This is a genomic window from Candidatus Paceibacterota bacterium, from assembly GCA_035583355.1.
Lineage (GTDB): Bacteria > Patescibacteriota > Minisyncoccia > Phycocordibacterales > UBA6899 > JAJZQJ01.
The window spans coordinates 57,672-112,735 of sequence record DATEZQ010000012.1 but is presented as its reverse complement, the minus strand read 5'-3'; the positions used below and the strand labels follow the sequence as shown (position 1 = coordinate 112,735).

The 55,064-nt window shown below is 47.6% G+C and carries 63 protein-coding genes, 2 tRNA genes and 1 other RNA gene (1 of these 66 only partly in view); 46 read left to right on the top strand and 20 right to left on the bottom strand.

The annotated features are described in order from the left end of the window. Positions 1–20: 20 nt before the first annotated feature. A complete protein-coding gene (locus VJ579_05195; protein ID HXK38432.1) occupies positions 21–3,215 on the top strand; it encodes a TraM recognition domain-containing protein in 3,195 nt (1,064 codons plus the stop codon). 24 nt (positions 3,216–3,239) lie between these two features. Here VJ579_05195 and VJ579_05190 read toward each other — a convergent pair whose 3' ends face one another. Further along, complete coding sequence (locus VJ579_05190) at positions 3,240–4,091, bottom strand: hypothetical protein (GenBank protein HXK38431.1); 852 nt, start codon at positions 4,089–4,091, stop codon at positions 3,240–3,242. A 169-nt stretch (positions 4,092–4,260) separates the two neighbouring features. Here VJ579_05190 and VJ579_05185 point away from each other — a divergent pair, with 169 nt between their 5' ends. Further along, positions 4,261–9,402, top strand: coding sequence for a hypothetical protein (locus VJ579_05185; GenBank protein ID HXK38430.1), 5,142 nt, complete (start codon positions 4,261–4,263; stop codon positions 9,400–9,402). 79 nt (positions 9,403–9,481) lie between these two features. On the opposite strand, the gene VJ579_05180 is transcribed toward VJ579_05185, so the two are convergent. After that, a complete protein-coding gene (locus tag VJ579_05180) occupies positions 9,482–10,117 on the bottom strand; it encodes a cation diffusion facilitator family transporter (GenBank protein ID HXK38429.1) in 636 nt (211 codons plus the stop codon). Between the two features lie 124 nt (positions 10,118–10,241). Between VJ579_05180 and VJ579_05175 the strand changes: the two genes are divergently transcribed. Beyond that, positions 10,242–10,850, top strand: a complete 609-nt coding sequence (locus tag VJ579_05175; protein ID HXK38428.1) for a nucleoside-diphosphate kinase — start codon at positions 10,242–10,244, stop codon at positions 10,848–10,850. 483 nt (positions 10,851–11,333) lie between these two features. Here the strand turns inward: VJ579_05175 and VJ579_05170 are convergent, their stop codons facing one another. Together VJ579_05170 and VJ579_05165 are read right to left on the bottom strand one after the other, a co-directional pair. Then, positions 11,334–11,906, bottom strand: coding sequence for an ATP-dependent Clp protease proteolytic subunit (locus tag VJ579_05170; protein ID HXK38427.1), 573 nt, complete (start codon positions 11,904–11,906; stop codon positions 11,334–11,336). 81 nt (positions 11,907–11,987) lie between these two features. Then, positions 11,988–12,563: an ATP-dependent Clp protease proteolytic subunit gene (locus VJ579_05165; GenBank protein HXK38426.1), complete on the bottom strand. Its 576-nt coding sequence runs from the start codon at positions 12,561–12,563 to the stop codon at positions 11,988–11,990. Between the two features lie 116 nt (positions 12,564–12,679). Between VJ579_05165 and VJ579_05160 the strand changes: the two genes are divergently transcribed. The 8 genes from VJ579_05160 to VJ579_05125 all read left to right on the top strand — a co-directional run bounded on the left by VJ579_05160 (position 12,680) and on the right by VJ579_05125 (position 18,916). Beyond that, a complete protein-coding gene (locus tag VJ579_05160; protein HXK38425.1) occupies positions 12,680–14,053 on the top strand; it encodes an MBL fold metallo-hydrolase in 1,374 nt (457 codons plus the stop codon). Positions 14,054–14,261: 208 nt separating this feature from the next. Then, the gene (gene infC / locus VJ579_05155) at positions 14,262–14,831 is read left to right on the top strand and encodes a translation initiation factor IF-3 (GenBank protein ID HXK38424.1); all 570 of its coding nucleotides are present in this window, start codon (positions 14,262–14,264) and stop codon (positions 14,829–14,831) included. 9 nt (positions 14,832–14,840) lie between these two features. Then, on the top strand, positions 14,841–15,029 hold the full coding sequence (locus VJ579_05150) for a 50S ribosomal protein L35 (protein HXK38423.1): 189 nt from the start codon (positions 14,841–14,843) through the stop codon (positions 15,027–15,029). A 32-nt stretch (positions 15,030–15,061) separates the two neighbouring features. Then, positions 15,062–15,409, top strand: a complete 348-nt coding sequence (gene rplT / locus VJ579_05145; GenBank protein HXK38422.1) for a 50S ribosomal protein L20 — start codon at positions 15,062–15,064, stop codon at positions 15,407–15,409. Between the two features lie 351 nt (positions 15,410–15,760). Then, positions 15,761–17,149, top strand: coding sequence for a hypothetical protein (locus VJ579_05140; GenBank protein ID HXK38421.1), 1,389 nt, complete (start codon positions 15,761–15,763; stop codon positions 17,147–17,149). Continuing rightward, complete coding sequence (locus tag VJ579_05135; GenBank protein HXK38420.1) at positions 17,149–17,811, top strand: ThiF family adenylyltransferase; 663 nt, start codon at positions 17,149–17,151, stop codon at positions 17,809–17,811. Before VJ579_05140 ends, VJ579_05135 begins: the two co-directional genes overlap by 1 nt. 10 nt (positions 17,812–17,821) lie before the next feature. Next, complete coding sequence (locus VJ579_05130; protein ID HXK38419.1) at positions 17,822–18,070, top strand: hypothetical protein; 249 nt, start codon at positions 17,822–17,824, stop codon at positions 18,068–18,070. Positions 18,071–18,259: 189 nt separating this feature from the next. After that, entirely contained in the window at positions 18,260–18,916 is a 657-nt protein-coding gene (locus VJ579_05125; protein HXK38418.1) for a hypothetical protein, read from the top strand. Positions 18,917–18,954: 38 nt separating this feature from the next. Here VJ579_05125 and VJ579_05120 read toward each other — a convergent pair whose 3' ends face one another. Next, positions 18,955–19,431 carry a DoxX family protein gene (locus VJ579_05120; GenBank protein ID HXK38417.1) on the bottom strand — a complete coding sequence of 159 codons (477 nt, stop codon included), beginning with the start codon at positions 19,429–19,431 and terminating at the stop codon, positions 18,955–18,957. 349 nt (positions 19,432–19,780) lie between these two features. Between VJ579_05120 and smpB the strand changes: the two genes are divergently transcribed. The 3 genes from smpB (at position 19,781) to VJ579_05105 (ending at position 21,578) form a co-directional block, all read left to right on the top strand. Further along, positions 19,781–20,227, top strand: coding sequence for an SsrA-binding protein SmpB (gene smpB / locus VJ579_05115; GenBank protein HXK38416.1), 447 nt, complete (start codon positions 19,781–19,783; stop codon positions 20,225–20,227). 24 nt (positions 20,228–20,251) lie between these two features. Continuing rightward, positions 20,252–20,638: a transfer-messenger RNA gene (gene ssrA, locus VJ579_05110) on the top strand. Positions 20,639–21,032: 394 nt separating this feature from the next. Beyond that, positions 21,033–21,578: a GNAT family N-acetyltransferase gene (locus VJ579_05105; protein ID HXK38415.1), complete on the top strand. Its 546-nt coding sequence runs from the start codon at positions 21,033–21,035 to the stop codon at positions 21,576–21,578. Positions 21,579–21,664: 86 nt separating this feature from the next. Here the strand turns inward: VJ579_05105 and VJ579_05100 are convergent, their stop codons facing one another. Further along, positions 21,665–22,300 (bottom strand): HD domain-containing protein, encoded by a 636-nt coding sequence (locus VJ579_05100; protein ID HXK38414.1) that lies wholly within the window; start codon positions 22,298–22,300, stop codon positions 21,665–21,667. 101 nt (positions 22,301–22,401) lie between these two features. Here VJ579_05100 and VJ579_05095 point away from each other — a divergent pair, with 101 nt between their 5' ends. Then, complete coding sequence (locus tag VJ579_05095; protein ID HXK38413.1) at positions 22,402–22,815, top strand: hypothetical protein; 414 nt, start codon at positions 22,402–22,404, stop codon at positions 22,813–22,815. Positions 22,816–22,863: 48 nt separating this feature from the next. Continuing rightward, positions 22,864–23,085 carry a hypothetical protein gene (locus VJ579_05090; protein HXK38412.1) on the top strand — a complete coding sequence of 74 codons (222 nt, stop codon included), beginning with the start codon at positions 22,864–22,866 and terminating at the stop codon, positions 23,083–23,085. 25 nt (positions 23,086–23,110) lie between these two features. Here the strand turns inward: VJ579_05090 and VJ579_05085 are convergent, their stop codons facing one another. Together VJ579_05085 and VJ579_05080 are read right to left on the bottom strand one after the other, a co-directional pair. Beyond that, the gene (locus VJ579_05085; GenBank protein HXK38411.1) at positions 23,111–23,506 is read right to left on the bottom strand and encodes a hypothetical protein; all 396 of its coding nucleotides are present in this window, start codon (positions 23,504–23,506) and stop codon (positions 23,111–23,113) included. A gap of 101 nt (positions 23,507–23,607) precedes the next feature. Continuing rightward, positions 23,608–23,988 carry a hypothetical protein gene (locus VJ579_05080; protein HXK38410.1) on the bottom strand — a complete coding sequence of 127 codons (381 nt, stop codon included), beginning with the start codon at positions 23,986–23,988 and terminating at the stop codon, positions 23,608–23,610. Positions 23,989–24,104: 116 nt separating this feature from the next. Between VJ579_05080 and ftsH the strand changes: the two genes are divergently transcribed. After that, positions 24,105–26,318, top strand: coding sequence for an ATP-dependent zinc metalloprotease FtsH (gene ftsH, locus VJ579_05075; protein HXK38409.1), 2,214 nt, complete (start codon positions 24,105–24,107; stop codon positions 26,316–26,318). 36 nt (positions 26,319–26,354) lie between these two features. On the opposite strand, the gene VJ579_05070 is transcribed toward ftsH, so the two are convergent. Beyond that, positions 26,355–27,041 carry a hypothetical protein gene (locus tag VJ579_05070; GenBank protein ID HXK38408.1) on the bottom strand — a complete coding sequence of 229 codons (687 nt, stop codon included), beginning with the start codon at positions 27,039–27,041 and terminating at the stop codon, positions 26,355–26,357. A gap of 257 nt (positions 27,042–27,298) precedes the next feature. On the opposite strand from VJ579_05070, the gene VJ579_05065 reads away from it, so the two are divergent. Further along, positions 27,299–27,371: transfer RNA gene (locus VJ579_05065), tRNA-Ile, on the top strand. A gap of 93 nt (positions 27,372–27,464) precedes the next feature. Here VJ579_05065 and VJ579_05060 read toward each other — a convergent pair. Further along, entirely contained in the window at positions 27,465–27,935 is a 471-nt protein-coding gene (locus VJ579_05060) for a four helix bundle protein (GenBank protein HXK38407.1), read from the bottom strand. 154 nt (positions 27,936–28,089) lie between these two features. Here VJ579_05060 and VJ579_05055 point away from each other — a divergent pair, with 154 nt between their 5' ends. Continuing rightward, positions 28,090–29,520 carry a PhoH family protein gene (locus tag VJ579_05055; protein ID HXK38406.1) on the top strand — a complete coding sequence of 477 codons (1,431 nt, stop codon included), beginning with the start codon at positions 28,090–28,092 and terminating at the stop codon, positions 29,518–29,520. Between the two features lie 39 nt (positions 29,521–29,559). Here the strand turns inward: VJ579_05055 and VJ579_05050 are convergent, their stop codons facing one another. Continuing rightward, positions 29,560–30,144, bottom strand: a complete 585-nt coding sequence (locus VJ579_05050) for a type II secretion system protein (protein ID HXK38405.1) — start codon at positions 30,142–30,144, stop codon at positions 29,560–29,562. 101 nt (positions 30,145–30,245) lie between these two features. Here VJ579_05050 and VJ579_05045 point away from each other — a divergent pair, with 101 nt between their 5' ends. Next, positions 30,246–32,405 carry an ATP-dependent DNA helicase RecG gene (locus VJ579_05045; protein HXK38404.1) on the top strand — a complete coding sequence of 720 codons (2,160 nt, stop codon included), beginning with the start codon at positions 30,246–30,248 and terminating at the stop codon, positions 32,403–32,405. Between the two features lie 23 nt (positions 32,406–32,428). Here VJ579_05045 and VJ579_05040 read toward each other — a convergent pair whose 3' ends face one another. Next, positions 32,429–32,854 (bottom strand): hypothetical protein, encoded by a 426-nt coding sequence (locus VJ579_05040; protein HXK38403.1) that lies wholly within the window; start codon positions 32,852–32,854, stop codon positions 32,429–32,431. A gap of 158 nt (positions 32,855–33,012) precedes the next feature. Between VJ579_05040 and VJ579_05035 the strand changes: the two genes are divergently transcribed. From VJ579_05035 to VJ579_05025, 3 genes are all read left to right on the top strand, one after another. Beyond that, complete coding sequence (locus VJ579_05035) at positions 33,013–33,273, top strand: hypothetical protein (protein HXK38402.1); 261 nt, start codon at positions 33,013–33,015, stop codon at positions 33,271–33,273. Between the two features lie 73 nt (positions 33,274–33,346). After that, the gene (locus VJ579_05030; GenBank protein ID HXK38401.1) at positions 33,347–33,595 is read left to right on the top strand and encodes a hypothetical protein; all 249 of its coding nucleotides are present in this window, start codon (positions 33,347–33,349) and stop codon (positions 33,593–33,595) included. Between the two features lie 31 nt (positions 33,596–33,626). Further along, the gene (locus VJ579_05025) at positions 33,627–34,133 is read left to right on the top strand and encodes a DUF333 domain-containing protein (protein HXK38400.1); all 507 of its coding nucleotides are present in this window, start codon (positions 33,627–33,629) and stop codon (positions 34,131–34,133) included. 63 nt (positions 34,134–34,196) lie between these two features. On the opposite strand, the gene VJ579_05020 is transcribed toward VJ579_05025, so the two are convergent. After that, entirely contained in the window at positions 34,197–34,751 is a 555-nt protein-coding gene (locus VJ579_05020) for a 5'-3'-deoxyribonucleotidase (GenBank protein ID HXK38399.1), read from the bottom strand. A 156-nt stretch (positions 34,752–34,907) separates the two neighbouring features. Here VJ579_05020 and VJ579_05015 point away from each other — a divergent pair, with 156 nt between their 5' ends. The 7 genes from VJ579_05015 to VJ579_04985 all read left to right on the top strand — a co-directional run bounded on the left by VJ579_05015 (position 34,908) and on the right by VJ579_04985 (position 40,339). Next, a complete protein-coding gene (locus VJ579_05015; GenBank protein ID HXK38398.1) occupies positions 34,908–35,663 on the top strand; it encodes a helix-turn-helix domain-containing protein in 756 nt (251 codons plus the stop codon). Between the two features lie 68 nt (positions 35,664–35,731). Next, complete coding sequence (locus VJ579_05010) at positions 35,732–36,118, top strand: DoxX family protein (GenBank protein ID HXK38397.1); 387 nt, start codon at positions 35,732–35,734, stop codon at positions 36,116–36,118. A gap of 17 nt (positions 36,119–36,135) precedes the next feature. Next, positions 36,136–36,630, top strand: a complete 495-nt coding sequence (locus VJ579_05005) for a prepilin-type N-terminal cleavage/methylation domain-containing protein (protein ID HXK38396.1) — start codon at positions 36,136–36,138, stop codon at positions 36,628–36,630. A 55-nt stretch (positions 36,631–36,685) separates the two neighbouring features. Continuing rightward, the gene (locus VJ579_05000; protein HXK38395.1) at positions 36,686–38,035 is read left to right on the top strand and encodes a TIM44-like domain-containing protein; all 1,350 of its coding nucleotides are present in this window, start codon (positions 36,686–36,688) and stop codon (positions 38,033–38,035) included. A gap of 89 nt (positions 38,036–38,124) precedes the next feature. Then, entirely contained in the window at positions 38,125–38,667 is a 543-nt protein-coding gene (locus VJ579_04995) for a hypothetical protein (protein ID HXK38394.1), read from the top strand. Between the two features lie 123 nt (positions 38,668–38,790). Continuing rightward, entirely contained in the window at positions 38,791–39,150 is a 360-nt protein-coding gene (locus VJ579_04990) for a hypothetical protein (protein ID HXK38393.1), read from the top strand. Positions 39,151–39,247: 97 nt separating this feature from the next. Beyond that, on the top strand, positions 39,248–40,339 hold the full coding sequence (locus VJ579_04985) for an adenylosuccinate synthetase (GenBank protein ID HXK38392.1): 1,092 nt from the start codon (positions 39,248–39,250) through the stop codon (positions 40,337–40,339). A gap of 58 nt (positions 40,340–40,397) precedes the next feature. On the opposite strand, the gene VJ579_04980 is transcribed toward VJ579_04985, so the two are convergent. Beyond that, the gene (locus VJ579_04980; GenBank protein ID HXK38391.1) at positions 40,398–40,871 is read right to left on the bottom strand and encodes a hypothetical protein; all 474 of its coding nucleotides are present in this window, start codon (positions 40,869–40,871) and stop codon (positions 40,398–40,400) included. Between the two features lie 151 nt (positions 40,872–41,022). Here VJ579_04980 and VJ579_04975 point away from each other — a divergent pair, with 151 nt between their 5' ends. Next, positions 41,023–41,274 (top strand): hypothetical protein, encoded by a 252-nt coding sequence (locus VJ579_04975; GenBank protein HXK38390.1) that lies wholly within the window; start codon positions 41,023–41,025, stop codon positions 41,272–41,274. 33 nt (positions 41,275–41,307) lie between these two features. Here the strand turns inward: VJ579_04975 and VJ579_04970 are convergent, their stop codons facing one another. The 4 genes from VJ579_04970 to VJ579_04955 are packed head-to-tail and all read right to left on the bottom strand — an operon-like array spanning position 41,308 to position 42,860. Next, positions 41,308–41,730 (bottom strand): DUF1761 domain-containing protein, encoded by a 423-nt coding sequence (locus VJ579_04970; GenBank protein HXK38389.1) that lies wholly within the window; start codon positions 41,728–41,730, stop codon positions 41,308–41,310. Between the two features lies 1 nt (position 41,731). After that, a complete protein-coding gene (locus tag VJ579_04965; protein HXK38388.1) occupies positions 41,732–42,199 on the bottom strand; it encodes a VOC family protein in 468 nt (155 codons plus the stop codon). A 3-nt stretch (positions 42,200–42,202) separates the two neighbouring features. Further along, positions 42,203–42,493 (bottom strand): DNA-directed RNA polymerase subunit alpha C-terminal domain-containing protein, encoded by a 291-nt coding sequence (locus VJ579_04960; GenBank protein ID HXK38387.1) that lies wholly within the window; start codon positions 42,491–42,493, stop codon positions 42,203–42,205. Further along, entirely contained in the window at positions 42,483–42,860 is a 378-nt protein-coding gene (locus VJ579_04955) for a VOC family protein (protein ID HXK38386.1), read from the bottom strand. The genes VJ579_04960 and VJ579_04955 overlap by 11 nt, the downstream gene beginning before the upstream one ends. A 92-nt stretch (positions 42,861–42,952) precedes the next feature. On the opposite strand from VJ579_04955, the gene VJ579_04950 reads away from it, so the two are divergent. From VJ579_04950 to VJ579_04905, 10 genes are all read left to right on the top strand, one after another. Next, the gene (locus VJ579_04950) at positions 42,953–43,516 is read left to right on the top strand and encodes a hypothetical protein (protein ID HXK38385.1); all 564 of its coding nucleotides are present in this window, start codon (positions 42,953–42,955) and stop codon (positions 43,514–43,516) included. 16 nt (positions 43,517–43,532) lie between these two features. Further along, the gene (locus VJ579_04945; protein ID HXK38384.1) at positions 43,533–43,727 is read left to right on the top strand and encodes a hypothetical protein; all 195 of its coding nucleotides are present in this window, start codon (positions 43,533–43,535) and stop codon (positions 43,725–43,727) included. 62 nt (positions 43,728–43,789) lie between these two features. Next, a complete protein-coding gene (locus VJ579_04940; protein ID HXK38383.1) occupies positions 43,790–44,254 on the top strand; it encodes a hypothetical protein in 465 nt (154 codons plus the stop codon). 43 nt (positions 44,255–44,297) lie between these two features. Continuing rightward, complete coding sequence (locus VJ579_04935; GenBank protein ID HXK38382.1) at positions 44,298–44,537, top strand: zinc ribbon domain-containing protein; 240 nt, start codon at positions 44,298–44,300, stop codon at positions 44,535–44,537. Positions 44,538–44,610: 73 nt separating this feature from the next. After that, positions 44,611–45,210: a dihydrofolate reductase family protein gene (locus VJ579_04930; protein ID HXK38381.1), complete on the top strand. Its 600-nt coding sequence runs from the start codon at positions 44,611–44,613 to the stop codon at positions 45,208–45,210. Positions 45,211–45,315: 105 nt separating this feature from the next. Next, complete coding sequence (locus VJ579_04925) at positions 45,316–46,275, top strand: SMEK domain-containing protein (protein HXK38380.1); 960 nt, start codon at positions 45,316–45,318, stop codon at positions 46,273–46,275. Further along, complete coding sequence (locus tag VJ579_04920) at positions 46,272–46,493, top strand: hypothetical protein (GenBank protein HXK38379.1); 222 nt, start codon at positions 46,272–46,274, stop codon at positions 46,491–46,493. Before VJ579_04925 ends, VJ579_04920 begins: the two co-directional genes overlap by 4 nt. Then, positions 46,490–48,256, top strand: a complete 1,767-nt coding sequence (locus VJ579_04915; protein HXK38378.1) for a DUF2326 domain-containing protein — start codon at positions 46,490–46,492, stop codon at positions 48,254–48,256. Before VJ579_04920 ends, VJ579_04915 begins: the two co-directional genes overlap by 4 nt. Positions 48,257–48,657: 401 nt before the next feature. Then, complete coding sequence (locus VJ579_04910; GenBank protein ID HXK38377.1) at positions 48,658–49,359, top strand: hypothetical protein; 702 nt, start codon at positions 48,658–48,660, stop codon at positions 49,357–49,359. Positions 49,360–49,363: 4 nt separating this feature from the next. Continuing rightward, positions 49,364–49,807, top strand: a complete 444-nt coding sequence (locus VJ579_04905) for a hypothetical protein (protein HXK38376.1) — start codon at positions 49,364–49,366, stop codon at positions 49,805–49,807. A gap of 285 nt (positions 49,808–50,092) precedes the next feature. Here the strand turns inward: VJ579_04905 and VJ579_04900 are convergent. Then, positions 50,093–50,179, bottom strand: a tRNA-Ser gene (locus tag VJ579_04900). 265 nt (positions 50,180–50,444) lie between these two features. Then, positions 50,445–51,533: an MBL fold metallo-hydrolase gene (locus tag VJ579_04895; GenBank protein ID HXK38375.1), complete on the bottom strand. Its 1,089-nt coding sequence runs from the start codon at positions 51,531–51,533 to the stop codon at positions 50,445–50,447. A 143-nt stretch (positions 51,534–51,676) separates the two neighbouring features. Here VJ579_04895 and VJ579_04890 point away from each other — a divergent pair, with 143 nt between their 5' ends. The 5 genes from VJ579_04890 to VJ579_04870 all read left to right on the top strand — a co-directional run. Continuing rightward, complete coding sequence (locus VJ579_04890) at positions 51,677–52,207, top strand: RNA polymerase sigma factor (GenBank protein HXK38374.1); 531 nt, start codon at positions 51,677–51,679, stop codon at positions 52,205–52,207. 6 nt (positions 52,208–52,213) lie between these two features. After that, complete coding sequence (locus tag VJ579_04885; GenBank protein ID HXK38373.1) at positions 52,214–52,750, top strand: hypothetical protein; 537 nt, start codon at positions 52,214–52,216, stop codon at positions 52,748–52,750. After that, complete coding sequence (locus VJ579_04880) at positions 52,734–53,507, top strand: hypothetical protein (GenBank protein HXK38372.1); 774 nt, start codon at positions 52,734–52,736, stop codon at positions 53,505–53,507. The genes VJ579_04885 and VJ579_04880 overlap by 17 nt, the downstream gene beginning before the upstream one ends. A gap of 124 nt (positions 53,508–53,631) precedes the next feature. Beyond that, positions 53,632–54,471: a hypothetical protein gene (locus VJ579_04875; protein HXK38371.1), complete on the top strand. Its 840-nt coding sequence runs from the start codon at positions 53,632–53,634 to the stop codon at positions 54,469–54,471. Between the two features lie 103 nt (positions 54,472–54,574). Then, positions 54,575–55,064 carry the 5' portion of a phosphoribosyltransferase family protein gene (locus VJ579_04870; protein ID HXK38370.1) on the top strand. The gene runs 161 nt beyond the window's last position, so only the first 490 of its 651 coding nucleotides appear in the window; it begins with the start codon at positions 54,575–54,577; its stop codon lies off the right edge, out of view.

Sequence of the window (55,064 nt, the reverse complement as noted above, 5' to 3'; positions counted from 1 at the left end):
ATGCTATTATTACTACAGTTATGTCACTTATAGAGGAAATGCACGAGGGTACACCTGAGGCTGTGCCTATAGTTGAATCAGAACTTGCTCATGTACGAGAGCAGGTGTCTTTGCACGAAGCAATGTCTTCAGCGAGTGGTGTTCAGGCAAGCAAGGAACAAATAGTTTCAAAGGTGATCAATGAGTATGCAGAGAAAAAGCCTGAAGAGGTCCTTCCTGAACATGCAATTATAGAGAACCCAAAGTTTGAAGAGATAGTACGCACGGTTGACGCACTTCCTCATCGAGAGAAAATTCGCGAGCTCTATGCAATTATGCAAGAGAAGGGGATTTTGAATGCCATTAAGATAGCTCAGGGTCTTAATAATCCTCACGTTGAAGAGGATTTCCATCATGTGCTTGTGCACTACATTCATACGGGTTCACTCATTCCAGGTCTTGATAAGGAGAAAGAGGTCAAACAAGAGCTGACGCGCACGGTTTTTGAGATTGTTGTACCGCTGCAGAAGGAGCAAGGGCAGGTTGATCCACAGCAGGTACTGCTTTCAATGCAGCGTTTTCTTGCGGGGATTTTTGGGCAAGGTGGTGGCGGTGCGCAGTATGCATTCGAGATTGCGCTCGCAAACTTTTCTTCAGATATCACTTGCTATATAACAGTTCCCGATGAACAAAAGGACCTATTTCTCAAGCAATTTCTCGGTAATTTTCCTACCGCTCGCGCGACACAAGTACTCGAGGATTATAACGTGTTCAACGAGTTCGGTTTTTCGGCAGTTGCAGTAGGAAGGCACGAGAAGCGTTTTGCGTACACCCTTGCATTGCCTACGGGGCAGATGGAGTCACTTTCTCCAATCCTTGCCGCATTTTCGAACATCGCGCATCAGGGCGAGGCCGCTGCAATTCAGTATATCGTGACAAAGGATGATCGTGATTTACTTAAGAAAACACGTGGTGCAATAGGGAAGATTAACAGCGGGCAAAAGATTGGTGATGCAACAAACATCCCGCTCACAATGGGAGGTGATGCATTGAAGTTTATTGGAGGGCTATTTGGGGGAGAGAGCGAGAAGCCAAAAGAGGTTTCTCCAGAAGAGCAAGAGCGTCGTTCTCGTGAGATAAAAGTTATTGAGGAGAAGACCGTTGCTCCGTTCCTTCGTGTTGATCTTCGTATTGTTGTCTCCTCTGGAGACAAAGAGCGCACACTACAGATTTTAAATGCATTGATTGCTGCCTTCGGACAATTCGCAAACAGGGAATCGTCCGGCGGATTGCGCTTTGATGTCATGACAAAGGGAAGTGCGTATAATGAGGAACTCCATGCATTTAATTTCCGTATCTCTTCGCCAGATGCATTGGTCTTGAATCATAATGAGTTTGCAGCCTTATTCCATCCCGCACTTGCGATTACGGCAAGCGAAGCACCAAATCTTGCTTCTATAAAATCCGCTGCAGCACCTCCTCCTGCACAATTACCAAGCGAAGGTACGCTTCTTGGGGAGAGCGTATATCGTGGCATCAGAAAGCCGGTGCGCATGACTGCTGCAGATCGTCTGCGCCATCTTTATGTTATCGGACAAACGGGTACAGGTAAGACGACTATCCTCAAGAATATGATTATTGAGGATATCAAGGCCGGACACGGTGCGTGCTTCATTGATCCGCATGGTTCCGATGTACAAGATATTCTTGCAAATATTCCCAAAGAGCGCATCGATGATGTCATCTACTTTGATCCTTCGTACACGCCAAGGCCTTTCGGGTTGAATATGCTCGAGTATGACGAATCGAAGCCAGAGCAAAAGATTTTCGTCGTAAACGAACTTCTTGCAATATTCAAAAAGCTATATGCTGCTTCTCCTGAATCAATGGGGCCGGCGTTTGAGCAGTACTTCCGCAACGCAACGATGCTTGTTATGGAAGATCCCGAAACGGGAAGTACAATGCTTGATATTACGCGTGTACTTGTCGATCCGAAGTTCCGTGAGTTGAAGTTGAGTAGGTGTAAAAACCCAATTGTTACGCAGTTTTGGAAGGATATTGCAACAAAGTCGACTGGTGATGCATCGCTCGCGAACATGGTGCCATACATCACCAATAAGTTCGATGTGTTCATTGCGAATGATGTCATGCGCCCAATTATCGCGCAACAGAAGTCTTCATTCAATTTCCGTGAGGTTATGGACGGAAAGAAAATTCTTCTTGTGAACCTTGCAAAGGGTAAGCTCGGAGAGATGAATGCAAATTTGCTTGGCATGATCATCGTCGGCAAGCTCTTCCTTGCAGCAATGAGCCGCGTAGATTCTTATGGAATAAAACTTCCAGATTTCTATCTCTATATTGATGAGTTCCAGAATATATCAACTCCCTCGATTGCCGGTATTCTTTCTGAGGCGCGCAAGTATGGATTGTCACTCAATATCGCGCATCAGTTTATTGCGCAGATTGATAATGATATCAAGGATGCAGTCTTCGGAAACGTCGGCTCGATGGCAGTCTTCCGTATTAGTGCTGATGATGCACAGTATCTTGAGTCACAATTCGCTCCAACGTTCACTGCTACCGATTTGATGAAGATCGAGAGTCGCAATTGTTATCTCAAGCCGCTCATCAATGGGACGCCTGTCGCTCCGTTCAATATTGCAGTGTACCCTCCAAGTAAGGGCGTACCGCAAATCGTTGAACAATTGCAACAGCTCTCGTATATGAAATATGGTAAGGATAGAGCAATTGTGGATACGGCGATTGTGAAGAAGTATCAAGATGCTGCAAACACTGCAGCTGCGGCACAAGCAAAGCCAGCAGTTACAGCGCCTCCTGTGCAAGCCCAAAGGCCTATTCCTCCCCCTTTGCCACAACCGCCTGTGCAGTCAGCGGTGTATCAGCCCCAGTATCAACAAATGCAGCAGCAGTATATGCCTCAGCCGACTGCGCACTATCCGCAGCAAATGCAGCATCCGCCCCAGGGCTATGTGTATCCTCCGCAGCAAATGCAGTACGTACAACAACCGATGCCGCCACAGTATGTACAACCTCCACAGGCATATGTGCCTCATGGAAACACGGCGCCATATATGTACCCACCCGTATATCCACAGCCGATGTATTCTCCTGCACCGATGCAGCAAGGATATCAGTATCCTCCTGTGCAATCGCAAGCACCTGAGGCCCCGGCGGGACTTCCGATTGTGCAGTCGCCAAAGCAAGATCCTGAATAAAAAAAGACACCAAGGGTGTCTTTTTTATCGCATTGCGATGCGGAAGTGGTCGAGTACTGTATCAAGTAAGGAGAGTTCTTGTATCATGCGCACGGCGTATTTTTCAGCCCTACTATCGCTAATGCGCATCGTAAGGTGCCCCGCGATACCGAGTGCAGTTGTCGCTGCGCCGACAAGTGCGGCGATGGTAACTATTTGCTGATTTCCCTCATTGAGTGCATCGGCAAGTACTGCACCAATCACACAGAAAAGCGCAACAGAAAATCCTATCATGAATACGCGATGCTGAGCTTCTTTGTTTCGGAAATGTCGCAAGAATAATTTACGCTCGAGTTCGTCGGTAGGAAGCCCCACAAGTGCGCTTGTAGGAAGTTCGACATAGAGTGCGAATTTCTGTCTCAGTCGCGCACGTTCTTCTTCGAGGAGTGCAATGATTTCTACTGCATCACTACGGTCCGTTTCAATGAGTCGGCTGCTTATTTTGCCATGTGAAGCATTTGCGAGAAACTTTTGAATTTCCGTAGCGGTGTATTCTCTGTGCTCATAGGGCCTTGAAAGATCATAGGGTATTGCTGGGACTTTACAGTCTGCAAGTTGAACGATGATCTTCCTTGTAGGGTTATTTCCTTCAGTATGTACTGTATTGCTTGAGTTTTGTTCGAGCGGTAGAACGCCATGGTGGATCTTCGAGACAGTCTTTTTTTCATCGTCCACATGAGTGTCCAGATCCCTTTGCATACTTGCAATCTCTTCTTTGAGTTTGTGCTCTTTTTCGGCAAGCACTGCAGCATCTTTCTGTAGCTGCAGAAGCTTTGTTTTTGCATCCTTTGGCTGGTCGTTGGACGCAGTATCCTTGGTTGCGGGTGTATTTTCCATCTCTTTATTATACATCGAATATAGTACTTACAAATATTAAAGTCGGGAAGGTGTGCAAAAGAATATCACGACGATAAATACTCAGTTTGGAAGCAGTTTTGTGGTACAATATGTTCATAATGCAACTTCTGGAGGAAGCCTGCTTTGTTAACAAATAATTGTACTTATCATGGGAAAACGCGAAGGAAAAACATTGGGAAGTTTCGCTGAGCTTGGTGACGCTTTTGAAGGTACGCCATTGCCTGCTGAGGCTGTTCCAGCCGAGTCTGTTGATGAGCCGACCGCAGAGACCGATGACGTTGCAGGTGACGTTGTAGCTTTTGAAGATCGAAGATTTATCTTTAATGGATATACTGAGGACGGAAAGGCACGACTCATTCGCGAATATGGCGGTTCGAGCGAGCCCAAGGTAGAAGAAGTACACGTTTCCAGAGAGCAATTGCTTGAGGGTTTTCATCGTGCACAAAAAGAAGATGCTGCAGAAGAGGAGAAGGCAGAAGAAACAAAACATCAGGCGCAAATCGCTGCAAATACACGCATAGTACAAGATGTTGTCACTGGTACTCCAGAACCAGTTGCCGTTGATAATGAGATCAAGCGTGATATCGCCGCAGTAGAAGGCGTAATAAATGCTGCCGATGCTGTACCACTTCCAGGTAACGGGGAAGTCGCTCCGAATACACTTGGCGAGACAATGGAAGGGGGTGTACTTGAGGGTACGCTTGCAGGTGAAGACCGCAAGGAGCGTGCAAAGGAATTAGAGAAAGAAGCAGAACGCGCACTTGAGCTTGAGGGAGAAATTGCGGCGCTGCGCAAGAAAAAGGGAAAGAAGCATGAAATTGGAGAGCTTTATGTCGAGCGTGATAAGCTTGATAAGCATATATATGGAGTGTTGCGTGAGGTGGCCCCAGAGGTTCTAGGGAGCATTAAGGCTGATGATATTACGCGCATTGATAAAATGCGGGAACTATTCGGCGACGAAAAGAACCTTGCTGCACGACGAAAGAAAGAACAAGAGCTTATCACTGAGGGCAAAATTTCAGAGAGTGATCTTGTGGCCTACAAAGAAGCCCTTGGAAAGCGCAGTGGCTTTATCCGTTCAGTGACAGCGCTTGGCGTACCACATCACGTTGCAACAAGACTTTACCGCAGCGAAGGGGAAGCAGTACAGGAATTTGGAGAGATTACCGCGCGTGCAGAGGCGGGTGATGTAAAAGTCCTTCAAACTGCAAAGGCGAAACACCTGCTCTCACGTTTTGGAATTGATGAAGAGGGTGTGCAGCATTTCATTGAGTCGGTAGAGAAGGGGAAGGGCGAAGAAGCCACAGCCGAATTCGAAGCATTCGTCGCACGGGGAATGCCGGCTCCGGTTGAGCCTGCACCAGAAGCGAATGCTGAAGTAGTACCAGTGTCCGTTGCACCAGAGGTGGCTGAGCATGAGGTTATACCCGAAGTTGCCTCTAATGATGAAGCTGCGAAAGAGATTGCACGACTTGAACAGCGACTTAAGAGTACAGGTTTCTCGAGCTACGCCGAAATGCGCGCAGCAAAGGAGCGCATAGCTGCGCTAAAGGCAGGTGTCGTCGCCCCACCTGCAATTGCAGCAGGTATCACGGTGAATGCAGTAGCGCTTCCAAATACTGAAGAGAGCTCACCCGTTGTGCACGAAGTTCAGGTTATGCCTCCAGAGATTAGCTCCGAAGATGTGCCGCTCCATATCAAGACCGAGCAGCCTGTCGAGAATGCGGAAGTTATTATTGAAAATGAAAAGCCGATTATTTCTGCTTCTATCATTGAAAAGTTTGGAAATGAAGGAGTGAGTTTTGAAGAGCTGCAGACGATTCCTGGTTTTACTGATTTGAGTGAAGGGCAGCAGCTCCTGATGCTGAAGAATTACAGTACTGCACTTGTTGGAAAGGTGAAGCGTGAGGCAAAGAAAGAGGCAGATGCAGCCTGGGGTAAGCGTAGTTTCTTGGGGAAGGTTGGTTTGAGTATGATTACAATGGGTCTTGCGAAGAACGTCGCAGAACAGACTCGCCAGCGTGATATCGCACGCAAACTTTCTTCTGGTGACCATCTTGTTGCGAGTGAGCGCAAGGCAATGCTTGAAGCATTTGCAAAGGTTGCTGCAGAGGGTCCTGAAGTCGTCAAAGAGGAAGATGGTTCATTGCGAATGAACTATCTGAGTACGGAACGCTGGAAGGATGATCCGGAGAAGCTTGCAGTCATAGAGGCATATAACGCCGCAGCTTCGAAGTTCGCGAAGATTCCAAAGCAGTGGCTTGATGCAGATCTCGCGGTGCCTAAGGGCGAGCAGCCAGGCTATTTTGCGAAACTCCTCGGGCACAAGCATATTGCGCTTTCTGGAAAGGAACATCTACAAGTCGCAGAGACACGAGAGGAATATCAAGAGGCACGTAGGGGATTGCTTGCGGCACTTGAGAAGATGGATGGCAAAGAAGGAAGTCCCGAGTCTCGTCGAGCAGCAATGCTCGAACTCAATGGTCTTGATGAGCGCGTGCAGTTGAACCAGTTATTCTCGTCAAACCCTGATGCTGAAGAGGCGCTGCAGCATATCCGTGATACAAATGTGTTTACGCGCTCAATAAGCGAGTTTGCAAAGAATCGTGGTCAGTACATGGCCTATGGTGCCGCATCGCGCATTGCAGCAGCTGCAGTCCTAGGTGCAGTAGCTCTTCCTGCGACCGCAGCCATTGCGGGTGGTGCAGTAGCAATTGGTGTTGCCGGTGCAGTGGGATATTTCCAATCACGCAGAGAGGCTAAGGAGCTATTGAAGACACGACGTGCATCAGGAATGATCGGTGACGCAGAGCTCCAGGAAGATGTTGTTTATACGGCCAACAATGAGGAAATTCTCGAGCGCAAAGAAGCAGAACGTGAGGAAGCGTTACGTAGTCATGATGATGAGCGTGCGCAGCAGTTGAAGGCTGATATCAGTGTGCTTCGCGAGAAGATTAAGTCGGGTAATGTGCTCGAGAGTCGTACAAGGAAACTTCGAGAGTTTCGTGACGCGAAGTTCTATTCAGATCGTGTTGAGCGTTTGCTTACGAAACTCGATGTTGCGCATGAAATGGGCGACAAGGAATCTGCGGAAGTGCTCGAGCGCAAGATTGCGCAGACTGCGACACTTATGCGTGAGTATATGAAGCAAGGCATGCTTAGTTTCGGACAGGAAAGTCGTATTGCTCGTATTAACGCGCGCGCCGAGGATAAACATGGAGTTGCTCGAAGTGATGATTCCCGTAGTGCAATCAATGGTCTTGCATTTATGCAGGCCCTTGGTCATGCAGATGCAGTTCATTCACTCGACATGTCCGCGATTGAGACGAAGATCGGTTCAATTCTTGAGGGCTACCGAGAGGATATTGATGCATCAGCGCGTAAGCGTAGCAATAAGCACATCAGTAAGGCTGTTGCTCTTCGTGTTGGCTTCGGTCTTGCCGGCTTTGGTCTCGCACATGCGGCATCAAATTTCTTTGGTCACGGTGATGGGTTTGCTGAAGGGGCGGGCGATGCTCCAAAGGGTACAAATTGGGGTGAGCAAGCGCTCAGCCGCGGTCCACGTCCTTCGGTGCTGCCCGGCAGTGTCGCAGCACATGCAGAGGTTGCGCTCGGCGCACACACTGTGGTGGCGGGTGAGACATTGACCTCTATCGTTCGTAAATTCCCAGAGGTGGCGAAACTCGCTGGCCACGATCAGGAGGTTGCAATTGCGAATCTTGTGAAGCATCTTTCTCCTGAGAAATTGAAGCTCATGGGGATTTCAAGTGGCAATGCGAATGTGATTCGCGTCGGCGAACAGATTGATCTTTCAAAACTCCATCATCAGGTCACTGAGCTGAAAATTGGAGGTGGTGCGGGTGCACATGCAGAAACTGTTGCTGGACAAACGGTCCGTGCTCCGCGCGCGAGTGTTCTTCCTGGGGAGGGAGAGGCGCCACGTATGCCAAGGCCTTCGGTGCTTCCGGGACAAACGGTGCACACACAGTATGGTCCACCAAGGCCATGGGTGCTTCCTAAAGATGGAGATTATGCTCCTACTCCAAAGGGTGAGGTTGTGCCAGAGTTCGCTGCGGCTGCTCAGAATAAGATGCAAAAGAGCCTTGAGGGTATCTTCGGAAAGAAAGGAATCTTCGGTCGTGATCATACGCGAGAATGGGAAGGCGATCCTCTCCGACGCGTACATGGACTTAAAGATACCTCAGCTGAAAGCTTGCTGACAAAACGTCAGGGGCTCATTGCAGAGTCGCGTACACGTATGGGTCTACGAGACTATATGAACTCATTGCGTGAGAGCTCGGGCATTCGACCAAAGACGGGGGAGACTGCAGAACTCTATATTAAACGTGTGCTTACTGAACAGGAGCGCGTACTTGCACATCGAGCGGCGGGCGCAGAGATTGTCCGTAACGGTGAGCGAGCGCTTGATGAGGCGGCCGCGGTAAGAACTCGTCCTCTTGATGAAAGTATCAAGGACTACGTAGATAATAATGCGCAGCGTGTTGCAGAGGCAGATAAGTTACGCAAAGCGTATACGGCAACGCGTCCAGGAGTAGAGGTGGTTCCGCACGTTGAGACCGTGCATTCTACCGATGAGGCACTCGCAAAACTGATGCCTATTATGCAGAAGCGTTTTCCAGAGCTTGCAAAGGATGGTGAGGGCGTGCAGGTTAATGCATACGCGAACTTCCTTCGTACTGCAAAGCCAGAGCATTTCAAGGCGCTTGGTCTGGATGGTGAGGATATGCAGAAATACGTTGGTAATGGAACGGTTGATGCAGAAAAGATTGCTCGCTACTTGAAAGAACATCAACATTCTGGATTGCATGAAAGCGTCGCTGCTCAGCCTATTCCAACAGGAGCTCGTGCTGCAGCAGTAGTCGAGGAAGCCTCAACGAGCCCACTGTCAGTGTCCACTGCTGAAATAGCAACACTTGAGAAAGGATGGGATGCACTTTCAATTGATGAAAAGAGTGCAGCAGCAGAGCGTATGATTCCACAGTATATTCGTGAGCAGATTGCTGCGCGGGTGAAGATTCCGAACATGGATCATTTCATGGAGTATTTGCATCGCCTCCCATCAAATGCTGTATTTGCGCCAAAGGAAGTGCAGCTTGAGAGTATGCCACAGGAATATGCGGATGCACTCGATGCGATAAAGGGTATTATGCTTTCAAAGAAGATCATGAATGATAACGTCATGCCGAATGAAAGTGTAAAACTCTTTGATTATATGCAGCAAGCGTATAAAGGAAGGATGATGTATGATGGTCCTTCTGCGGTAAAATAGAAAACATAATTGAAAACTCAAGGTGGCTGCCTTGAGTTTTTATTATAAAAAAGCGAGAGACGAAGTCTCTCGCAAGAAGCTAGTGTTGATGTGTGCAACAGTGACTTTGAGTTTTTCCTGCAGCGCGAACGATTTGTGTCGTCCAGATGCTCATCCAGATGGCAATGCCAAAGGAGAGGATTGGGTCGATGATGGGTAGTTTGGTCCAAACGATGAGCAACGTACCCATGACGACGGCAACGCTCTGTGCAAGATCGGAGAGTATGTGCACGTCGAGCGCGCGCTTGGTGATATTGTCAGCTCCGTGATCTTTGGTCACAATGCGGTGCTGCAGCCAGTTGCCCACTGTGCCGAGAGTGGCAATGGTGATGACCCAGCCGAGATCAAGGACTTTCGGCGCTTGGAGTCGCTCAATGGCCTCTTTGAACATCCAGAAGCAGACGTAATAGAGCAGTCCGCCTTGAATGTATGCACCATACTTCCTGATGTTCGCGACGTGATGTGGCTCTTTGTTACGCACAAAGAGCGCGATTCCGAGTGCGAGCCCTATTGCTCCTGCGTCCGCGAGAACATGCCAGGCATCGCCGACAAGCGCAAGACTATGGGAGCGACTGCCAACGAACATCTCCATGATGAAGATGAGGGCAGCCAAGAGAAGGACAATGGTATAGCGACGAGGCTCTGTACTGTCGTGGTGGTTGTGCGTGTGGCACATTAAAAACTCCGAAGAAGTGCAGTCTATACTCAGACTAGGGGAGTGTGGTGCTCTTGTCAAACTCGATTGCGTAAACAGTTTGGCATGCTATCATTCCGATATTAACATTTCATTTTTATTGAGTATGGACAAGAATCATCCACGCTATGAGCGTACGTTTGTGATAGTAAAACCCGATGGCGTACAGCGCGGACTTACAGGTGAGGTTGTTGAGCGTATTGAGCGCTCAGGTCTCAAGATGATCGGTATGAAGTTCATTGTGGCAACACGAGAGCAGGCTGCAACACATTATGGAAAGGACGACGCATGGTGCACAAAGGTAGGACAGCGTACGGTTGACCGAATACTTAGCGAAGGTGGTACACCTGCAAAGGAGGCGGTAGCATATGGTCGTGATGTCCTCAATGGACTTCTTGATTTTCTCACTTGCTCACCAGTCGTCATCATGGCATGGGAGGGTAACCAGGCAGTCGGTATTGTAAAGAAGATCGTTGGAGGCACAGAGCCACTAACCAGCGATGTGGGTACCATCCGTGGCGACCTCACACTTGATTCATATGACCTTGCGAACATCGATGGTCGCGCAGTGCGTAACTTGGTCCATTGTTCAGATATGGTGGAGGAGGCAAAGAGAGAACTTGCTATTTGGTTTAAGCCGGAGGAGCTCATTAACTGGAAGTCTATTCAGGAACGAATGCTTTATGATGTAAATCTCGACGGCATCATTGAGTAAATCGAAGATTTGGGCGAGCTTGCTCTCACGCTTCGTTTTGCCGCCTCGTCACCGTAGAACACCTACGGCTCCGACGGTCGGCAAAGCTCCAGCGAGAGCAATCTCATCCCAACTTTTCGATTTGAGAATACGAGGATACAAAACTATTCTCAGTCTAGAAATGCGAAAACAACCGAGCTTTGCTCGGTTGTTTTTTTGATTCAAAAATGCGGTAGTAAAAACAGCTCGCATGGAGCTGTTTTTATATGTATTGGGAATGAGCCTTAGTAGATAAGTGGGCGGCCGCAGCACGGCATCCAAGAATGACGGCGATATGAGCTAGCCCTTTGACTCGATTAGGGTTTTTCCCAATACCTATTCATAGTAACACAACCCCAGTTTTCGCAATTCACAGATAACATATATGGTAGCAGATAAAGCGAGCCTTTATAGAGCCATATTTTAGACACAAAAAGCACCCATTGGGTGCTTGAATTTTTTGATTTATATGATTTCGTCGACGAAGCCTAGATTGAGCGCTTCTTCGGCAAAGAGAGGTCGATCCTCATCCATGAGTCCCCTGATCTGTTCTCGGGTGCAACGCGCTCGGTTTTCATAGACGTCGAGCATTTGGCCGCAGCACTTTCTGAGCCCGAGCCTGAGGTCCTTAATATTTGCTGCGTTCTCAAGTGCAGCGAGCGAGAGAGGATCGTTTGAAGTTGGTGTATGAATATGTATCCAACCATGCTCGAAGATTTTTCGTACCGCGCAGCCTTGGAAGACCACTGAGGCGATGGACGTCGCTTCGTGCGTGATGACGCCGGTTGTCTTTCCTTTGTACAAGCGCAGTAGGTCGTACATGAGGAATCCTGGGAGAGTGTCCCCACCAGTACTGTCGAAGCGTACCTCGATGTCGGGACTACCCACAGCCTCAAGGAGAAGGAGCTGGTCACTCAATTTTTCAAAAGCAGCATCATTAATTTCACCAAAGATAAGAATGATTCCTTTTGCGAGTAGCAGCTGCTCTGCAGTTGCTTGGTCAGGGGGTAGGTTGCTGCGCACTGGGATATCATTCATGACTCGCTCCTGTGTCGTTCTCTCTATAGATTACGCGTTCGATATAATTTGTAAAGAAAAGCACCCCGAAGGGTGCCTGGTTTAAATGATCTCATCGATAAGGCCGAGCTTTAGAGCAAGGCCAGGAGGCAATTCCTTATTCTCGCCCATGAGGGTAGCGATGCGTTTCCGCGATACTTTCGCACGGAGCATATATGCATCAAGGATGCGCTCCGTGGAGATTTTAAGAACCTCAGTAAGTTTTTTCATTTTTCCCGCGCTGACGATATCTGCATAACTGATAGGGTTCTTCGTAAGCGCAGTGTGAATATTCATCCAAGAGTGCCGTGACATCTTACGGAGCGTGCACGCTTGCAGGATGACGGAGGCCATCGAAATTGCTTGCCCTCCAGGGACAATACCAATGATCTTGCCCTTGTAGAGTCTGATCGCATCGAACATCATGAATCCGTAGGTGACACTGCCGCCGTCGCTACTGATGTGTAGCTCGACGTCGGGACTTCCAATGGCATCAAGCAGAAGAAGATTGCCGAACAGTTTCGCATACGACTGTTCGTTGATTTCTCCCATCATGACCATCTTCCCCTGGGTGAGGAGGAGGTATTCCGCATTGTCTTGATCGGTGGGGATATTGAGGTAAGGAGTATTGCTGGTCATAGCGCCTCCCATAGTGTGCAGCTCTCTTTAGAGTACGTTCAAAAAAAGAATTGTAAACTTGCGTACACGCCCCGAACTCTGCCATAATATTGATTTCTGGGATATAATACCAGCATATGTCACACAAAGCGCGAATAGGTTTCTTCGGTGCCGTAGACTCAGTAACGGGCAATAACTTCTACTTCGAGGCACAGGGGAAGAAGATCATGATTGACTGTGGGCTTTATCAGGGGGCGCACTATGCCGACGAGCGTAATCATGCCCCATTCATGGTTGACCCAAAGACCATTGATATTTTGCTCGTGACCCACGCGCATATTGACCATGTCGGCCGTATTCCGAAGTTTGTAAAAGAGGGATTCAAAGGGCGCATTATTTCGACTGTTCCTACGAAGGAACTTGCTGACATCATGCTCCATGATACGGTAAGCATTCTTGCGCACGAGGCAACGCGCGATGGCACGGAGCCAATCTATGAGGAGTCTGACGTTGAGAAGACGATGCGTCTTTGGCACACTGAGGAGTATTATGAATCATTCCCACTGGCAGACCATCTCTCCTGTGAGATGAAGGATGCAGGTCACATGCTCGGATCTGCGATGATGTTCCTTAAGCTTGGTCGGGATATTATGGTATTCACTGGCGACCTCGGTAATTCTCCGACGCCACTCATCCGTGATACGGATTCTATTGAGGGAGTGAAGTATCTCCTTATGGAAGCAGTCTATGGTGATCGCAATCATGAGAACAGAGAAGATCGAAAGGAGAATCTCAAGAAGGCCATCATGGCGAGTGTTGCAAAAGGTGGCACACTTCTTCTTCCTGCATTCTCCATTGAGCGTACACAAGAGCTGCTCTTTGAGCTCAATGAAATGGTTGAGCATCATCAGCTTCCAACAGTGAAGATTTATGTTGACTCACCGCTAGCGATTAAGGCGACACAGGTCTATCACCGTAGTAATAAGTACTTCAATAAGGAGGTGCAGCATATCATTAAGAGTGGTGACGATGTCTTCCGTTTTCCAAATCTTTTCTTCACCGAGACACGCGCCGAAAGTATGGCGATCTGGGACCAGCATGGTCCAAAGGTGATTATGGCAGGATCGGGAATGCTTAATGGTGGACGCATCATGCATCACTTCCGTCACTTTGCAGGTGATGAGAAGACCGCGGTATTGCTTACGGGTTATCAAGCAGCAGGTACGGTAGGCCGAAGGCTCATTGATGGTGATCGTCATATTCGTATCGGCGATGCCGAAGTTGATGTGCGCGCACATCTCTCTGTGCTTAATGGTTACTCTGGACACAAGGACATGGATCACTTGGTAGAGTTTGTGGAGAAAGGCTCAGCGACACTCAAGAAAGTGTTCGTGGCAATTGGAGAACCACGCAGTACTATGTTTCTTGCACAGCGTATCAAGGATTATTTGGGTCTCGATGCAACGGTTCCTGAGCTTGGCACAACGATTGAGCTCGAGTTTGAGGATTAACAATGGAAAGTCCCCTAATTAAGGGGATTTTCTGTTTTTAATGCCAGGAGTAGGGGCCTTGAGGGCTCCGCACGGGATAAAAATGTGGCATAATTCGAAATACCAAAAATATTTCCTACATTTGCTCAAAAACTGGCGTAAATGCACGCTTTTCATTGGACAAAACTATAATTGTCTGCTATACTTTGACCACTAATTAATAATCCCCGTGAAAGAAAAAGTAAGGATAAATAACCAAATTCGTGCTCGCGACCTTCGCGTGATCGACGATGAAAAGGGAAATCTCGGTATCATGTCCACAGAGGACGCTCTTAAGCTTGCAAAAGAGCGCGGTCTTGACTTGATCGAGATCTCTCCAGAGGCCGATCCGCCTATTGCAAAAATTACTGATTATGGTAAGTTTCAGTACACTACGCAAAAGAAGGAGAGTGAAGCACGTGCAAAGGCACATGTCACGGAAACGAAGACTGTTCAGATTAAAATCGCGACTGGAGAGCACGATCTCGAGCTCAAAGCAAAGCGAATTTCTGAGTGGCTCAAGGAAGGTCATCGCGTCAAGCTGGACCTCTACCTTGCAGGACGAGCGAAATATCTCGATCCAAAGTTTCTCGATGAGCGCCTGCATCGTGTCCTTGTTCTCGTTTCCGAGGATTACAAAATAGCCGAAGCACCGAAGCGTGGACCTAAGGGTCTCTCGACCGTTCTCGAAAGAGGTAAGCCAAAAAAGGACACCAAAGACGAGAAGGACGTAAAAGTTGCAAAGGAGACAAAAGCATAAAGAACTATTATGAAGACCAACAAGTCATACGCAAAGCGTGTTAAGGTAACAAAGTCAGGTAAGGCACTCGTGCGCAAGCCAGGCATCAACCACTACAACGCTCTTGAGAGCCGTTCTACCCAGCTTAACCGCAAGGGTCGCACCGCACTCAACATGTCGGCTAAGACAGCCGCTCGTTTCCTATCGAACGTCGGATAGGACGTTATTAACCAAACTAATCACAGAAATATATGTCACGTGTAAAGCGCGGTACAACGTCCCTTAAGCGTCGCCGCAATGTGCTCAAGGCAGCCAAGGGCTTCCGCAATGCTCGCAGTACGAAGGAGGCACAGGCAAAGGTGGCACTCCGCAAGGCAGGTGTTTACGCCTTCGCTCATCGTCGCGATAAGAAGAATGATTTCCGCCGACTCTGGCAGGTGCGCATTAGCGCAGCGGTCAAGCCACTGGGAACCTCATTCTCAAAGTTCATCGGAGCAGCAGCAAAGAAGAATATTGCGCTCGATCGCAAGATTCTCTCAACCCTCGCTCAGGAGAACCCAGAGACTTTCACTCGTATCGTTAAGGAGGTAATGGCATAAAGCCATTTGCGCTTCTAAAAAATCAACGGCCTATGGCACGTTGATTTTTTTATGCCGCCTCCTGTGGCATGCGCAAATGGCGGACGTTGTGTGCAGGGTTGTTCAGCGCCGGTTATTTTCCGCGATTTGCCTTTGCTTCATTCCGCTCTGCATTCACCGTATACGCATACGGCTCATTCGCAGTGCTCATTCCAGCAAAGGCAACTAGCGAAAAATTCCTCGGCGTATGTTTAGTGAAATCTGGAACGCGTTTTATTGATGCAAGAGGGGAGAAATACTACCAGGTTACATTTTTGACATTTAGGTTAAAATATTGTAGAACTGTGCCAGATATTTCTTTTTGGAGGTTCTGTGGAAACGTGTCACGTTGCAGTTCCGATTTTGTATTCGGGAGCAATTCCCACTGAGGGGTTGCCGGTCGATGCAGAGATCGATGTGGCGATTAGCACACATCCGTGCAAGGTGCGTATTGGGCTCTTGCCCGATTCGTTTTTTCCTCTCCGCTCGGAGAAGACAACACCACTCTCGATGATGTGCATGGTCGGGGAGGAAGAGCTTCCGCTCATTTCTCCGCCCGTTGCGATCATCGAAGCTGGTCCCATTCCCTGCGATGATCCTCGTGGAAAAATACAGATCGAGGAGCTCCTTGCCGAAAACAAGGATGCCCTCGAGACCTTCGCTCAGGTGGTAGGGCTTTATGGCGTGAAGAAAGTTGTATGCCACATCACCCGCGGTGATACGCGTGCGCCTCTTCCGATGCGCTCTCCCGATGAGCTCGACATACTTTTCTTCGCAGGACCCATTGCTGCGACGCAACGTCACACTCTCAAGTCTGTTGCGGGTATCGAGTTGAGTGCAAATGGGAAAGGCATGCCCGTCTTGTTCCCGCACTGCCCGCTTCGCGGCGGAGTGGTGCTCGAGAATGATGTGGCCCTCATGCAGTACATCGATAACACAATCTACGTGCTCTTCCACCCCTCAACGCTCACTGAGCGTGGCGGCGTGTACGCAAGTACCTGCTTGCTGCAGCTCTTGCTTGACGTTGTTGTGCTCTGGTCTGAGCAGAAGTCAGGGTACGAGACAGCAAGTGATGCAGTACGTCCCGTTCTTCTCCCTATCGATGGTGATGGGGTGACCGAAGAGATGGTGCGAGCCGAAAAGAAGGTGCGCAAAGAGTGCGAGCAGGAGATTGGAGATGTACACGAACGCATACAGCGGCACGAAAAAGAGCTGCTCAAGTTGCGACGAGAGCTCCATATGCTGCAGAAGCAGTGTACGACACCACTCGTTTTCAGTGCTGCGGGGAATACGTTCGACGAGAAACATCGAGATGCCCTCCTTGAGAGTATCCGGCGTTTCGAAAAGCATCCACTTGTTGCAAAGATCGAGATCGTCTCAGGGTACGGCATTCACCTCGTGACCAATGAACTCCGCATCACCCATGAGTCCGTAACGTACCGCATCGGTACAATCGAAGCCCTCTTCATGTATGACGGCAACCTTAATGTGTGGCCGAGGGAAACCCATCATCCTGATGGCATACCTCATCCGCACATTGAGCGAGAAACGGGGATGTGTCTCGGCAACGTCTCCGACACCATCAAGCGCGCGCTTGCCGAATTCCGTTTTGGTGATGCGATCGAATTTTTCATCATTTCTCTTGAGGACGGGTATACCCATGAAAATGTGGTATTCCATCCCGTTACTGAGTGGCCTGTTGCGAGTGTAGAGGAGGTGTAATGAATCGCATGAATTTTTCCATGCAGTCCGATCTTTTTGACCCCGAGCATACCCGCACGGTTACCGTCATTGGTGTTGGTTCAGTCGGCAGCAATGTCGCCGATATGCTTGCACGCATTGGCGTCGAGCGCATGACCATCATCGATGGCGATGCGGTCGAATCGCACAACATCCCCGCGTCCCGTTTCGTTCTCGAAGACCTCGGTTATTTCAAGGCCGACATCGTGGCAAAAAGGCTCCTCGATGAAGTTGGCCTTACGGTAAAAGCTGAGCGCCGCTATTATGAGGGACAGGAGCGACTGAAGGGTTCGGTCTTTGCTTGCGTCGACACCATGTCTGCGCGAAAGAAGATCTGGTCCCAGATTAGGAAAAATCCGCTCGTCGATGTGTTCATCGATACGCGTGTCGCGCGTCGATTCTTCACGGTGTTCTGTGTGCGCCCCTCGTTACCCGAGGATATCGCGCACTATGAGCACTTTCTCTATGATGATGCGGATGCGACCGGTCAAGGCTGTGGTGCCCATGGCATCATCACCGCATCGACTATGGTCGCAGCGGAAGCAGTAGAGCGCTTGTGCGCATTTTGGTCCGATGGTAGTATCCGTGTACAGACGGAAGGTATCGTCGGTGGTGAACGTTTTTCCATCACACCCCACACCTAAGGAGGTACCCGTGAACAAACACGAGATCGACATCAGTCTGGAACAAGTTCCGCTTGAAGGGGAGACCCAGAAGAAGCAGGTCAAGGTGCCTGCGCGGGTCACGGAAACTCTCTCGACGACGGTCGGCGAGATTGCCGAGAGTCAGGGTATTTCCCTTAAGGGCAAGAATGCCTACGTCAACGGGAAGCCGGCAAAGGAAGACACGATCGTCAGCAAGGACGACACCGTGCGCTTCACCGAGCGCCCCAAGAGTTCCTGAAGTTCTTTCCATTAACTCCGCTTCGGCGGAGTTTTTTTATTGTGTTGTGGATAACTTTTGTTGACGGAAATTCTCAATGCAATATAATAACAATATTGGAGGAGGCGTTGCCTCTCTTTTTTGTCCCGAATTTTGATGGGACGAAGAAGAGATGCTGCGTCTCTTCTTTATTAGTTCTTATAATATTCTATGCAAGACAAACATACAGATTTGCATTTCATGATGGTTGCGGCACTTGTACTCGTTGCCGCAAGTGCGATATTCCAGACTGCAATCGGACTTAGTGCCGATAAGCTTAGTGCAGCACAATCGCAGCGCATGTTTGCTACTGTAGTTGCGGCTAGTGGTTCAACCGCAAATCCTAAAGTTGAGCAGTATGCTAAACAGATGCGCTCTGTAGAAGTAAATGACAATGGTCGTGCAAAGGTGCGCGGTATTGTTAAGAGCGTTGCCTCACGCGGTATTTCCGTACAGACCTGGGGTGGCGAGTGGAAGGTGGTAATCTCTGCAGTAACGAAGGTCAAGGGTCAACAGGGAAAGCTTGATGCTGCTGCAATAAAGGAGGGCGATTATGTATTCATTGAGGGTATTGCAGAAAATTCTGGAGCACCCGTTATTGCTGCTCAGGCTATTGTTGACTATACACTCTACCGTTCGCCAGGAAGTCCAGAGGCGGCAAAGCGCGCCACGGCGCCTGTATTGCCTATCGCTCCTGTTAGCGCTCCCATGAAGGCAGTTGCAGCTCCGGAGCAGACTTTATCGGTCACTCCTCCGGGGGTTGTTGAAGTCATCTCACGTGGCGATACGGAGTTGCGGAAGGAGGTCATGCAAAAGTCTATTGAATAGTTCATGCAAAAACACAGCCCGTACGCTGTGTTTTTTGTTTATGTGCCAAGTGGGTGGCTTTCTGCGTCGACGCCTCCTTCCCGAAGTGAACGAGCCGTGCGTGCATAGCGCTTTGCAAGCACGATCTTGCCAGGCCCAAGGAGTCCGATCGCGGTGCTCGCTGCAAGGATAAGTAGCGCATATTCATAGCCACCATTTTCGATGAAGAAGCCACGACTTCCATGAACGACATATATAGACCCAAGTGCAATAAGTGCTTGCGCTACTGCGGCAACTTCAACGACGAAGCCTGCAAGCATCATGATTCCCGTAATGAGTTCAATGAGTGCAAGGATGAGCCCAAATATGCCAGGAGCCCCGTATGCAACAAAGGTATCAAACGTATCATCAACGTAGGCAATTTTGATTGCTGCGTGCGCAACAAAAATGAATGCAAGCACGAAACGAAGGGTGAATATTGCGATATCGAACTTGTGCGTGCGCACAAAAAGTTTGTACTGCTCGAGTTTTTCCATACAAAAAGTTTAACCTTTAATCCCGCGATCACTATGCTTTACGCGAACCCCATTGCCTGCGCGATTTTGCATTTTAATCTTATTGTCCCATTTCGGCGAGTGGCATTTTGCACAAAACTTGGGAAGTTGTACTCTCGGAGTGTAAGTCGTGAGACAGTTGGCGCATTTGATCTCACGATAGGGAATGAAATTTTTGCTCATAGTAAGTTTATTACTTTACTATAGTATAGCATGAACTCATGCATGAATGATAGTAGGTGAGGGGATAACTCTCTGCGCATACACGCGAGCTGTTGAGTGAAAAATTCATATTCCCTATTCATCAAATATACGTTAGTATATGTCTGCAATGGCCAATCTGATCGAACATAAACGAGTGCGTTTTGACTACGAAATCCTTAATACCTTTGAAGCCGGTATGGAGCTTTTGGGTGGGGAAGTGAAGTCACTCCGTGCGCATCATGGGAAATTAGAGGGTGCACACGTAACCGTGCGCGGCAAGGAGGCGTTTCTAGTGGGTATGGAAATTCCACCCTACCAGGCACAGCCAGTTGCGGAAGGTTATGAGGCGCAGCGTAACCGACGACTCCTTTTAAACAAGGCAGAGCTTCAGGAATTGGAGGAAGCTGAAGAAACGAAGGGGTTGACAATAGTGCCAATTGCAGTGTATAATAAAGGGCGAGTTATTAAGGTTTCTATCGCAATCGCCAAAGGAAAGAAGAAGGGCGACAAGCGTGAGACAATCAAAAAGCGTGAAGCGGAGCGAGAGATCGCTCGCGCCATGAAGATACGCTAGGTAACTTAACCATGTTTCAAAATTGGGGATGACTTGGCTTCGACAGGTCGATCCGTAATGAATAGTGCGCGCCGGAGATGCCGATTACCTCCGCAATCATATCGGTAAACCATAAGTGCAAACAATCGCACCGGAGTTGCTTCACCATATTTTGGTGCCAAGGACTTCTCATTCGCATACGCATAGTCGTCAGCGACGTGGCATAGGGAGGACTCCTTATAGGCTCTATCCCACGATCACTTCATAAGGATAGGTATCGTACGCACGTTACGATTTCCGAAATTCAGTGCTCGTATTGAGTGAGTTTTGTTTCTTTTCTATCGCTCTCTACTAAACCTTAAAGAATCTACGCTCGTAGAAACATTCATTACTTCGATTTGGACGGGGGTTCAATTCCCCCCATCTCCACAAAATGACCACCCGAAAGCGAAAGCTTTCGGGTGGTTTCATTTTGCAGAGATTGGGGGGAATTGAAGGGCGGAGCCGGTGCTACTGCCGCACCGGCGCAGATTTTATCCGAGCTTCGCTCGTGATAAATCCAGCCGTGCGCGCAGTCGGCGAGTCCTGGCCCTACTCGCACTTAGTATTTTGCGAGTGCGCGAAGCAAAATACTTAGTGACGAAGGGGCGATTCCCGAATCATATTTCGTGCACTTCCGAGTGCCCAATGAGGTAAAAACGCGAAGTGTTTTTCGCCTCCCTAATGCATCGCAATCTTCTTAGTGACTTGTGGGTCGATTCCTAAACGCAATTGACTAAATATCAAATTCTGGCACTCTAAGTTTCGTAGCTACTTTGGGCCTATTATGAATATCGATACTCTCAAAATCTCACCTCTTACTCCCGCTGATGTTCCTGAGATTCAGGACCTTCTTTATCGTTCTTGGCTCGCTACGTATCCCAACAAAGGTGCTGGTATAACGGAGGATGATATTAATGATTGGTTCAGTGGTAAAAATTCTAAGGAAGGCATTGCAAGGACAATAAAGAGTGTTGAAAATAAGCATGAAAATTTTAATGCATTGGTTGCAAAAATAGATAATAAGGCTGTTGGATTTTGTGCAATGGGGAAGCACCTCGATTACAATCGGCTTGCAATGCTCTACATTCTTCCGGGATATTTTGGTCAAGGAATTGGTCGGTCTATGTGGGCTGCCATACAATATTATGCAGATTCTTCTAAACCGACAATTCTTGAAGTTGTTCTATATAATGTAAGAGCAATAAAGTTTTACGAAAGTCTTGGTTTCGTTGATACAGGCAAGAGGATTACTGACCAGAAAAATAGAATGAAAAGCGGTGCCATTCCTCCTGAAATGGTCATGCGACGCGAACCCACCATGGTACTCTAAAAAGTTTAGGCAACTCATTTCGGTTGAGTGGTATTTAATTTCAATTTTTCCCACATCAAAAAACCCGGCTACTGCCGGGTTGTCTTCTATCTCAATATCCTCGCCTCATACAGCGCATGGATCAACTTCGTCCTATCCGTATTTCCCTCGAACATCCGCTCCTTTATGGCATCTGCATTAAGGGTTTCACCCTTATCTTCGCGATGCAATGCATCATAGTAATCCGCGATCGCAAGGATTCTTCCGTATTCCATGATGAGCAATTTATTCGCTTCATCGTATTCATGGAGCGGGAAGGGGAGCTTCTTCGGATACCCATTCATTTGGAAGCGGTGATGGAGTACAACGATCTCTGCGGTGAAGTCGAGTCGGCCACGCAGGATGCGATAGCCATCCATGACATGCGGTCGCATACGTGCAGCATCGCCCCCGTGCCAGCCACAGGTCTTTCCGAGCACCTCGGTCGGACTTTGTACCTTACCGAGATCGTGGAGTGCGCCCGCAAAGAGGAGCGGTTTCTCCTCATGGTGAAGGAATCTGCCGATTTCACGGCAGAGTAGCCCGACGCGGAGCATGTGCAAATAGTGCTTATGCGTATGCTCATTCTTTTCGCGCAGTTGTGCAAGTAGTGCATCGATCGTCCGCTTGTCCTCGGGACGTATGCTGACCTCATCGCATGCGAGGTCAAAGAGAACTTCTGTTGTGTGCGTTTTTGTGCGCATCAAACCTCCAATGTATCTTCGCTCACATTCTCACACTGCGCCCCCATTGTCAATTTACTGCTTTTCCATTAGTCTAACCTTAGAATCTTTAGGAGGTACTTATGGGCGCAGCGCGCTTACACACGCATCCGAAGTCTGGAAAGTCAATCTACGGAGAGCTCATCCAGCCGGGCACCAAGCTCACCGAGAGCGATGTACATCCGGCTGAAAACGGTAACTGGGAGCGATGCGAGTGGCCTGGCCTCAAACTCTGTAGCGGCTGCGAAGTCATCTGGGTACGACCTGTTGTGCATACACTTCCTGATGGATCTGCTCCCTCGCCGACGCATCATGCGCATCCCGCGTCGCTTGCGTATGTGTATGGAACACTCATCAAGCCGTGCACTGTACTGCTTGCGACCGACGTGTATTCTTCGTCTGATGGAAAGTGGGAACCGTGCCCTTGCCCCGGCGTCGTGCTTGAGTGCCTCTCTGACAACGTTGTGTGGGTCCGTCCAGCTGAGGAGCCCAAGTAATATTTCTAAGCCGAGCATTGCTCGGCTTTTTTGTGTTATCATCAACATATGTCCATCCTCCAGCGCATGCGCGAGATTCCACCCTCACTCAAGAAAATTCTCGGAGTCGTTTTCATTGTAATCGGCTTGCTCGCACTTGTGACCCCACTTACCCCAGGTTCTTGGATTGCACTGCTTGGGCTCGAATTTCTTGGCATCCGTTTCCTTTTTCTTGATAAGATTTCTTCATGGTGGAAATCACGAAAGGAAATCAAAACTGACTCAAAATGAAAAACCGCCAGGGGCGGTTTTTGTTTTATCTGAGGCCAAGCTCTTCGAGTCCCTTACCCTCGAGCTTCCCATCGGGACCCTTATAGATGACTGCGAAATTGAAGAACAGGCGCTCGTTGGGTTCGAGGTGTACTGCATAGATGAGCCAGAGCGCAAACCACGACTTCGGACCCTTGTAGATCTTTGCTTCAGTCGTGGTTCCCGTTTCAGGATAGAAGGTCTTCTTCTTCTTGATCCACCCAAAGAATGCGGAAGAGATAAATACAACCGGATCTTTGTGATGAATTTTGCCGGGACAGTGAGGTAGATTCATGTCGGCGAATTCTGAATCAATCATGCAAAGTGCACGATTGAGGGTTGTGCTCTCTGCTTCTATTCCAATGAGTGTTTGGCAGCTCGGGCAGTAGAGAGGGATAGCCATGACCGCTCCTTTATTTGTGCTTACTGCTCCAAGACAACCATATTCTTCTTTGTGAGTCAAATAAAAAACGGGAGCGATGCTCCCGTTTGTGGTGCCATGGGTTAGTCCCAGGCGATTTCCTTGAGGCTGCGGATGGCCTTGCGCTCGAAGCGGCAGCGCTTCTTCTTGATAGGCCGGAAGGCTTCCTGGCCGCTGGTGTGCGAAGTCTTCGTCGCGAGACCACGTTCGAGAAGCTCTTCGGGGTTATCCTTGCGGAACTCGCCGGCGCGGGGAGCTTCGATCTGGATCATCTGCACATGTCGGCGGGTGCGCTTGCGATGCAGCGACGGCTTGTGCGCGGGCTGTTCGTTGCTGGTTTCGCGGCGTTCCTTGTGGAGTTCGCGCGTGTGGGCGGTGTCGGCGCAGTCGCAGAGCGTGCAGTAGCGGTGTTCGACGTCTTCGACGAGAAGATTGTTGGTGGAGCTGTTTTGATGCATGCGCATCCTCCTGTGGTTGTTGGGAAAGAGCAGTGTAAGAGCCAGTATATGCTTTGTATGAGTACTGTCAATGATATAAACACCTTACGCGCCAAGAAACTCCTGTGTTATAATTGCCACATATGCAGCTACCAAACCCAATGAAAAAGGGGCAGGGTGAAGATGGAAATGGCAAGCAGCCGCAGCTTCCGACCCCCGCTCCTTTTCTTTCGAATTTGTTGACCTTGATTATCGTATTCCTCCTCTTTGCTTGGGGATATTCATATTTTACGGATCATCGTAAGACGGCAGATAATAGTGTCATTCCGCTTTCGCAGCTTGCTCTTGATATTCATCATCAGGCAGTGAGTGAAGTGAAGGTAGATGGTGACGCACTTACCGTTATCTATCACGAGAGTGATCCCGCTACAGGAAAGTCTATCGAGAAGACTGCAAAGAAAGAGCTCGAGTCATCACTCACTGAGACGTTCAAGAACTTCGGCCTTACTGCTGAGGATCTTGCGACATTCAAACTCACGCTTGTAGAGCCATCTGGATTTGGATATTGGTTCATGGCACTTGCGCCATTCCTTTTCCCTATACTACTTCTCTTTGGAATTCTTTGGTTCATGACGAGACAGTCAAAACAAGGAGGTCCAATGCAGGCATTCTCATTTGGTCAGAGCAAGGCACGCATCATCTATCCTGATGATACTGCGCAGCGCATCACCTTTGCAGATGTCGCAGGTGCGAAGGAGGCGAAGGAGGAATTGCGAGAGATCGTGGATTTCCTTAAAGAGCCGAAGAAGTTCCTCGATATTGGTGCGCAGATTCCAAAGGGTGTCATGCTCATGGGCGCACCAGGAACAGGAAAGACGTTGCTTGCGCGTGCAGTTGCAGGTGAGGCAGGGGTACCATTCTTCCATCTCTCTGGTTCGGAGTTCGTTGAAATGTTTGTCGGAGTCGGCGCAAGTCGCGTACGTGACCTTTTCCGTCTTGCAAAGAAAGAGGCTCCCGCCATCATCTTCGTTGATGAAATCGATGCCGTAGGTCGTGCGCGTGGTGCAGGTATGGGTGGTGGTAATGATGAGCGCGAGCAAACGCTCAATCAGATCCTCGTTGAGATGGATGGTTTTGAGCCAAACGAAAAAGTTATCGTCATGGCTGCAACGAATCGCCCTGATGTGCTCGACACTGCGCTGCTCCGTCCCGGTCGCTTCGATCGTCGCGTGACGCTCGATCTTCCTGATCTTGCGGACCGTGAGGAAATTCTCGGCGTCCATGTACGTAACAAGAAACTCGCAGAAGATGTGGTGCTGCGTACGGTTGCAGAGCGTACACCTGGATTCTCAGGGGCTGACCTCTATTCGCTCGTGAATGAAGCAGCAATCTTGGCTGCGCGAGAGAATCGCAAGCATGTCGCACAGTTCGACTTCATTCGTTCGATAGAGAAGGTAATGATTGGTCCAGAGCGTAAGAGTCATATTCTCTCTGAGGATGAGAAGAAGGTGACTGCGTATCACGAGGGAGGTCATGCACTTGTTGCATCACTGCTTCCGTATGCTGATCCTGTCCATAAGATCTCAATCATTTCTCGTGGCCATGCTGCGGGTTATACACTCAAGCTTCCCACAGAGGAACGTCGTTTCCATACGCGTAACGAATTTCTCGATGATATTGCAGTGTCACTTGGGGGATATGTCGCTGAGGAGATGATGTTCGATGACCTTACTACTGGTCCATCAAATGATCTTGCGGTTGCGACAAATCTTGCACGAGACATGGTTTCGAAGTACGGCATGTCCGCACTCATTGGGCCCGTTGCCTTTGAACAAGGTGGAGTACCGATGCTTAACCGCAGAGGATATGACGGTGATTACTCTCAAGAGGTTGCATCTCGCATAGACTCTGAGGTGTCGCGTATCATGAATGAACAATTAAAGCGCGTGCGTGCACTTCTTGCGCAGTATAAGAACGTACTTGATGCAATCGCGACTGCACTTGTGGAGAAGGAGACGATGGAGCGTGAAGAGTACGAGCAGATTCTTATTCTCTCAGGCATTCGTCCAAAGAAGCGCCATGGTGAAGAAGCATATTTGATTTCGCGTAGCGGTATTGCTGGTGTAGCGAAGCCAATCGCACCCGCAAAAAATGAGCGCACGCAGGTCATTAAATCTGCCTCAGTGGATGAAGTACCTACTCCAGAGGCGGTAGAGCGCGCACCAGAGGAGCACGTCATCCCTCCCGGAGAACAACCGGTCGTACCTGTTGTACGTCATGATTCAGTGGAACACACTATTACCCCAAATGCGTCACGAACGCAAAAGCGGGTGAAGCGTAATGATATGAATCAATAATAAAAAATAACCACTCACATGAGTGGTTATTTTTTATTATGCCTTCTTTGCTTGGAACGTGAAGTAGCCAAGGATGAAGATCGCTACAGGGATGAGTGTGTTCTGGACATAAGGAGTTGCAGAACAGATCTGTGCTGCCTTATCTGAGTTGCTGAGGAGTGCATTGTTGCATGGAATGCCAAGGAGCTGTGCTGCAGAAAGGAAGAAGATCATCATTGCTGCGATAGAAGCAAAGATGTAGCTTGCGCCTGTGTTTGGTACACGTGCTGCTGCGAAAAGGAAGATAAAGGTCAAGATTGGCATGCCAAGTGCGATGGTGCCTGGACCAGTGAGTACCTGCTGCATTCCTGGAACCATAGGAAGGAGTGCGATTGCGGCCATGAGGAGTGCAATCGCAGCGATTGAATGGAGGAATACTCCAACCGCGGTTACTTTATCCTTTGAGAACCAGTAGCCAAGTGCAAATGCTGCTGCTGGAACGATTGCATACAGAACTTGTGTTGCGCTACCGAGTGAGCCAAATGCCTTTGCAATGAAATCCATGAGTGGCAATGTAGCGAATGCTGCTGCAAAGAGAATAATCTCCGCTGCGGTTACCTCGCGTGCAATCTGTGCTGCGAACTCCTTTGTGATGCGCGTAATAGCGAGCTCCTTAGTGAGACTCTGTGCGACTGATGAGGTTTCGGTCACCTCGTCGCGTGGGGTTTGAATGTCATTTTCCATATGCCATTAGTATAACATAAAATACTATGGAGGATGTATGGGTGTGGATTGGGAGGGGATTCAGGTTGCGAGGTTTGCGTATTCTGCTAAACTACAAAGCATCCAAGAGAAATCGAGGTATTCTTTCGCAAATAAGGTGCAGCGTCTTACTGGAAAACGGTAATGTATGCATTACCGTGAGTTGATTTGCCTCGCGGTGGCGAGACTGTGACCAGCAACATCGCCTGGCGTCATTGTCCGCCCTTTCTCAAATATATCCGCCCTTAGCTCAGTTGGTAGAGCGGTCGTCTTATACACGACTGGTCGCAGGTTCGAGTCCTGCAGGGCGGACAAAATGGCCGATGTTATACACGGCCGGTCGCACGTTCGAGTCGTGCTGGATGGACAAAATAACCAAGGAAATGCGAAAGCATTTCCTTGGTTTTATGTAGACCCTTTCTTCCCATACAGCTTTTCCCACAACGCCGGATCATGCTCCTTCGTAATGGATTCCATCGGGTCTATGTATTCTGGGCGTTTGTATTGAATGCCGCTTCTATCATTCGCTTTTACTTTTTCCGTGAACGAATGTATGAGCTTTGAGCATTGCGTCGCGAGATCCTTTAAATATTCAAATGTTTCAATATTTAAATATCCGATATCAAGCCCTGCATAGAGCTGCGCACGTACTTCACCCGCAGACCCTTTTGCGATATAGAGATAATTAATAAATTCATTTTTCGTTCCCCGCTCGAATCCCTCCGCAATGTTGCTCATGACCGAAACACTCGCTCTCTGTATTTGGTCTTTGTATCCACCATCGCGGCATTCTCGTAGTGCGATATATACACCCTTGGTAAGTAGGCGTGCTTTTTGCCACATAGCGAGCTCTTCAAAGTTGTGGATGGAAGACATGGTATAAAGAAGTATACCACAGTGTCTTTTTAGCTATACAAATTATCCCTTGCCAGGTTCGGTGATGGTGGTAGAACTAATGCAGTAAATCGTACTTTCCCAACAACCCCGCTGAGCCACAGTAGTGACCAGCGCTTTCTAGAGGATTCCGACCATGCCCAAGACTCCGGCCGCTGATCGCAAGAAGTTGTTCGTTCTCGATACGAATGTGCTCATGCACAATCCGCTGTCTCTATTCCATTTCCAGGACAATGATATTTTCATCTGCCTCCCGGTTATCGAAGAACTCGACAACAACAAGAAGGGCGGCACGATGGCTCAGCGCCATGCGCGCATGTCCGCAAATTCGCTGGACCAGTTCCGCGCGATCGCCGTGAGGGAAAAACTTCCCGCTACCGCAGGAATCTCGATCACCGAACACGAACGTGCGGGCGATGCCACCGGCAAGATCTTCTTCCAAGACGTGCGCGTGCGCGTCAGCCTACTCGAATGTTTCGACGAGCGCAAGAAGGATAACCTCATTCTGAGCATCGTCGATGGGCTTCAGAAAGAAGCCCGTTTCCAGGACCACAAAATCATCGTGGTATCCATGGACACCAACTTCCGCATCAAGTGCGGACTGCTCGGATTCGTCGCCGAAGAATATTCGACGGGCGCAGTTTTCGATGACAGCGTGCTGCTCGGTTCTGGTGTCGAAGAGCTCCCGATTGGGTATTTCCAAGGTCTTGACTTCAGGACCGAGAACATCAACTCGATCGAGCACTATTTCCTGCCACCTGATCCGCGTTTCCTGACCGGCAACTTCGCCATCTCGGCCGATCCCGGCGCCCCTTTCAAGAGAGCATTCGTGCTCTCCTCTACTGAGGTCGGCGTCGAGCTCGTCACGGTCTGGTCGTATTCAAACGGCCATCGCGTCTTCGGCCTCAAGGAAAAGAATCTGAGGCAGGGTTTGGCAATGTGGGCACTCATGAATCCGGAAATCGACATCGTGGTGCTCAACGGATTGCCTGGTTCAGGCAAGACACTCCTCTCTCTCGCCGCAGGTCTCGAACAGACTGCTGAAGGAGGGGATCGCCCTGAGCGTTACGACGAAATCAATATCATGCTTTCCCAGGATGTCGTCGGGCGCAAGGAGCTCGGATTCCTCCCCGGAGACGTGGGGGATAAGCTGAAGCCGTGGATGGCCCCGTACGCGGACAGTCTCGACGTGCTCTTCGACCCTGATGATGGCGTGCGTAACGTTACTCGTAAGGCTACCGAGGAGGCCTACATTACCTCCGAAGCAATCGCGCATGAGCGCGGACGGACGAGGCATCGCCGCTATGTTATTGTTGGCGAAGCGCAGAACCGAACTCCCCAGGATATCGAACTGCTCATTACTCGTGCAGGAAAGGGTACGAAGTTCGTTATCGAAGGCAACCTCGCGCAGATTGACGAGACCGCCTACGTTTCCGAACACACGAGCGGGCTCTCGTTCCTGATCAGCAGGTTCCGCGGCACCACTCGTTTCGCGCACATCACGCTCGAGAAGTCGGAACGCTCACCGCTGTCCGAAAAGGCGAGCCAGTTGCTCGCGATGAAGTAGTACAACACGAAAACACGCCCCCAATTGGGGGCGTTTTCTTTATCTTGTTGTTCTCGATATCTGATAGTAGATATTTCCTCCACTCGCATTCGCCCACTCGAACTGTATGTGTCCACAATATTTCGCTTGCGCAGAATAGAGATTCGCTTCAGTAGTCTCGTCGATAGCGGTTTCAAGTTTCTCGTATGCGGTGTACGGAGCATCAAGCACATAGATGATAACCCCATCGGTTTCACTCGTGCAGTCCGTTTCGTCTGTCCCATTATTACTGTATGCCCACTCTTTTGTAGGATCAAAAGGGAATGAGGTCTTTGTGGTCATGTAATCACGAATAGACCAGACATTGGTGGGGTAGAGTTCCGTGTAGATCCAAGGGTTGATGATTGTCGTACTCGCGCATGCAGCCGAGGTTGTCGCTTCCAGCGGCCAGCATCCATACTTATCATAGATAAGATTAAATGCCGTTTCTATTTGATGTACCTGTGCAATAGTCTGCGCAACCTTCGCCTTATCTTTTGCGGTCCTCAGTGTTGCAAGGACGATGGAGGAGAGTAGGGAAATGATCGCGATGGTGACAAGGAGTTCAATGAGCGTGAATCCCTTTTTTCTATTTGTACAGTCCATAATGCAACAGTATAGCATGTACTTTTATCACAAAATGCCCAGAAACGGCTATAAATATATATAGCTAGAGAATGATTGCCGTCATGTATAATAGGATTATCATGCATCCCGATGACCCGATTTCAAAAACTGGCCGTATTGCTCCCGCTCAATTAACTGCACTAAAGCGCTTAGGAATTTTGACGGTCCGCGATATTCTCTATCATTTCCCAGCGCGACATGTCGATGCAGGGAAGGCTACCTCCGCAGATCTCGCTGCGCTCGGTACACGTGTCAGTCTTTACGGACAAATCGAAAAAGTAGAAACGAAGAAAAGTTTCCGTAGCAAAGTCCCAATGGGTGAGGCGACAATGCGCGAACTTTCGGGAAAGATAAAACTCGTATGGTTCCATCAACCCTATATGGCAAAGCTTGTTGCGGTCGGCGATAAGGTGCGCGCATCAGGGGAGCTTTCGCAGAGGAGTGGAGTCATGACACTTATTAATCCGGAGATTGAAAAGATCGCCGAAATTCCCAATGGACTTGTTCCTTCACTTTTTGCCGATGGTGGCCTTGCGAGTGATGATCGATTTTTCCCTGTCTATCCAGAGACTAAGGGCATCACTTCGACATGGATCTATCATAAGATCAAAAAGATCCTCGCCTCTGGTGTTGCAGATAGTATTGTTGATCCAATACCCGAGGAAATTCTCGCCCGTTATAATCTTCCACCTCTTGGAACCGCACTCATTTGGCTGCATACGCCACGTGAGCTCAAGCACGCAGAAGTTGCACGCAAGCGTTTCGCATTCGAGGAGATATTCCTTATTCAACTCGAGCGCTGGAAGGCACGTATGGAGTATGCCGCATCACCTTCATGGAAAATTGATATTCCCAAAAAGGATGTTGCGAACTTTGTGAAGTGTTTTGGATTCCCACTGACGGATGCACAGCAAAGCGCAATTGATGGAATCTTTCATGACTTTGCCTCAGAGCATCCAATGCTCCGCCTTCTTGAGGGAGACGTGGGCTCAGGAAAGACTGCAGTGGCTGCTGCGACGGTGTTCGCAGCCATCAAGACACGCCCACCGCAGCAGAACTTTGGCACACTTCAGGTCGCCTACATGTGCCCAACAGAAATTCTCGCGGGGCAGCACTTCGAATCATTCATTAAATATTTCGTCGGTACAGGGATTCAAATCGCGCTCATGACGGGATCAGGCTGTCGTAAATTCCCCTCAAAAGTGAATCCGAGTGGTTGGACCGATATATCACGCACGCAACTCCTTAAGTGGGTGGCCAATGGCGAGATTGCCGTAGTCATCGGTACACATGCACTCATGACTAAGACGGTGGAATTCGAACATCTCGCCTATGTCATTATTGATGAGCAGCACCGCTTCGGCACCAATCAGCGTGCGAAACTTTTGCAGAAAGATGGGCGTATCCCGCATCTTTTGTCGATGACGGCGACGCCGATTCCGCGTACGCTTGCGCTTACGCTTTACGGTGATCTCGACCTTACGTTACTTGATGTGATGCCGAGTGGACGTAAGCCGATCATCACGAATGTTGTCGCGCCACAAGATAGAGAGAACGTCTATCAACATATGCGGGAATTGATGACCGAGGGCAGGCAGGCATATGTCATTTGTCCTCGCATTGATGAGCCAGATGAGGCAAAGGAGGGAGCCTTGCAGATGCGTAATGTGAAGTCAGAAGCCGAGCGTCTCCGAAAGTCCGTTTTTCCTGGAAAACGCATTGGCATACTACATAGCAAGATGAAACCTGCGGAAAAAGATAAGGTGATGGATGAGTTTTCGAAGCACAAGATTGATATTCTCGTTGCAACGAGTGTCGTCGAAGTCGGAGTGAATGTGCCGAATGCAACGATTATCCTTATTGAAGGCGCTGAGCGTTTCGGTCTTGCGCAGTTACATCAATTGCGTGGTCGCGTTATTCGCGGTACACATCAGGCGCATTGTTATTTGTTTACTGAGTCAAAGACGGGAAAGACACTCGAACGATTAAAAGCCATGACGACTGCGAAGAATGGCTTTGAACTTTCTGAAATGGATCTTATGCTCCGCGGAGCAGGAGAGCTTGGTGGTGGAAAGCAGTGGGGTATCTCAGATATTGGTATGGAAGCCATCAAGAATATCAAGATGGTGGAAGCGGCACGCAATGAAGCGAAAGCGATGCTTGCTGCAGATATCAATCTGAAAAAGTATCCTACAATTCTCGAAGTGCTTGCTGCACGCGGGCAATCGCACCATGAATAAAAACCGCCCTGGGGCGGTTTTTGTTAGTCGGAATCGGGAATTGGTGTTTCGATGGGTTGATCCCCGTACTTTTCGAAGAGCTTCCAGAAGACCATATCGGGAGAAACATCCTCCTCCTCAATCGTTTCGATGAACTCGGTATGAAAGAGGTGGTCCGCAACATTAACGTGTGCGTCACAGGCGGGGCAGATTACGATGCATGCGGTAGGGGGAAGCTTTTCCCAAGTATCGCACAGTACGCCCTCGCCTGGGGAATTTCGGAACGTCTGTACGAAGATCCAGTCTTCGAGGGTTCCCTTGAAATTGCACATAGCACACGTTGCTTTACGCTTCTTTATGGCGGCAGCAATCTGTATATTGATCGCGCTCATTGTGTCGTTATGTATTTTCTTGAGATGTGCCTTGTGGGCGTGGAGCTGCTCGAGATTCATCGGTATTCCGCGGAACACTGCGGTATTCCGCCACCTGGGTTTTTGAGAGTGTATTTTGGCTTTTCGCGTATACCCTCCTCTGTGAAAGTTCTTCACCGAAACTAGCACAAGTGTAATCGTGGTCAAGTAAGGATGAAACTCTAGTTCTCCTCTTCTTCCTAGGGTATAATATATGCATGAAAGAGGAGTTACATGAGGAGGGGAATGATGGACCGCTAAAGGAATTTGCGAAATCCCTTGTTGCCATCGAAGATCCAATGCCCGAGAAGCATGATTTGGGTGCCGTGCTCGAAATGCTGGGCCGAATCGAGCATGAACTCGTGCTCTATAGGCGCGAGCGTTTACTGAAATCTTACCTAATCGCCGCGCTGGTGATTCTTCCGCTTATCGGTTTCGGGTTCCTTATTCCGGAGTTTCTACGTACTGCAAAATTCTAGCGTAAGCTAGAATTTTTGTTTTTCAAAAACGCTATCCCCTTGCGCCTTCGTCACTATATAATAGAATAGTATTATGTCGCGCTCTTATAATCCCAGACCCTGGCAAGACAAAACTGGCGTTGCTTTTGTTGACCTTGGTACGCATACAAATGGACAACGCTTGCAGCTACGCAAGAACATCAGTCGCGCGCCGCAGCCCTCATTCATTGTGCAATTGCGCGAAGAATGGAGCTCTCGAAGGCCATACTTTATTATCGTCTTTTCAGTTGGATCGGTCATTATTCTTGCACTTTGCTTGCTCGTGTATGCATCACTCGCATAATACTCAATTAATTATTATCTAACTTATTATTATGAACCTTAATTCAGATAAAGCGCGCTGGGCGGTGCTTGTTATCTCCGGTGTATTGTTAACAGTACTTGTCTATGGGCAGATAGCGGATCAAGTTGCAGAGATCGAGCAGAATACTCCATCGATTGCAGTGCACTGGAAGCCCTCAGGTGTAGTTCGTGGAGGCGTCAATAGGGCAAATCCCGCATCAGAGAACTGTGTGCAACTCGGGGGAGTGCTCAAGATAGAGTCGGATCCTAATGGTGCACAATATGGAGTTTGTATTTTCCCTAATGGCAATCAATGCGAAGAATGGGCACTCAGTCGAGGCCAATGTCCCAAAGCCGGCGCGAACGTTGCATCGCTCAAGTCTCCTGCAGGACGTTATTGCGTGATTCATGGTGGTACCTATACGACAATCAAGCCCGGAGATGTACGTACGGAAGTAGGTACCTGCACGCCACCGGGAAGCAGTGAGGTCTGTGATGCTACTGCGTACTGGTTTGGGAAATGCCCCATCAAGCAATAGTCATGAGTCATGAGTGAAAGTCATGAGAAAATTCAATCAAAAAATCTGCATAGTGCAGATTTTTTAGACTCCGAGGACATCCTTGTAGTTTGACCAGTCAATACGTCGATTCGGCACCTCCTTATTATACGGCTGATTGAAGACGATGTGCTCCCAGCGAGGCTTCACTGCTCCAGTGATTACTGGCTTGTCATCAATAAGGAGATCACCATGGGTGAGCGTTTTGTCACGTGTCATTATAACGCGCTCAACGAATGCTTGTCCAAGATGGTTTCTGACCCAGTTATATTTCTCGGGTACACAGTAGGTATGAATTTTCTTCGGTGCTGTACAGATGCGTACATTGTGCCCCTTCGCTACAAGTGCTTGTAGAGCCTCGATGGCTCCGTCGATTGGCGCAAGGTTCTCGAAGAAACCGGGTTCGAGTGCAATGGCTTCGATTGCTTCACGGTGTTCCTCAGGGAAGGCGAGTTCGCTGCTCCAGAACTGCTGTGCCTGCCCAATATATGGAGTAAGGTGTGGGTAGCGCTCCGCGACCTTTGTCATGTGTGCTCCTGCGTAATCGCAGAGTACGCCGTCCATATCAACAAGAATGGTGAGTGGGTCTGTGGTATTCATATAAATGGTGTTATTTCTTGGTTTTATATTAACACCACTAGAGAAATCTGCTCACAAAATATACAGATATGTACTAATTTCCATTAAGACAAAATTAATTCGTTGATAAATATAGGTATTATGCTTTAATTAAGTTGTATATAAATTATACAACTTATGGAAATCAATCCACAAAAAGCACACGAAGAGTTTTTAGCGAATATGGGGCTTACTGTTCGGGGAAGTCAGATATATTTGCATCTCCTCCAAAGTGGCGCCGCGGGTGTTTCTGAGATTGCGCGTGCAATGAAGCTCACACGTATGGTCATCTACGCAACACTCGAAGAGCTCATGCAGGAGGGACTGGTTGTTGTGCGCCCGAAAGGAAAATACAAAGTCTATGCGGCAGCTCCACCCCGCAAACTCGAGGATCGTTTTGTGCAGCTCTCCAATAAGTTTGACGAGCATATTGCTACGCTCACTGCACTCGCACATAGGGAGGGAAGTGCGAAACCAATCGTTGAGTACAGTGAGGGGCGTGAGGCAATAAAGGCAATCTATGATGATGTTGCCATGAGCCTTCATCCTGGAGACACCTATTATCGCTACAGCTCTACGAAGGTGCGTAATGGCGAGCGCGAGGGAGGGACATATATTTCAAAGAAATATCGACTCTTGCGCAATAAGAAGCAGCTCGAGCGGCTCGTGATCACTAACGAGCAAAACAAGAATTCGAAGTTGCTCAATCTAGACAGGGAGGTGAAAGTGGTTCCTCCGGACTTCGATCTTTTTGAATATAATGTCTCCCAAGTTATCTATGGAGATAAGGTGGCGGTCATCGACTACAACACGGAGACTGCAACTGTTATCCAAAATAAGACCGTAGCAATGTTTCAGAAGAAGATATTCGAGCTCTTGTGGCGAAAATTGTAAAAACAACACGGAGGTGTTGTTTTTGCATTATTATCAAACTTTTCCATTTTATAGTGTAAAATAGAGTGATGCAGAAGTACTATACTTTGTTTTGGATTGCAACGGCCTCACTCGTATTTTTCGAGGGTGTACTCACGGTCATTAATTGGCAGTCACCTGAGGCGCTTACCGATATTATGAGCCTGGGCTATCCTATTTATTTTGCATTCATGCTGATGGCGTTCAAGGTGCTCGGTGCAATAGCGCTCATACTCCCACAGACACCACGACGCATTCGAGAGTGGGCATATGTTGGATTTGCGTTCGATTTCATTTCCGCATTCATTAGTCATTTGGTCGTTGAAGGTCTTGAGGTTGAGATACTCTACTCTGTGGGTGCATTCGCTCTACTCGTCGTATCGTATCTTAGCTACGAGAAATTACATCCATTGTTCGCAGCACGAGAGCAGAATTAATATATTACACTCATCATATGAAGAGGTACTCCAAGGGATTCTCATTGATTGAATTGCTTGTCGTCATTGCGCTTATCGCGCTGCTTTCGAGTATGATCACGTCGACCCTCACGTCTGCGCGCGCGAAAGCACGAGATGCACGGCGCAAGCACGATATCGATCAGATAAAGATTGCACTCGAAATATATGCTGACTTGAAAGGATTTCTTCCGCAGACTTCTGCTTATGGTGAGTCAAACACGAGTGGAATCGATAGCAGCGCGCAAGGTGACTTCATTCCATTTCTCGCAACATCAAGTATATTCTCAAAAGTTCCTCGAGATCCGATTAATAATAATACTGGCTCTGCGGCAACGACAGCGAATGGATATGCATACGGCTATTACTGCTATCCGCCTGCCCATGGAAGTAACCCTTTTGCGGGTTTTGATACAGTCACCCTTTGGTATCCTTCTGAGCTCACCAACACCGTCACACGCATTGATTACCGAGCACCAGCGCCTTGCCAATAAACAACACTTCGGTGTTGTTTTTGCTCCTAGGGCGAAATCATGCGAAAATAGAAAAATGAAACAAACACGCGCATATCAGCTGGGGGCAACTTTGTTTGTACTCGGCGTATTGCCGGTCATTGCCTGGGCTCGAGCGGGAGGTGGCGGCTCAAGTGGTGGCGGGGGTGGAGGCGGAGGTGGTGGTGGCGGTTCATATAGCGGTGGTGGTGGAGCCGGCGGAAGTTGTACGTCCCCCGCATGTATATGGTTCATGCTGCTTTTTGTCTTTGGTATCGCTGCGCTTGTTATCTATAGTGCAATCCATGTGAAGAAAGCACGCGATGCAAGAGATGCTGCAGTGAATGCTTCTGTCGATGCTGTCGCAAGTAGCGACCCTGCATGGAACAGAGAACATCTTGTTACGCTTGCGAAGGAAATATTCCTTGAGTTTCAGCGCGCATGGGGTGAAATAGATGTCCCCGCACTCGAGAAGATTCTCGAACCCTCAATGTATAAGCGCATCGCACTTGAGCTTGCGGTGCTCAACAATGAAGGGCGCAGGAATCCGACGACAATCAAATCGATAAATCGCGCTGCCATTTCATATTTCTCTGACGAAACGGACAATAATAAAGATACATTCTCTGTAGAGTTTTCTGCAGACGCAAAAGATGAACTGATTGAAAAGGAGACAGGAGAGAAGCTCTTTGTGGATAATAGCTCCTTTACGGAGACTTGGGATTTCATTCGTAGTGGGGATACGTGGAAGCTCTATGCTATTCATCAGGCTACCGAGAATCCATTCAGTCTTGATGGAAACATTGCGCATTTTGCACAGAAGCACGGATTCTACTACAATCCTGATTTCGGCTGGCTCATGCTACCGAACAAGGGCCAGCTCTTTAAGGACTCACGATTCGGGAATACGGATATCAACAATCATGTTGTTGGCTATTACCGCGACAAGATTGTCGAGTTCTATACGATGGATATCATGAATAGTAATAGGCAAGTGGTAAAGAGCTGTTTCATTGCGCAAGCTATTCTTCCAATCCATCACAATGATATTCTTGTACGCCGCAAGCACCTGCTCCAGTTTGGTCCAAGTGGCTTGGTAAAGCATGAGATGGAAAGTAATGCTTTCATCAAAGAGTTCGAAGTGTATGCTGATGAACGTGATTCAATGGAGACATTTGAACTCCTTACTCCTGACTTCATGGAGCAGATCATGGAATTACCGTTTGAGCTCACCATGGAAGTGGTCGGGAACACCCTGTATCTGGCAACTGATGCAAAAAGTAGTGCAGTGAGTGGTCCACTCTCCTTTATTGTAAAAGCAGCAGGTGAGGGCAAGGACGCAAAGCCTTCGATGCACGAAACGATGCTCGGCATTCTCGATAAGGCATTCGATGCCATGAAGATGTAGTCAAAAACCAGCATATATGTGCTGGTTTTTATTTCCTCGACCAATTCAGGAAAGTCCTGTATTTTAGGGGGAGAAGCAAAGGAGGTCTTATGCGTATCTATTTACCGAAACGGGTAAGTCCTGTGGACTTCAGTTATGGTCCGTTCTTTTTTCTTGCTGGCCCCGTCCGTGGTGGCGATGATTGGCAGCAGAAATTCTGCACGATCTTGCGTGGGTATATCCCGCATTTCACTGCCGCACTTCCGTGCAGGTATCCCGAGGATCATCCACTCCTCCCTCACTCCATCTATGGTCACATGGGGGAGTTCGAACACCAGCAATACTGGGAGCGACACTATATCGAAATCGCTGCCGAGAAAGGTTGCCTCGTATTCTGGCTCCCTGAGGAATCAAAGGAGCGTCCACGTGGGAATGGTGAGCCGTACGCGCTCGAGACCTACGGTGAGATTGCCGAATGGCGGGGGCACCTTATGCACAATCCAAAGTTGCGCATCGTCATCGGCGCCGAGGCAGGCTTTCCGGGGCTCAAGCAGATTACGCGCAATTATTGTAGAGGAACGAATTCCAATTTTCCAATTTACGGAACGATGGAAGAGACCGTCTGTGCTGCACTGCTTAAAGCGGGGCGATAAAATACAACCAGCACAATGTGCTGGTTTTTTACATAATGAGAAGAGTATTGCCAAATATGAATTATGTGGTATTGTGACGAAGGTTTTTGTGGTCCTTGTGCCACATATTTGAGGGAGAGGGAGATGAGTAATATTTTCGCATCAGCCTGGTTTCCGAATTTGCTTGCACTTGCCAGTATCGTGATCGGTGTGGCCGTAGCCCGCAAGATCGCCCGCAATCAAAAGGAGCGTGAGCTCGCATTAGAACTTCGTTGTGTGATACTACGCTATTTTAATGTGGTTGGCTTACAGCTTACGGATAGCGAGGCCCACCGAGAGGCACGTACCGCATTTGCAAAGCTTATCAAGGAATCTCTTGAGTATGTTAATTCCGCAACCACTTCTCGCACGAAGAGTTGGGGTGCGCTCCATCGCGATTTTAATCGCATCTTGCTTGACTTGGTGCGTGTCTCAAAGTTGGCTAATGGTGGCAGCACAGTGTGAACTAGTGAAACACGCCAGCACACTGTGCTGGTTTTTTTGTTGACACGAACAGTGCTTTGCTTATGATGGAAGAAGATCAGTTCCCGTGGAGCGACTCATGCGAATACTTGAAAAAGCAGGGCGTGCGATCGCCATCGTAGGACTACAGTTCGGCTCTGAGGGGAAGGGTGCAATCGCTGCTTACCTCTCTGCGGCAGCCTCTGTATGTGTACGTATTGGTGCGGCGAATGCCGGACATACTGTCATGTACAATGGCGTGCCATATGTTATGCGTACGATTCCTTGTGGTTGGGTGAACCCGCTCACGAAGCTCGTGATTGGAATTTCTTCCATCATTAGTCTTCCTGTGCTGCTCAAGGAAATCACACTCATTGAAAAGATAGAGCCCATCAGGCACCGTCTCTTCATCGACGCGCACGCGCATGTCATTACTGACGCGCAAATCCGTGACGAGCAGGCGACAACGCTTGCCGAGAGAATCTCGAGCACTTCTGCAAAGAGTGGTCTCGGTATCGGCATGGCAATGTCTGACAAAGTCATGCGTAGTGACCGCTGCACGTTTGCAAAAGATATTCCCGTGCTGCGGCCATTCATTGTCGATACTGTTGAACTCCTGAACAGGGAACTCGACAGCGACCAGCTCATCATCTTTGAGGGTACGCAAGGATTTGGCCTTAGTCTCGAACATGGGAATTTCCCTTATGTGACGAGCAGGGACACTACAGCACAAGCGCTCTTTTCAGGCTGCGGCGTGAATCCCTACGGCTTTGACGTTGAAGTCATTGGTGTCGCGCGGACGTATCCTATTCGTGTCGGTGGCCCAAGCGGAAGCTTTGGCACAGGCTCGCAAGAGATTTCTTGGGATGCCGTCGCAAGGCGTGCAGGAAATGTACATGACATTACGGAGCGTACTTCAGTGACGGGCTCCGTGCGAAGGGTTGCAACGTTCAGTTATGAGAATGTGCGACGCGCATGTATGGTGAATCGAGTGAGTGAGATCGCACTTACCTTCCTCGATCACCTCGATGCACAGTTGTACAACAAGGAAATGCTTTCACCCTCCGCACTCGAATTCATTCATGAGCTCGAGGAGAAGGTAGGTGTTCCTGTTGGCCTTGCAAAAACTGGACCGCTCATGACTATCGATTTCAATGCGTATCGCGCGAACATGATGCGCAGGCTTGCGTAAATTCAAAACCAGCACATAGTGCTGGTTTTTTGCTGGAGCCTTCTCGAGCCGAGGAGCATTAGATGACTTGCGCCAGCTTGGGGAAGGTGAGCAGGACACCGACTGCACTCGCGGCCGCAATGAATTTTCTGCGGAGCATGACTTCGTTCGCGATGCCGCGTTTTTCGGTTGCGCGGTATGCCTCCATGAAGTCATTTCGCGTGCGTGCGAGGCCAATCCAGTGCTCGATGACCACGGGGCGGACGTCAGTCGGAGTGTCCGCGAAGATCTTCTTGATTTCACCCACGCTTCCTGCACGGATGCTCTGCTGCATCGCGAGGCGACGCAGATTTCGGTACGCCTGCACGCGGGACTGCGACCGAGGACGAGCATGAGCATAGACGAACTTGAAGTCCGTCGCTCTTTTGCCATCCCGGAGTAGGGCGCTGCAGAGTGATTCGAGGTAGTCGAGTTCATGCGTGGTTTGCATGGACTTCTGAGCAAGGCATGAGATGCTTTGGTAAAGACGCCTGAAGTACTGTTGTCGCCGCATGTGGGCTCCTGTAGGTAAGTGGTGCAACTGTGAAAACCGTACCACACATAACATATTTGTCAATAACAAAAGCGCTCATTGACTGCTGTGGTGATATCTATTAGTCTACGAATAGATTGCTCATATTTCCCTCAGGGGACTTGGAGGTACAGTGAATATCAAGCAGTTTCTGCTCGCAAGTTTGTTCTTCACGATTGTCTCGCTCTCCGCCATCTTCGGCCTCGGTTTCCTGTACGGGAAGCTGCTTCTGCCACCCTCTTCCTTCGACGAGTTCGTTACCGGCTATCTCGGGCAGCATGGTCCGTTGATCGTCGTCGTCACGTCCTTCGCGCTCAGCTCAGGCCTCGTCTTCCTTATCACGAAGAAGTACATCGTCCCACGGCTCACTCGTCCGAAGGCATAAAAAATCCCCGCACCACAAGTGCGGGGTTTTCTTTTATGCGGGCATGCTTGCGATGATTGCACCCATGATTGCCATGATGACCATAGAGCAACATGCTTCAAAAAGCCAGAGGTTGAACTTGCGCCCCATCCAGATGACCTCGACTGCGGACGAGGTCGCGATGAATCCTCCCCAGACCATGACGCCTAAGTGTGCGCCGCGGATTGCGCCATCTCCAGAGAGATAAGGCGAAGTTTCCGTGAATGCATAGAGGACGGCGAGCATTGCTGCAGTAATAAGATTTGTGAGGAAATTCCATCCGAGCTGCGGGAGCATGTCACTGAGCTTTTCGTTGCCGGTAGGATGGATATCTGCAAGGCGCATCCAGAGCTTCCCGAGGAGAGGTCCATGGAACATGAAGCCAAGCACGAATGCGGTAATTGCTGCAATAAATATTGCGAGAACATTGAGTGGCATATTATTGTGGATTATTGAATGCTTCTTCGAGCAAACTGATATGGAATTTCTTCATCTTGAGAAATGCTTGGGTGACGCTTGCAACTTTTTTCTTGTCGCCACACGCGAGCATCTCCTCCAAGGCGGTTGGTGCGACTTGCCATGAGAGGCCATATTTGTCTTTGCACCAGCCGCACTGCTCAGCATCAGGAACCGCGGAAAGTTTCTCCCAGTAGTAATCGATCTCCTCTTGTGTGTCACAGTGAATCATAAAAGAGATTGCCTCAGTGAATTTGAACATCGGACCTGCAGTCATGAGGTTCAATTCTTGTCCGAAGATGGTGAGTGTTGCGAGCTCGACTTCACCCGAAGGTGTATCGGAGAGCGTTCCATTCGTATGGAGCGTTGCTTCAGGGAAGACTGAGAGATAGTAGTCCGTGATTTCTTTGAGATTGCTGTCGAACCAGAGATAAGGGGTAATTTTTTGCATATGCTATTGCTTGAATGCAAGATTATTTTCTGCTAAGGCTCGTTTCAATTTAGGGAGTGAGCTCGGTCCAATTCCATGTAATGAAAGAATATCTTCTGCCGTGTACTGTGCAAGTTTCTTGAGGGTCGTTATGTTCGCATCGGTCAGTGCACGATATGCGGGAGCGGAGAGGTCGGTAGGGAGGTCTATGCGTTGATTCTTTTTGTATCCGGGCCAGCAGATAGGACAGACAGGAGTCGCAGGTGTTTTGGTGAATTCGTGTCCACGAGAACAGATAACTTGTTTACTTTGCATTGGGGTCGACTTGTACTAATCCGAAAACGTTATTGTCGGTATCGAGGAAATATCCCTGCCAGCATTTTCCGGGGATTGCAAATTTTTCCATGGCGATTGTTCCGCCATGCTCCAAGATAAGTTTTGCGGTTGCGTCGAAGTTTTCGACCTCGATTGAGTTGGTGAATGCATTGGTGCCGTATTCCATTGGAGGAACTTTCATGGGGCGCTGGAGGAGTCCGCCGTTGATACCTGCATTGCTGATGTGGTAATACTCGATGGGGAGCCCATCTACGCGCGCAAAATGCCAGTTGAAGATAGAAGAGTAGAATTTTACGAGTGCGGGAGGGTTCGAGGCTTGGATTTCAAAATATGTTATTGAGTTCATGCTATATATTATAAAGGATTGATCATACAAGAATGTAATTGACAATTGGCAGTATATATTGTATATTACTCTAGGAATATTACGGAGGTTTCATGGATCCTGTAGTCGATAAGCTCATGCTCAACGCAGCGCTCGAGCGCCTGATCGCAGGCGAAGACAGCGACTGCTCAGCCATGCGGACGATTATCGCCTATGGCGATACGCTCGATAAGGAGAAATTCTTCGCACTCGAGAGTAGTGTCACTACGAAGTCTGGTGGAGACGCCATTTCAGGACACACTGCCGAGCAGGGGAATGTCAGTATCGAAGACAAGGAAGCTGAGACGCACAAGGAGCACTCCTACGGCATCAAGAAAGACCGCGTAGGGCATTACAAGATTTGGAAATCTGGTGAAGGACTGCTGAAGTTCCATCACTTCTGGAAGTCAGATCTCACGACGCAAATCGAGGCGGAGGACAGGCCCGAGGTGTATCACCTTGGCTATGATCCAAAGACCTTCGAGCCCGAGCACTTTGGCTACGAGCACGAAAGCACGATCTTCATCTTTTGGCTCCTCTTGTGGTTCAGAATTAAGGTGGCCTCACTCGAATTGCTCTTCGGGAAAGAAAAGGCGAAGTACCGTTCATTGCGAATACATATTTCAACGAAGTTTTAGAAAGAGAGGTTACGACATGGTACTCATTCCATTGCTCCGCCCAGGCACTTGGACGCTGTACAGCAAGTCCGATCCGCGCTGGAATGCGAGCGGCGCCGATAATGTCGGTGCGTTCGTGATGCCCAAGGGTTGTAAGGAGAAGCTCGAGGAGCTCAAGAAGGTGCTCGGCGAGCCGCCCGAGGATCTCGAGTGGAACTACATGAAGGACTAGAAATACTGCAATCGATTACAGGCATCCTGAGGATGCCTGTATTTTTTTGATATAATAGTGTTATGGAAAATGAAAACGCGACTGCAGTGCCAGCTGCGAGTGCAGTAGAAAATGCTGCACCAATCAAAAATGTATTTTGGACAGAGAAGATTCCTCGACTAAACATCATTACCTTTATTCTGGTTGCAGTGATGTTACTTGCGGACACTATTATAATGCATGATCGAACGGTTCAATTAAGTTCGTACTTTAGTTCGATATCTTCAGACATAAGAAATTTCTTGATTTTTATTGTTTTGGAAAGTTTCGTATTCAGAAAAAAATTCACCACATCGGAATCGCGATTTGATGGTAAAATCTATGGCCTTATTGTGTTGCGTAATGTGTACTATATGGTCCTTATGTCACCGCTTGCCCCTTTATTTGCGTATCTTTTCTTCTTCTCATTGTTTGTATCTTGGATTCCGTTCGTAGTATATATCGTTTTGATCTGGATGCGTTTTAAGGAACTGAAGAAAGTTGCATAATAAAAAACCAGCACCTCGTGCTGGTTTTTGATATAATAATCATATGAAAAAGAAACCCATGTGTGAAAGTTGCTTGATGCCTTTGGACAAGGATCCTGGGGTAAGTGGGAGTGATAAATATTGTAGTTATTGTTTTAAGGATGGGAAGCTTTGTTATGAGGGGAATGATTTGAAGGAGTTTCAGAAGAGGTGTTATGAGGGGATGAGGGCTAATGGGGTGGGGGAGATAAAGGCGAGGTTTTTCACGTGGCTCGTGAGGTTTGCGCCGAGGTGGAGGAAGTAGAGAGCAGTGAGCGGATTGTAAGGAGCCTCGTCTCTTTCAAAGCCTTTTTATCAATGTAGCGCAGTCAATATATATGAGAAAAATTATTGTTTTAACATTTATAACACTCGATGGTGTTATGCAGGCTCCGGGAGGGCCGCAGGAAGATACTTCCGGTGGATTCAAGTACGGCGGTTGGACCGTCCCCTATTTTGATGAATTGGGGAACGCGGTTATGGCAGAGCAGATGAACAGACCATCAGAGCTTCTCTTGGGGAGGAAAACGTACGACATCTTTGCTTCCTATTGGCCGACACATGCGGATGGATGGCAGGGGATAAATACGATGAAAAAGTATGTTGTATCGCATTCACTCTTTGATCCAACTTGGGAAAATTCAGTAGTGATTTCGGGTGCTTCTGTGGTTGAAAAAATTCAGGAACTAAAGAAACAAGATGGTCCCGATCTGCATGTGTACGGGAGTGGCAACCTTGCCCAGACTCTCTGGAAGCACGACTTGGTTGATGAACTCTGGCTAAAAATATTCCCAATTACCCTGGGCACAGGTAAACGTCTTTTCGCTGAGGGGACGATTCCTGCAGCCTTTAAGCTCACAGACAGTAAGGTTTCCCCGAGCGGAGTGATCTTTGCTAACTATGAGCGTGTTGGAGAAGTAAAGACGGGGACTTTTTGAAGAGTAGGAGGATGCAAGAGGTAATAAAAACCGCGTTGGCGGTTTTTTCGACAATATTACTACGTGCTAAGGAGAATTCAATTTCAATTATGATATAATTGCAGCATGGATAGGCAAGATTTAATTAATGAGGTGACAGCATATCTTGCTCGCATAAAAGTGCAAACTAAGATAAGTAATGGAAATGGCCTAACGGATATAAATAGTCACCTAGAAGATTTTTTCTGTCGCCTGCTTAATGAAATTCTCGCTTTAAATCTCGAAAATAAAAATATTCTAAGAATGAACTTCCCCTCTATTGACCTGGGGGATGAAGAGAAACGCGTTTCCGTTCAAGTTACATCCGAGAATAGTAAAACAAAAATTGATAAAACAATAAAAGCTTTTGACGCCAATGGGCTTTCTTCCTCGTATGATACATTGAAATTTATTATTATTGCAGATAAAAAGCGTAAAATTAAATCAATTACTGCCCCTAAAGGAATAAAGTTTGATTCAGGGGATATTATGGATTTGACAGATATCTTAGGTTTAGTTCGGGCAAAAGGATCCCCTGGGGAGATCATGAGGATTTTACAAATTTTTGAGGAGGAATTTTCGGGTGGCTCTCATTCTAAAACTGAAAACAAAATTGCATCTGAGGTTGAGACTATCGCAGATTTGGTTCTGTACATTAGTGAAAAAAAGGAATTAACGAATGGACAGTATCGCGAGGAGCCAGACCCTCAGGGGAAAATCGAGCAGCGATTCTCTTCGAAATCTGAATTTCTAAAATCGCAACTAGTCTCTCTTCTTCCTATTTACTGCGCAGCAAGAGTTGAAGTCGATAGAGCCTTAGGCCTTGATACTGCCAAGGTCGAGTATATGAGGAATTTTCTACGAATTAGAAGTGATGATTTTCTTACCCAGGCTGATGGGGATGCGGAGGTTGCACTTGTTAATCTCACTGAATATTTCGAGAATGAAATTTCCAAAAATTCAAAGAAAAAGTATGATTATCAGGCAATCAGGTTTTACTTACTCGACGAATTGGTGAAGTGTAATGTTTTCCCGAACGCTCCATGATTACAAAAGATGAAAAAATAGGAGTTTCGCCCCCTTATCTAGGGTTTCTTATTTTGAAGAGAATTCAAAAAAGAAAAAAAATCACCCTCGATGAGCTTGTTTTGAGTTTGAAAGATCAAGTTGGTTTAGTTAATCATCGCCAATTGATTTTTACTTTGATATTTCTATATCAATCTGGAGTAGTTGATTTTTCGGAGCCTTATATTTTCAAGATATGATTCGTCTACATAAGCTATATAGCCAACCAGAGACTTTCAAGCCCATCAGTTTTTATGATGGTATAAATATTATTCTTGGAGAGAAGGTCCCGGATTCAGAATCAAGGTCTACGTCCAGGAAGGATAAAAAAACAAATGGAGTCGGAAAGTCGCTCTCAGTCGAATTTATCAACTTTTGCCTTTTAAAGGACTCGAGTGATAGCAGGGTTATGAAAATCCCGCTTGATAAATTTTCGCATAACGCAATAATTTGTCTTGACGTTTCAATCGGCGGGAAGGAGTTAACATTGAGGAGAACCATAAAAGAGCCGAATAAGCCGGAAATTGTATGTGAGGGCCAGATTACAAAGTTTAAGAATATGGCAGATGCGACTACCTACCTAGGAAATTTGCTTTTCAGCAATTCAGGAGATGATATAGAAAGGCCGAGTTTCAGAGAGTTTATGGGCCCATTAATACGGTCTGAGGATTCAGAATTTAAGAGTATTTTAAATTGCTACGATTTGAGGGAAAAGATCCCTGACCAAGATCTCACCAAGCCACATTTATACCTTTTCGGAATTAATCCTAGCTATATAAGGAGAATAAAAAAGGTATTTAAGGAAATTGATGAAAAGCAGAAAACTAAAAATCATATTACAAAAAGGTTGACTGGTTCTGGGAATCAAAATATTTCTGACATCAAGGCCGAAGTTAATGATTCTGAGCTTGAGCTCGGAAAAATAAACTCACTTCTTGATGAATATAAGATGGAACCAATTTTCCAAAATAACCAAGAGGAGCTTGGGAATATTGATTTAGAATGTGAACAGCTGCGAATTAAGAGGGCGGCATTAAGGTTTGAACTTCAGAGAATTGAATCTATACCTAAGTTGGAAATTATTGATACTAGCGAAGTTCAATTTGTGTATAACAAATTTGCAAAGGGGCTTGGTGATTTGGTTGCAAGGTCAATTAGTGATGTTGTCGCGTTTAAGCAAAAAATTGAGAATTATCAAAAGATCCTTATAGACGGTCGTGCTCACGAGATTAGAAGTGAGGTGCAAAAAATCCAGAGTCGTTTGAGTGTTTTAGACGCGAGAAGGTCGTCATTGCTTGTGATGATAAATTTCAATGGTTCCCTTGATTCATTAAAAGAAAGTTACGCATTAATGTCTAGGAGGAAAGAAAATTTATCAATTACTCAAGCAAATTTGCGTGAACATGAGAGTGTTGAGTATGAGATAAACGTCTTAAAACGCAAGAGAGATGGCTACGTGTCTGCCCTTGAAGATGAAATAATGTCCTACAACAGCGTTATCGATGATTTCAACAGGACACTTGCTGATATTCACTCGTATATAATGGGCAATGCCAAAATTACTTTTGATATATCCGCGGTAAAGTCTGGTAAGGGTAAAAAAATTGTTCAATTCGATTTTCGTATTCCTGAAGATGGGAGTCATAGCGTTGATAGGGAAAAGGTATTTATTTATGACATTGCATTGATGATTAATAATCATACGAAGAAGCGACATCCATCAATATTGGTGCATGATAATATTTTTGATGTGGACCAAGATACGCTAGTGCAGAGCCTTAATTTTCTCGCAGAGCAAGAGGAAAAGTCAAACTTTCAATATATTCTTACGTTAAATAGGGATAAAATTGAGAATGAAGAGAGGACTAAAGAAATCAAGCTCGACATACAGGCGCATACCAGGGCAACGTTTACTCGAAAAGATAGATTCCTTAGGGAAGTCGTATACAGTGAAATTGATTAGAACTCTCTGTGTACGTGAAATATTTTATTCCTTAAGTATTTAATTGCTGTTTCTGAACAAGGAGGGTATTCGTATTAATTGGATTCTGTGGAAAAACAAAAACAACACTCGCGTGTTGTTTTTTCTTTTTGCAGGCCATATGAGTGAGGTAATCGTGGGCGTAGGTACTGTAAGGTTATTTTGGATTATATTGATCCGTTTTATGAGGCTCGCGGGTCGGTATTTCTAGCCACACTTTCAAAAAGGCCGTAGCACTTCTAATTCAATAGATTGGTGCGCAATAATTCTAGACTTTAGATTATGCAAGTACATGATAGAATTTAAGTATGTTAATAAGCCACTTGCAAAGAATAAAAAGTATACTTTCAATATCTAGAGATACGAATGTGGGAACAGAATATATGATCTCAGAAATCAATCAGAAGATTAGACCACTTTTATTGACCGTTAACACAGTTAATATAAATGAGTGTATAAACAGATTAACTGAAATCGAATGGTTCGAAAATAAATTAAAAAAGTATACTGTATATTTTAAATACTTTTACGTTGAACTGGATGCAATACCTGATGGAGACGCTCTCCAATACCATATTCACTCATATTATGCTGATGTGTATGCATATAAAGAAAGATTATTAAGATTTATCAAATTTATTAAAAAGAATATCCCTCGTGATGAGGAAGTTGTTGAGTCGTTAAATGGACTTATTGATAGAATAGATATTCAATTTAAACCTATAACAGATATTGGCAACAATCATAAGCATGGTGGTAATAAGGGAGATTTTGGCTACTACATAAATGCACCTGCTACTGAGGTAGAAATTCTAAAAAACTTTAGTTCGATCCTTCATTCAGATGGATTGAAAGACACTATTAACTGGGATTACGCAAATATATTATTGAGGGAGAAGGAAGAGAAGGCCGTAGAAAACCTAGATAAAGAGAAAGAATTGTGGAGCCTCCAGAGTAAGCAGTGCGAACAGTGGTCTGTGGCAACATCAGATATGATATATAGACTCAGTGATTTAATATATGAAATATCTGGGATTAGAGATGCTGCACTTGAACTAGAGAAATATGTCAAATTAGAAAACTAGTAATATGGAGGATACAAAAAATGGAATTCGTTCCGCAATTCGATTATTTATGGATAATGACTGGGTAGAACTAATGAATGTAAAAATCTACGAGCCGACCCTGAGCCATAGGATTGCTCTGTATCTAGAAAGTAATTTTGGGCAAGAATTTAACATAGACTGTGAATATAGCAAAAGCTTAGCTGGACCAAAAATGAATGATGATGGAACAGTTGTTCGACCTGATATAATAATTCACAGAAGAGGTTCAAATGAACGCAATCTTGCAATATTTGAAATAAAAAAATGCTCCCCGAGCTCAATATTGGGGGTAGCGGATATCAATAAAATAAGGAGTTACAGAAATCTAAATTACCAAATTGGCATCTTCGTTGGAGTACTTAAAAGATGCGTGCACGTCGTCTGGGTTTATAGAGACGGAAGAATTGTGGAAGAAGTGATTTCATAGAGGCAAGGAGGCTAGTTAAGACTAAGAGAATTGGAGAGCTACTAGTGACAGATTTTTGTTTAATAAGGGGTGAGAATCTCACAGCCTTTGGCTGGCGCACTCCGGAGGAGCCTCGCGCTGCCAAAGGCTTCGAGAACCCACGGTTCTCGACGGAACCCCTCTTCGGGGAAGAGGGGTTCCTGCTCTCCTAGACGGGAAAGGGCTTCCTTTCCCGACCCCTATCCGTTCGAATCTCATCGTCTCCGCAAAAAGAAAAACAACACTTGCGTGTTGTTTTTCTTTTTGCGGAGACGATGAGATTCGAACTCATGATCCCGGTAAAGGGATGCCTCGTTAGCAGTGAGGTGCTTTCGACCACTCAGCCACGTCTCCGTATATTTTATTAGCCTGCGCTTTCTTGCGAAAGTACCGCTAACGAGGAAGGTAAATAGCAGAGTGGCTGAGTGGTCGTCGCGACCACTTTAGCAATTCCACGCATTGTTTCCTCCAAATAGCAATCGGTTGAATAAGGTCGGTTATTCCTTGCTTTTGTGGTGTTACTTTAGCATATTTTTGGAATAAGTAAAATTGGAAGATAGTAGATACAAACCCAAATATAAAACCAAGACAAGTGACCTTGCGGCCGCTTGTCTTGGTTTTATTTTACTTCATCCCACCAAGGATGCGTATGTGCGGGGTGGTCGAGGTTGATCTTCTCTCCGATGCGGGGAGTGAGGAGGGGAATGTTTTTTGCAGTTGCTGCTTTGGTGATGCGGCGGATCGGTTCATCCCAGCTGTGAATAGAAAGGATGAATTTACCCCAGTGGACAGGCATAAGGAGTTTTGCGCCAAGGTCGAGCCCCGCTTGTGCAGTCTCTTCGGGCATCGCATGGATGTAGCGCCAGCTCTCGTTATATTGCCCATTCTCAAGTATTGCAACATCAAATGGTCCGTACTTTTCTCCGATCATCTTGAAATGTTTGCCATACCCACCATCGCCACCAAGGAAGAATTTCTTGTTAGGGGTACTGAGTGCAAACGCACACCAGAGCGTGCGATTGCGGAAGAACGTACGGCCCGAAAAGTGACGGGAGGGAAGTGCACGGATGGTGAATCCTTCATCAAGTTTTAGCTCTTCATGCCAGTCGAGTTCCTTAATCTGCGACTCTTTATATCCCCAGTGTACGAGGTGTGCACCAACACCAAGCCCTGTGATGATCATGGCCACTTTACCCTTGAGTGCTTTTGCAGTGTGATAATCGAGGTGGTCGTAATGATCATGAGTGATGACGAGATAATCAATGTCGGGAATATCTGCAGCACTGTACTCGTTTGAACCTGCGAAGTTCTTCACCGCAAAGGAGAAGGGTGACGCATATCCCGAAAGTACGGGGTCAATGAGAAAACGCTTCCCATCTTGTTGGATGAAATACGAGGAGTGTCCGAACCAGACCATAACGTTCGCTTTTGGGTCGAATGCATGGAGATCAATCTTTACTCCCGGCATGCGCGTCTTTGGTTTCGCATCGCCCACGTTCTTGAAAAAGAATTTCTTGAAGATGTCGATTTGGTCACCGGTCTTGATCATCATCGGAGTCGGTTCAAGATTGTGGAATTTCCCGCGTTTATAGTTCTCTGACTGTAGCATGCGACTCTTGCGCCTTCCGCCAGGTGCTTTTCCAAACTGTGGGAGCTGCAAAATTGCGAATATGATGAGGAATGTGAGTTCAAGTGAAAACAATAGCATATAGGGGAGAGCATACCATATAATGAATATATATTCAAAACGTGAGCGCAAGGCATATTCGCTAATGTTTGCTACAATGGAGTTGTCACATTGCGCGGTCTTTGTCGTCATACTTTATGTGAGGAAGATCGCGTCCCACTGCTATGCAAATGAATGGATTAAGCACGGACGTTTCAGAAGATGAAGCCCTCTATAGAGAGCTCTTCATGCCGCTTTTTCGTTACCTATTTTTCCGTACGAGCGATCATGAGGTGGCGAATGATTTGACGCAAGCGGTCTTTCTCAAGTTCCTCCTTCAAAAAGAGCGGCCAAGAGAAAGAGAGCCCGCACATCGCTTATTGTTTACCATTGCGCGCACGACATTGATTGATCATTATCGTGTCCGCGGGAGGAGGGTTACCGTGAGCATCGACACGGTCCCTGAATTCGCAAGTGATTCGCCGAACCCCGAGGAGGAGGCGATTAAGAACGAGGATAAGCAATTTATTAGTGCAGCGCTCGCACAACTATCGCATCTCGAAGCAGACATCGTATCCTTGCGGCTTTCGGGAGACGTCAGCCATGAGACGATCGCAGAGGTTGCGGGGGTTTCTGTTGCTAATGCCCGTCAGATTTATTCACGAGCGCTCAAGAAAGTCGGTGGGATGCTCAATCCACATGATTTCCTTACATAAAAGACCATGGAACAAGAAGACCAAAAAATTGAGGTACAATTGAAGGAACGACTTGCACGGATCGTGCCACCGCCATCGTCTTTCAAGGAAACGAAGGATGCTGTCACAAATGAAATGCTTCGTCGTCATATATTAGAGAAGGCTCCAATACCTTCTCCTTATCAGTCTGTAGTATCATTCATAATGAATAAAACAATGCTCATTGGAGTGCCGGTTGCCGTTGTTGCGGTGATCGCGCTCATGTTCGTCTTAAAGCCAAACGTTACTAATAACGTAGGCGAAAATAATAAGGTTGCGGTTGCACCAGTTGCTGAGGAATCAGTGACTCCTACGGCAGCAGCACCAACTCCAGCCCCTGTCGCACCACGACCGGTTGCGAATGTCGACACCTCGTCAATAGATAGCATCACTGCAGGATTCCTTGCAGATGCGAATATGGATGCCGCTACGGTGCTCGGCGATCAGTCTGATCAGATTGCAGTGAACGCAGAGCTCTCAAATTATGATACCGTTAAAACAACCGCATATGAAATCGCAATTTAATAAAACAGTCGTCGGCGCAGTGGTGCTCAGTGCACTGCTTTCACCGCTTGCAGTATTTGCAGAGTCGACAAGTTCAACGAGTACGAAGCCACGTATCGATAAGAATAATTTCTGTGTTCGTCTTGTGGCAGATAGTCAGAAGCTCCTCCGTGGCTTTGAGCCAAAGATGGATGAGCGTACTACTAAGCAGGATGAAAAGGAGAAGGCACGTATCCAGAAGCTCGCAGGGCTCCGTGTTGATCATGACCTAAAGCGCTCAGAGAATCGTGAGGATGCAAAGGTGAAGCGTGATACACGCTACGATGCATTGATGAATAAGGCAGATACTGATGCGAAGAAGGCCGCAGTGACTGCATACAAGAATGCAGTTGGTGCCGCAACCACAAAGCGCGTTGCCGCAGTAGATGCTGCAGTGAAGGCGTATCGCGATGGTGTCGACGCACTCATTAAGTCGAAGTTCACTTCACTTGATACAGGCGCTGCAACACTGAGGACTGCTGTTGAAGCTGCAATCGCAAAGGCAAAGGCAGATTGTGCTGCAAATGTGTCCCCAGCAACCGTGCGCACACAGCTCATGGCTGCAGCGAAGGCCGCACAGAATGTCTTCAAGGCAAATCGTAACGATGCTGCAATCAAGACGGGCATCGAGGCGCTGAACAAGACACGTAAGGCAGCAGTGGAGGCTGCACTCGCAACCTTCAAGACCGATATGCAGAAGGCAACTGCAGATCTCAAGACCGCATTTGGTGTTAAATAAGTTCGCATTTTCTTTCTATCCCTATTTCGCACGATAGTGCTATAATAGGGATAGTGTAGAGAGGGCGAGCACTACCTGAGAAGGAGCGTGCTTACGAGCCTTCTTTTGCATTAACTTAAAACACATGAAAAATACAATATTCATTAGCGGGTTACTCGGTGTTGCGCTTTTTGCTGCAGGCAGCGCGCTTGCTGCGGAGCGCACACTCACGCAGACAAAAGTCGAGGGAGACCTCGAGGTTAAGACGAATATTTCTGTCGAAGGACGCACTCCACGACCACAAGAGGTGGGTGAGCGTGACGATGAGGATCGTGTTGATGTTCGCCTCACTGCGACAACAACAAGAGCTCGCGTCGAGATGGAGAATAGAGAGAGGCGTGGTGATGATGGTAATGACGATGATGTCCAGGGGACCTCAACGCGTGAGCGAGAAGAGGGTCGTAAGTCGGCAACCTCATCTCGAGAGCGTGATGATGATAAGTTCGCTACGTCCTCACGTGAGGATGATGAGGATGACTCCGCAACTTCAACAAGAGGTGAACGTACGCGCGAAGAGCATCGCAGTACTGTTGCAAAGGCAGTACAGGAGCTCTTGAGCGTTGCTGATCGCGAAGGGGGTATCGGAGCGCAGGTGCGCACAATCGCAAAGTCTCAAGAGGATAATCATGAGAAGATCAGCGAGAGCCTCAAGAAGGTAGAGGAGCGCGGAGCGATTCGTAAGTTCTTCTTTGGTCCAGACCAGGCAGAGATCGAGAGTGCAAAGCAGCTTGTCGCAAGCAATGAGGCACAGATCAAGTTGCTTGCAGATCTGAAGACGCGCATGGCTACAGGTACAGATCAAGCAGTTATTGATACGCAGATCAAATTGCTTCAAGACGTGAATCTTGCTGCAAGTACGTCACTTACCGTTCATGAGGGTGGATTCAGTGTCTTTGGTTGGATGTTCCGACTCTTTGGACGCTAATCTATGTATGATTAAAACAGAATGCAATGCATTCTGTTTTTTCATTTGCTCCTTTTGCTGGGAAAACTTGCGCCGTTCTATTTTTGTCGTATGCTCTATCTATATGAGTTGGTGGTCGGAGATTGTGGAAGCGCTCTATCCTGAGCAATGCATCGCATGTAACCGTAAGGGCGCAAGCCTTTGCGCTTTTTGTGAGCGCACAATCATTACGAAGCCGACGATGCTTGGGGATTGGCTTGTTGCGCTCTTTGAGTATCGTCAACCGATTGTGAATAAGGCGATTAAGGATCTCAAATATCGTCACTGCCGCGGAGTATCTGATTACTTTGGTAATGCACTGTATCGTGAATTCTTTTCACCGTTGGCACGTAAGCCCGAGGAGGCGGGTGAGATTGTACTTATTCCAATTCCTGGAAGTATTGAGGGCAATCAGCGTAAGGGGTACAACCATGCCGCTGAGATTGCGCTTGGCGTAGTGAAGGCGGCAAAGGCCCATGACCTTAATATTGTTGCGGAGATTGATGTGCTAAAGAAGGCATGTTGCGCGGGGCAGCAGGTGAAGACCGCGAGTCGTGGCGCACGTGAGATGAATA

Bases quoted from the DNA above. Each gene is read 5' to 3' on its own strand.
- VJ579_04925 (HXK38380.1), top strand. From the start codon at position 45,316: ATGGATAGGCAAGATTTAATTAATGAGGTGACAGCATATCTTGCTCGC.
- VJ579_05045 (HXK38404.1), top strand. From the start codon at position 30,246: ATGCATCCCGATGACCCGATTTCAAAAACTGGCCGTATTGCTCCCGCT.
- VJ579_04885 (HXK38373.1), top strand. From the start codon at position 52,214: ATGGAACAAGAAGACCAAAAAATTGAGGTACAATTGAAGGAACGACTT.
- VJ579_05100 (HXK38414.1), bottom strand. From the start codon at position 22,300: ATGCGCACAAAAACGCACACAACAGAAGTTCTCTTTGACCTCGCATGC.
- VJ579_05035 (HXK38402.1), top strand. From the start codon at position 33,013: ATGAAAGAGGAGTTACATGAGGAGGGGAATGATGGACCGCTAAAGGAA.
- VJ579_05010 (HXK38397.1), top strand. From the start codon at position 35,732: ATGCAGAAGTACTATACTTTGTTTTGGATTGCAACGGCCTCACTCGTA.
- VJ579_05070 (HXK38408.1), bottom strand. From the start codon at position 27,041: ATGGAAAATGACATTCAAACCCCACGCGACGAGGTGACCGAAACCTCA.
- ftsH (HXK38409.1), top strand. From the start codon at position 24,105: ATGCAGCTACCAAACCCAATGAAAAAGGGGCAGGGTGAAGATGGAAAT.
- VJ579_05095 (HXK38413.1), top strand. From the start codon at position 22,402: ATGGGCGCAGCGCGCTTACACACGCATCCGAAGTCTGGAAAGTCAATC.
- VJ579_05135 (HXK38420.1), top strand. From the start codon at position 17,149: ATGAATCGCATGAATTTTTCCATGCAGTCCGATCTTTTTGACCCCGAG.
- VJ579_04995 (HXK38394.1), top strand. From the start codon at position 38,125: ATGCGTATCTATTTACCGAAACGGGTAAGTCCTGTGGACTTCAGTTAT.
- VJ579_04895 (HXK38375.1), bottom strand. From the start codon at position 51,533: ATGCTATTGTTTTCACTTGAACTCACATTCCTCATCATATTCGCAATT.
- VJ579_05080 (HXK38410.1), bottom strand. From the start codon at position 23,988: ATGCGCATGCATCAAAACAGCTCCACCAACAATCTTCTCGTCGAAGAC.
- VJ579_04955 (HXK38386.1), bottom strand. From the start codon at position 42,860: ATGAACTCAATAACATATTTTGAAATCCAAGCCTCGAACCCTCCCGCA.
- VJ579_04920 (HXK38379.1), top strand. From the start codon at position 46,272: ATGATTACAAAAGATGAAAAAATAGGAGTTTCGCCCCCTTATCTAGGG.
- VJ579_05090 (HXK38412.1), top strand. From the start codon at position 22,864: ATGTCCATCCTCCAGCGCATGCGCGAGATTCCACCCTCACTCAAGAAA.
- VJ579_04970 (HXK38389.1), bottom strand. From the start codon at position 41,730: ATGCCACTCAATGTTCTCGCAATATTTATTGCAGCAATTACCGCATTC.
- VJ579_05125 (HXK38418.1), top strand. From the start codon at position 18,260: ATGCAAGACAAACATACAGATTTGCATTTCATGATGGTTGCGGCACTT.
- VJ579_04890 (HXK38374.1), top strand. From the start codon at position 51,677: ATGCAAATGAATGGATTAAGCACGGACGTTTCAGAAGATGAAGCCCTC.
- VJ579_04905 (HXK38376.1), top strand. From the start codon at position 49,364: ATGGAGGATACAAAAAATGGAATTCGTTCCGCAATTCGATTATTTATG.
- VJ579_05190 (HXK38431.1), bottom strand. From the start codon at position 4,091: ATGGAAAATACACCCGCAACCAAGGATACTGCGTCCAACGACCAGCCA.
- VJ579_05085 (HXK38411.1), bottom strand. From the start codon at position 23,506: ATGGCTATCCCTCTCTACTGCCCGAGCTGCCAAACACTCATTGGAATA.
- VJ579_05015 (HXK38398.1), top strand. From the start codon at position 34,908: ATGGAAATCAATCCACAAAAAGCACACGAAGAGTTTTTAGCGAATATG.
- VJ579_05170 (HXK38427.1), bottom strand. From the start codon at position 11,906: ATGAATGATATCCCAGTGCGCAGCAACCTACCCCCTGACCAAGCAACT.
- VJ579_05005 (HXK38396.1), top strand. From the start codon at position 36,136: ATGAAGAGGTACTCCAAGGGATTCTCATTGATTGAATTGCTTGTCGTC.
- VJ579_05020 (HXK38399.1), bottom strand. From the start codon at position 34,751: ATGAATACCACAGACCCACTCACCATTCTTGTTGATATGGACGGCGTA.
- VJ579_04980 (HXK38391.1), bottom strand. From the start codon at position 40,871: ATGCGGCGACAACAGTACTTCAGGCGTCTTTACCAAAGCATCTCATGC.
- VJ579_04945 (HXK38384.1), top strand. From the start codon at position 43,533: ATGGTACTCATTCCATTGCTCCGCCCAGGCACTTGGACGCTGTACAGC.
- VJ579_05000 (HXK38395.1), top strand. From the start codon at position 36,686: ATGAAACAAACACGCGCATATCAGCTGGGGGCAACTTTGTTTGTACTC.
- VJ579_05030 (HXK38401.1), top strand. From the start codon at position 33,347: ATGTCGCGCTCTTATAATCCCAGACCCTGGCAAGACAAAACTGGCGTT.
- VJ579_05175 (HXK38428.1), top strand. From the start codon at position 10,242: ATGGACAAGAATCATCCACGCTATGAGCGTACGTTTGTGATAGTAAAA.
- VJ579_05160 (HXK38425.1), top strand. From the start codon at position 12,680: ATGTCACACAAAGCGCGAATAGGTTTCTTCGGTGCCGTAGACTCAGTA.
- VJ579_05165 (HXK38426.1), bottom strand. From the start codon at position 12,563: ATGACCAGCAATACTCCTTACCTCAATATCCCCACCGATCAAGACAAT.
- VJ579_05185 (HXK38430.1), top strand. From the start codon at position 4,261: ATGGGAAAACGCGAAGGAAAAACATTGGGAAGTTTCGCTGAGCTTGGT.
- VJ579_04935 (HXK38382.1), top strand. From the start codon at position 44,298: ATGAAAAAGAAACCCATGTGTGAAAGTTGCTTGATGCCTTTGGACAAG.
- VJ579_04990 (HXK38393.1), top strand. From the start codon at position 38,791: ATGAGTAATATTTTCGCATCAGCCTGGTTTCCGAATTTGCTTGCACTT.
- VJ579_05025 (HXK38400.1), top strand. From the start codon at position 33,627: ATGAACCTTAATTCAGATAAAGCGCGCTGGGCGGTGCTTGTTATCTCC.
- VJ579_05150 (HXK38423.1), top strand. From the start codon at position 14,841: ATGAAGACCAACAAGTCATACGCAAAGCGTGTTAAGGTAACAAAGTCA.
- VJ579_04880 (HXK38372.1), top strand. From the start codon at position 52,734: ATGAAATCGCAATTTAATAAAACAGTCGTCGGCGCAGTGGTGCTCAGT.
- VJ579_05050 (HXK38405.1), bottom strand. From the start codon at position 30,144: ATGGACTGTACAAATAGAAAAAAGGGATTCACGCTCATTGAACTCCTT.
- VJ579_04915 (HXK38378.1), top strand. From the start codon at position 46,490: ATGATTCGTCTACATAAGCTATATAGCCAACCAGAGACTTTCAAGCCC.
- rplT (HXK38422.1), top strand. From the start codon at position 15,062: ATGTCACGTGTAAAGCGCGGTACAACGTCCCTTAAGCGTCGCCGCAAT.
- VJ579_04965 (HXK38388.1), bottom strand. From the start codon at position 42,199: ATGCAAAAAATTACCCCTTATCTCTGGTTCGACAGCAATCTCAAAGAA.
- VJ579_05120 (HXK38417.1), bottom strand. From the start codon at position 19,431: ATGGAAAAACTCGAGCAGTACAAACTTTTTGTGCGCACGCACAAGTTC.
- smpB (HXK38416.1), top strand. From the start codon at position 19,781: ATGGCCAATCTGATCGAACATAAACGAGTGCGTTTTGACTACGAAATC.
- VJ579_04930 (HXK38381.1), top strand. From the start codon at position 44,611: ATGAGAAAAATTATTGTTTTAACATTTATAACACTCGATGGTGTTATG.
- VJ579_04875 (HXK38371.1), top strand. From the start codon at position 53,632: ATGAAAAATACAATATTCATTAGCGGGTTACTCGGTGTTGCGCTTTTT.
- VJ579_05060 (HXK38407.1), bottom strand. From the start codon at position 27,935: ATGTCTTCCATCCACAACTTTGAAGAGCTCGCTATGTGGCAAAAAGCA.
- VJ579_04985 (HXK38392.1), top strand. From the start codon at position 39,248: ATGCGAATACTTGAAAAAGCAGGGCGTGCGATCGCCATCGTAGGACTA.
- VJ579_04950 (HXK38385.1), top strand. From the start codon at position 42,953: ATGGATCCTGTAGTCGATAAGCTCATGCTCAACGCAGCGCTCGAGCGC.
- VJ579_04960 (HXK38387.1), bottom strand. From the start codon at position 42,493: ATGCAAAGTAAACAAGTTATCTGTTCTCGTGGACACGAATTCACCAAA.
- VJ579_05105 (HXK38415.1), top strand. From the start codon at position 21,033: ATGAATATCGATACTCTCAAAATCTCACCTCTTACTCCCGCTGATGTT.
- VJ579_04940 (HXK38383.1), top strand. From the start codon at position 43,790: ATGGAAAATGAAAACGCGACTGCAGTGCCAGCTGCGAGTGCAGTAGAA.
- VJ579_05180 (HXK38429.1), bottom strand. From the start codon at position 10,117: ATGTGCCACACGCACAACCACCACGACAGTACAGAGCCTCGTCGCTAT.
- VJ579_04910 (HXK38377.1), top strand. From the start codon at position 48,658: ATGATCTCAGAAATCAATCAGAAGATTAGACCACTTTTATTGACCGTT.
- VJ579_05195 (HXK38432.1), top strand. From the start codon at position 21: ATGTCACTTATAGAGGAAATGCACGAGGGTACACCTGAGGCTGTGCCT.
- VJ579_05055 (HXK38406.1), top strand. From the start codon at position 28,090: ATGCCCAAGACTCCGGCCGCTGATCGCAAGAAGTTGTTCGTTCTCGAT.